At 46.8% G+C, this 45,180-nt stretch carries 38 protein-coding genes and 6 tRNA genes; 20 read left to right on the top strand and 24 right to left on the bottom strand.

Annotated elements, in window-relative coordinates; translation table 11 throughout:
- The 5 genes from AZH43_RS12740 to AZH43_RS12720 form a co-directional block, all read right to left on the bottom strand.
- Positions 1-1,209 (bottom strand): AMIN domain-containing protein (locus AZH43_RS12740; RefSeq protein WP_227509817.1); only part of this gene is annotated, 1,209 nt, incomplete at its 3' end.
- A gap of 61 nt (positions 1,210-1,270) precedes the next feature.
- Complete coding sequence (locus AZH43_RS12735) at positions 1,271-1,798, bottom strand: pilus assembly protein PilP (protein WP_067670253.1); 528 nt, start codon at positions 1,796-1,798, stop codon at positions 1,271-1,273.
- Positions 1,795-2,553 (bottom strand): type IV pilus inner membrane component PilO, encoded by a 759-nt coding sequence (locus tag AZH43_RS12730; protein ID WP_067670251.1) that lies wholly within the window; start codon positions 2,551-2,553, stop codon positions 1,795-1,797. Before AZH43_RS12730 ends, AZH43_RS12735 begins: the two co-directional genes overlap by 4 nt.
- The gene (locus tag AZH43_RS12725) at positions 2,550-3,209 is read right to left on the bottom strand and encodes a PilN domain-containing protein (RefSeq protein ID WP_067670249.1); all 660 of its coding nucleotides are present in this window, start codon (positions 3,207-3,209) and stop codon (positions 2,550-2,552) included. Before AZH43_RS12725 ends, AZH43_RS12730 begins: the two co-directional genes overlap by 4 nt.
- Entirely contained in the window at positions 3,209-4,267 is a 1,059-nt protein-coding gene (locus AZH43_RS12720; protein ID WP_067670247.1) for a pilus assembly protein PilM, read from the bottom strand. Before AZH43_RS12720 ends, AZH43_RS12725 begins: the two co-directional genes overlap by 1 nt.
- Positions 4,268-4,431: 164 nt before the next feature.
- Here AZH43_RS12720 and ponA point away from each other — a divergent pair, with 164 nt between their 5' ends.
- Positions 4,432-6,966 carry a penicillin-binding protein PBP1a gene (gene ponA / locus AZH43_RS12715; protein WP_067670245.1) on the top strand — a complete coding sequence of 845 codons (2,535 nt, stop codon included), beginning with the start codon at positions 4,432-4,434 and terminating at the stop codon, positions 6,964-6,966.
- Positions 6,967-7,028: 62 nt separating this feature from the next.
- Here the strand turns inward: ponA and AZH43_RS12710 are convergent, their stop codons facing one another.
- The 7 genes from AZH43_RS12710 to rsmH form a co-directional block, all read right to left on the bottom strand.
- Positions 7,029-7,832 (bottom strand): putative RNA methyltransferase, encoded by an 804-nt coding sequence (locus AZH43_RS12710; RefSeq protein WP_067670243.1) that lies wholly within the window; start codon positions 7,830-7,832, stop codon positions 7,029-7,031.
- 67 nt (positions 7,833-7,899) lie between these two features.
- Complete coding sequence (gene mraY, locus AZH43_RS12705) at positions 7,900-9,018, bottom strand: phospho-N-acetylmuramoyl-pentapeptide-transferase (protein ID WP_067670241.1); 1,119 nt, start codon at positions 9,016-9,018, stop codon at positions 7,900-7,902.
- Entirely contained in the window at positions 9,019-10,428 is a 1,410-nt protein-coding gene (locus tag AZH43_RS12700) for a UDP-N-acetylmuramoyl-tripeptide--D-alanyl-D-alanine ligase (RefSeq protein ID WP_067670239.1), read from the bottom strand.
- A gap of 8 nt (positions 10,429-10,436) precedes the next feature.
- Positions 10,437-11,933: a UDP-N-acetylmuramoyl-L-alanyl-D-glutamate--2,6-diaminopimelate ligase gene (locus tag AZH43_RS12695; RefSeq protein ID WP_067670237.1), complete on the bottom strand. Its 1,497-nt coding sequence runs from the start codon at positions 11,931-11,933 to the stop codon at positions 10,437-10,439.
- Positions 11,934-11,940: 7 nt separating this feature from the next.
- Complete coding sequence (ftsI, locus tag AZH43_RS12690) at positions 11,941-13,770, bottom strand: penicillin-binding protein PBP3 (protein ID WP_067670235.1); 1,830 nt, start codon at positions 13,768-13,770, stop codon at positions 11,941-11,943.
- A gap of 13 nt (positions 13,771-13,783) precedes the next feature.
- Complete coding sequence (gene ftsL / locus AZH43_RS12685; protein WP_067670233.1) at positions 13,784-14,116, bottom strand: cell division protein FtsL; 333 nt, start codon at positions 14,114-14,116, stop codon at positions 13,784-13,786.
- A gap of 10 nt (positions 14,117-14,126) precedes the next feature.
- The gene (gene rsmH / locus AZH43_RS12680) at positions 14,127-15,038 is read right to left on the bottom strand and encodes a 16S rRNA (cytosine(1402)-N(4))-methyltransferase RsmH (protein WP_067670231.1); all 912 of its coding nucleotides are present in this window, start codon (positions 15,036-15,038) and stop codon (positions 14,127-14,129) included.
- A gap of 376 nt (positions 15,039-15,414) precedes the next feature.
- Between rsmH and AZH43_RS12675 the strand changes: the two genes are divergently transcribed.
- Together AZH43_RS12675 and AZH43_RS12670 are read left to right on the top strand one after the other, a co-directional pair.
- Positions 15,415-15,789: a VOC family protein gene (locus AZH43_RS12675; RefSeq protein WP_067670229.1), complete on the top strand. Its 375-nt coding sequence runs from the start codon at positions 15,415-15,417 to the stop codon at positions 15,787-15,789.
- A 127-nt stretch (positions 15,790-15,916) separates the two neighbouring features.
- Complete coding sequence (locus AZH43_RS12670) at positions 15,917-16,255, top strand: hypothetical protein (protein ID WP_067670228.1); 339 nt, start codon at positions 15,917-15,919, stop codon at positions 16,253-16,255.
- Between the two features lie 103 nt (positions 16,256-16,358).
- Here the strand turns inward: AZH43_RS12670 and AZH43_RS12665 are convergent, their stop codons facing one another.
- Both AZH43_RS12665 and AZH43_RS12660 read right to left on the bottom strand, forming a co-directional pair.
- Positions 16,359-17,378 (bottom strand): sulfate ABC transporter substrate-binding protein, encoded by a 1,020-nt coding sequence (locus AZH43_RS12665; protein WP_067670226.1) that lies wholly within the window; start codon positions 17,376-17,378, stop codon positions 16,359-16,361.
- Positions 17,379-17,619: 241 nt separating this feature from the next.
- Complete coding sequence (locus AZH43_RS12660) at positions 17,620-18,621, bottom strand: sulfate ABC transporter substrate-binding protein (RefSeq protein ID WP_067670224.1); 1,002 nt, start codon at positions 18,619-18,621, stop codon at positions 17,620-17,622.
- A gap of 382 nt (positions 18,622-19,003) precedes the next feature.
- Between AZH43_RS12660 and AZH43_RS12655 the strand changes: the two genes are divergently transcribed.
- From AZH43_RS12655 to AZH43_RS12635, 5 genes are all read left to right on the top strand, one after another.
- Positions 19,004-19,303 carry a hypothetical protein gene (locus AZH43_RS12655; protein WP_067670222.1) on the top strand — a complete coding sequence of 100 codons (300 nt, stop codon included), beginning with the start codon at positions 19,004-19,006 and terminating at the stop codon, positions 19,301-19,303.
- Positions 19,304-19,461: 158 nt separating this feature from the next.
- Positions 19,462-20,970, top strand: coding sequence for a glutamate--tRNA ligase (gene gltX / locus AZH43_RS12650; RefSeq protein ID WP_067670220.1), 1,509 nt, complete (start codon positions 19,462-19,464; stop codon positions 20,968-20,970).
- A 57-nt stretch (positions 20,971-21,027) separates the two neighbouring features.
- Positions 21,028-21,103: transfer RNA gene (locus tag AZH43_RS12645), tRNA-Ala, on the top strand.
- Between the two features lie 27 nt (positions 21,104-21,130).
- Positions 21,131-21,206: transfer RNA gene (locus AZH43_RS12640), tRNA-Glu, on the top strand.
- 176 nt (positions 21,207-21,382) lie between these two features.
- Positions 21,383-21,724: a zinc-ribbon domain-containing protein gene (locus AZH43_RS12635; RefSeq protein WP_067670218.1), complete on the top strand. Its 342-nt coding sequence runs from the start codon at positions 21,383-21,385 to the stop codon at positions 21,722-21,724.
- A 44-nt stretch (positions 21,725-21,768) separates the two neighbouring features.
- Here the strand turns inward: AZH43_RS12635 and AZH43_RS12630 are convergent, their stop codons facing one another.
- Positions 21,769-22,722 (bottom strand): cation diffusion facilitator family transporter, encoded by a 954-nt coding sequence (locus tag AZH43_RS12630; RefSeq protein ID WP_067670216.1) that lies wholly within the window; start codon positions 22,720-22,722, stop codon positions 21,769-21,771.
- 158 nt (positions 22,723-22,880) lie between these two features.
- On the opposite strand from AZH43_RS12630, the gene AZH43_RS12625 reads away from it, so the two are divergent.
- Positions 22,881-23,696 (top strand): DUF4198 domain-containing protein, encoded by an 816-nt coding sequence (locus AZH43_RS12625; protein WP_067670214.1) that lies wholly within the window; start codon positions 22,881-22,883, stop codon positions 23,694-23,696.
- A 56-nt stretch (positions 23,697-23,752) separates the two neighbouring features.
- On the opposite strand, the gene ettA is transcribed toward AZH43_RS12625, so the two are convergent.
- Positions 23,753-25,414 carry an energy-dependent translational throttle protein EttA gene (gene ettA / locus AZH43_RS12620; RefSeq protein WP_067670212.1) on the bottom strand — a complete coding sequence of 554 codons (1,662 nt, stop codon included), beginning with the start codon at positions 25,412-25,414 and terminating at the stop codon, positions 23,753-23,755.
- A 331-nt stretch (positions 25,415-25,745) separates the two neighbouring features.
- Here ettA and AZH43_RS12615 point away from each other — a divergent pair, with 331 nt between their 5' ends.
- The 11 genes from AZH43_RS12615 to AZH43_RS12560 all read left to right on the top strand — a co-directional run bounded on the left by AZH43_RS12615 (position 25,746) and on the right by AZH43_RS12560 (position 38,802).
- Entirely contained in the window at positions 25,746-27,044 is a 1,299-nt protein-coding gene (locus tag AZH43_RS12615) for an O-acetylhomoserine aminocarboxypropyltransferase/cysteine synthase family protein (RefSeq protein WP_067670210.1), read from the top strand.
- A gap of 314 nt (positions 27,045-27,358) precedes the next feature.
- Entirely contained in the window at positions 27,359-28,246 is an 888-nt protein-coding gene (locus AZH43_RS12610) for an SDR family NAD(P)-dependent oxidoreductase (RefSeq protein ID WP_067670208.1), read from the top strand.
- A gap of 211 nt (positions 28,247-28,457) precedes the next feature.
- Complete coding sequence (gene hisIE / locus AZH43_RS12605; RefSeq protein WP_067670207.1) at positions 28,458-29,240, top strand: bifunctional phosphoribosyl-AMP cyclohydrolase/phosphoribosyl-ATP diphosphatase HisIE; 783 nt, start codon at positions 28,458-28,460, stop codon at positions 29,238-29,240.
- A gap of 14 nt (positions 29,241-29,254) precedes the next feature.
- Positions 29,255-30,757 carry a UvrD-helicase domain-containing protein gene (locus AZH43_RS12600; RefSeq protein ID WP_067670206.1) on the top strand — a complete coding sequence of 501 codons (1,503 nt, stop codon included), beginning with the start codon at positions 29,255-29,257 and terminating at the stop codon, positions 30,755-30,757.
- A 32-nt stretch (positions 30,758-30,789) separates the two neighbouring features.
- On the top strand, positions 30,790-32,229 hold the full coding sequence (locus AZH43_RS12595) for an ATP-binding protein (RefSeq protein WP_067670203.1): 1,440 nt from the start codon (positions 30,790-30,792) through the stop codon (positions 32,227-32,229).
- 353 nt (positions 32,230-32,582) lie between these two features.
- Entirely contained in the window at positions 32,583-35,420 is a 2,838-nt protein-coding gene (locus tag AZH43_RS12585; protein ID WP_067670199.1) for a monovalent cation/H+ antiporter subunit A, read from the top strand.
- Between the two features lie 4 nt (positions 35,421-35,424).
- Entirely contained in the window at positions 35,425-35,790 is a 366-nt protein-coding gene (locus AZH43_RS12580) for a Na+/H+ antiporter subunit C (protein ID WP_005013260.1), read from the top strand.
- Positions 35,790-37,598, top strand: coding sequence for a monovalent cation/H+ antiporter subunit D (locus tag AZH43_RS12575; RefSeq protein WP_067670197.1), 1,809 nt, complete (start codon positions 35,790-35,792; stop codon positions 37,596-37,598). Before AZH43_RS12580 ends, AZH43_RS12575 begins: the two co-directional genes overlap by 1 nt.
- Positions 37,599-38,120: a Na+/H+ antiporter subunit E gene (locus AZH43_RS12570; protein ID WP_067670195.1), complete on the top strand. Its 522-nt coding sequence runs from the start codon at positions 37,599-37,601 to the stop codon at positions 38,118-38,120. It begins immediately after the preceding gene.
- Positions 38,117-38,392, top strand: a complete 276-nt coding sequence (locus AZH43_RS12565) for a monovalent cation/H+ antiporter subunit F (RefSeq protein ID WP_067670193.1) — start codon at positions 38,117-38,119, stop codon at positions 38,390-38,392. The genes AZH43_RS12570 and AZH43_RS12565 overlap by 4 nt, the downstream gene beginning before the upstream one ends.
- A gap of 11 nt (positions 38,393-38,403) precedes the next feature.
- Complete coding sequence (locus AZH43_RS12560; protein ID WP_067670191.1) at positions 38,404-38,802, top strand: Na+/H+ antiporter subunit G; 399 nt, start codon at positions 38,404-38,406, stop codon at positions 38,800-38,802.
- Positions 38,803-39,150: 348 nt separating this feature from the next.
- On the opposite strand, the gene AZH43_RS12550 is transcribed toward AZH43_RS12560, so the two are convergent.
- The 8 genes from AZH43_RS12550 to AZH43_RS12515 all read right to left on the bottom strand — a co-directional run bounded on the left by AZH43_RS12550 (position 39,151) and on the right by AZH43_RS12515 (position 45,055).
- Positions 39,151-39,555, bottom strand: a complete 405-nt coding sequence (locus AZH43_RS12550) for a ribosome-binding factor A (protein ID WP_067670187.1) — start codon at positions 39,553-39,555, stop codon at positions 39,151-39,153.
- Positions 39,555-42,254 carry a translation initiation factor IF-2 gene (gene infB, locus AZH43_RS12545; protein WP_067670185.1) on the bottom strand — a complete coding sequence of 900 codons (2,700 nt, stop codon included), beginning with the start codon at positions 42,252-42,254 and terminating at the stop codon, positions 39,555-39,557. The genes AZH43_RS12550 and infB overlap by 1 nt, the downstream gene beginning before the upstream one ends.
- A 10-nt stretch (positions 42,255-42,264) precedes the next feature.
- The gene (nusA, locus tag AZH43_RS12540; RefSeq protein ID WP_067670183.1) at positions 42,265-43,749 is read right to left on the bottom strand and encodes a transcription termination factor NusA; all 1,485 of its coding nucleotides are present in this window, start codon (positions 43,747-43,749) and stop codon (positions 42,265-42,267) included.
- A 35-nt stretch (positions 43,750-43,784) separates the two neighbouring features.
- Entirely contained in the window at positions 43,785-44,309 is a 525-nt protein-coding gene (rimP, locus tag AZH43_RS12535; RefSeq protein WP_067670181.1) for a ribosome maturation factor RimP, read from the bottom strand.
- Positions 44,310-44,524: 215 nt separating this feature from the next.
- A tRNA-Met gene (locus AZH43_RS12530) sits at positions 44,525-44,601 on the bottom strand.
- An 89-nt stretch (positions 44,602-44,690) separates the two neighbouring features.
- A tRNA-Met gene (locus AZH43_RS12525) sits at positions 44,691-44,767 on the bottom strand.
- A 65-nt stretch (positions 44,768-44,832) separates the two neighbouring features.
- Positions 44,833-44,909: transfer RNA gene (locus AZH43_RS12520), tRNA-Met, on the bottom strand.
- Between the two features lie 69 nt (positions 44,910-44,978).
- Positions 44,979-45,055: transfer RNA gene (locus tag AZH43_RS12515), tRNA-Met, on the bottom strand.
- Positions 45,056-45,180 lie beyond the last annotated feature (125 nt).

Below are 45,180 nucleotides of genomic sequence, written 5' to 3'. Positions count from 1 at the left end.
CGACATAATTGAGGCATAATCTTGCGCGGCGGATTTCACCAAAACCTCATTGATGCTATGCACAGTTATCGGCGACTGAGAGATAAAGGTCAGATCGATGGCCGCTACATTAATGGTCGGAACACGGATTGAAAACCCWTSCAACGGCGCCATTTTAACACTTTGAGCGATCGCTTTAGCTTCTTCTTCTTCTGCCTTAATCAGCTCAGAAACTGGCGCAATCCAAATCACGTTGCCATTACGCCGTTTATCAAGATTCTTCGTTTTTAAGACGATATCCAGCGCTTGATCCCAAGGTACATCTTTTAAACGCAGTGTAATATTTCCCTGTACAGAATCCGCAGCCACCATATTAATGTCTGTAAAATCTGCTAGCAACTGAAGTACGCGGCGCACTTCAATATCTTGAAAATCAAGAGATATCTTTTTACCTGTATAAGCATTTGCTGCTTTTGGACGCAATGGGTTTTTATCTTCTGGGCGCTTCAAGCTTACTGTCAATTTATTATCAGTCTGATACGCCATATATTCAAAATTGCCTGCAGATTGAATCGTAATCACACCATTACCGCCGTCATTACGCGCATCCACAGTTGAAACAGGTGTCGCAAAATCATTCACATTCAATCGGCGCGCCAAATGCGCAGGCACTTTATTGCCTAGAGTCCGAATCACAATTTTACTGCCTTGCTGCTGCACATCAACTGGCGTATTCCCTCCCAGCAAATCTACGACAACTTGACCTTCACCATTGGATCCCCGATTGAAGCCAATATTGGAAATCCCTTGTGCCTGGCTTTTCACTGCGGATTGTAACGGAGCATCTGATGCTGAATTAATTTTCAGAATGAAGGTATTGCCCTCAACACGGGTTGTAAATGCACCCGCATCAGCCAAATTCACGGTTAAACGTGAGCGCTGCGCATCTGAAGTAATGTCAACAGAAGTAGCTTCTGCTGTCGCAACTGGAATTGAGCTTTGTTTCAGCTTTTGATCTGCTTTATCAAAATCTAAAATCAGACGTGAAGGCTGATCTAGCTGATAAGCCTGTGGCTGTGGAGGCAAGCCATTAAACATCACGCGAATTTCAGTGCCCTGACCTGGAAGCTGCATGGGCACGATATTCGTCATACTGACTTGAGCACTCGCCGCCTGCATGACAGCCATCGCAACCGCACTCATTGAAAACTGACGAAACACTTGATTCATTGTATTGCCATCCCCAAAAATAAAATCTTTAACACTATTTTTCATTTTTATTCCTTTAAACTTAAGGTGTCGGTCCAATTAAAATAAGACTTCTAGGACGTTCAACATAACCTTCTCGCCCATCTGGAACAATCTCCATAACATCAATCTGAGTCGGTGTAATTTTAACAATCCGCCCATGATTAACACCCATATAATTCCCCACCTGAACACGTTCAACTTGGCCATCAGGCGTTTGAATTAGCGCCATAATTCTACCGGCCTGATTCAACAAACTGCCCTTCATATTTAAGTTTTCAATTGGAAAGCTTTCGAGAGGCTGAAGCTGACGGTTAAGATTTGGATATACACGTTTTCCAGCCATGGTTCGAAGTTCTGCAGCCAATGAACCAGGCATGAATGGACTTCTTAATTGCTGTGCGGCGTAGTTAAATGTTTCAACTGGGATAAAATCCGGCGCCGGCTCAATCGCAACGGGCGGCTGATTCCGAATATTGGCCATTTCTTGATTGACAATATCAATTCGAGACTCACAGCCAGCCAAAACTATACCCAACACGACAAACATCGAAATTTTTTGAATTCTCATTTGCTTGCCCCCGCAGCTTTTACTTCAGGCTTCGCTGATTTATCTTGACTTTTTTGCTGTGCAGCCGTTTCAGGCTCTGCATTGTCACTATTCCCAATATAACGGTAGGTCTTGGCTTTTAAGCTGTAATCAACTTTTGGAATATCACTTCTTTTTTCTTTATTTTCAGATGCGATAATCTCAAAATCATGCAAAGTTACAATACGGGATAAACCGGAAATCCCGCTGACAAATGCGCCAAATGAGTGATAATCGCCTGTTGCATCGATCGCAATCGGCTGCTCAATAAAGAACTCTTGTTTTACTTCAGGCTCAAGGCGGATATTTTTAAATTTCAGCCCTGAATTGACCCCTGTCAAGTTGATATCTTCCACCAAGCCAGGGATCTCTGTTTCTTTTGGCAATTGTTCCAATTGCTGATTAAAACGCGCTTCCATTTCTTGCAGCTGCATTTGATACTGCTGCAAATTACGGAGCTTCGAATCCTTTTCTCTAAACTCATTCAGCAAATTCTGCTCTTGCGCATTCGCATTGGAAATATCATCCATTTTGCCTTTAATTGCTAAAAAATAGCCAAGAGCAAGCACCAGCAGAATAATAAAAATCCAGCAGGTGATTTTTACCGATAACGGCCAGCTGCCGTAATTATTGGTGTCCAGTGTATTGAATTGCTGTAAAAACTTATCCAAAGTCATTTTTTTCTTCGGCGCAGCAATCGTATCTTGAGTTAACTCTTCAAATTCTTCACGGCTCATTTGGCAGCCTCCGTCGTAGAAGTTGCAGCAGCACCTTGATTTTCAGCAGTATCAGCAGCTCCTGACAACTCAGGCTGTGCAATTGCATCTAAATCAGCAGTAACCGTAAAAGTTCCGTAACTGTCTTCAACCCGCGGAACAATGGAGCTTGGCGCTTGAGCTTTTTTCTCTTCTGTCGCCAAGAATGAACTCATAAATGCATTGCGGTACCAAGGAGATGATTCCAGATTACGGAGCAATTCTGCAACAGTGTTTGGACTCTCGGCCTTTCCTTCCAAGGTGAATTTGTCACCTGCGCGGGTAAATTTAGTAATATACATATTGCTTGGTAGAACACGAACCAGCTCATCAACCAGATGAACCGCAATTGGCCGCTGGCCTTGCAAGCCTTGAATCAGCTTCATCCGCTCAACAATTGCGTTGCGCTGTTCCTGCAAGCCTTCCAGCGATTTCAACTGAATATCCAGATTCTGATTTGTACTGACGACCAATTGATTCGCCTGTTCCTGATCCTGCAATCGATTATCGAAATACAGCCAAGTTAAGCCAACCCCTAGAACCCCAACCAAAAATGCCCCGATGCAAACCGCAATAAATTCTTTTTTTCGTTTCTCCCTTAGCTCATCGCGCCAAGGGAGTAAGTTAATCTTTGCCATTAATCAAAACTCCTCAATGCCAAACCGCATGCCACCAAGAGCGATGAAGCGTCATTTTCAATTTTTTTAATATCTATTTGAGGTGAAAAACCCATTTGCAAAAATGGATTGGCAATCGTGACCCGATAACCGAGCTTTTGCTGAAGCAATTTTGCCAAACCCGGAATATTGGCATTCCCGCCAGCCAGCAAAATATGATCGATTTCATTAAACTGAGATGATGAGAAGAAAAACTGCAATGAACGCGCAGCCTGCTGCACAACAGCCTCTAAAAATGGCTCCAGCACTTCAATGTCGTAATCATCTGGCAAAGCGCGGGTTTTCTTGGCGCGTCCAGCTTCTTCATAAGACAAGCCGTAACGGTTCTGAATTTCCTGCGTCAGCTGCTTACCGCCAAAAACCTGTTCACGGGTATAAATGACTTTATTATTCTGCATGACCGACAAAGTGGTCATACTGTGGCCAATATCCAAAATACCGACCGTCTTTACCCCCATCGGCAAAGTATCCGAAAATACTTTAAATGCATTTTCCAAGGCAAAGCTGTCAACATCAGCAATTTTAGGTGTTAAGCCTGCCAGTTCAAGCACTTCTGAACGCGCCTCAACATTTTCAATTCGTGTAGCGACAAGCAAAACATTAACGCGGTTAGGATTAGACAAACGGTCTGGGAGAACCTCAAAATCAAGGCTCGCTTCATCTAAAGGGAAAGGAATATATTGCTCCGCATCCATACGAATCTGAACTTCTCGCTCATCACTCGTCATATCAGCATCCATTTCAATGATTTTGCTAATCACCATTGAAGTTGGGATGGCCAAGGCTGCATTCACGGTTTGAGTGTTGGCTAAATTAATTGCACGCTCTAATGAATCGCCCACAGCTTCAGGATTTAATATGTTTTTTTCAACAACGCTTCCTTCCGGCAAAGGCACCAAAGCATAGCTTTCAACCCAATACCGTCCACTCTTTACAGAAAGTTCCAAAACCTTAACAGAAGTCGAACTAATATCTACTCCCATTAACCCCTTATTTGGCTTACGATATAACCTGAGCACAATATAATTCCTATTATTTTTTTATCCCCAAAAAAGTAACTCACTAATTAGATTTCGTCTATAATTTTATACAGATACAATATCTCATATAACAATCTGCACGTCTTAAGGATATACTGACTGCCAATTAGTTTGCCATTAGCTCTTATTAAAACTTACTTGTTATGAAAAAGCTATCTTGTTCAGGCCTTGTCCATCCATTTTTTTTGATCCTAATTATTGTATTGGTCTCAATTCCGATGGGTTTCTATGGCATGTATCTCTATATTGCCCCATCTTTGCCTGAAATGTCCACCTTAAAAAAGGCGCCGCTGTTAAAGCCTTTACAGGTCTACAGTGCAGATAATGAACTGATTGCCGAGTATGGGGGCAAGCTGTCAGTACCTGTGGAATACAGTCAAATTCCGCAAACCTTTATTCATGGCTTTTTAGCCGCGGAAGATTCGTCATTTTTTGAACACAGCGGCATCAGCTTTAAAGGAATCGGCCGTGCAGTCAGCGAGACTGTCACTGGCTCAGATGTGCAAACCGGCGGCTCGACCATCACGATGCAGGTCGCTAAAAACTATTATTTGAGCCCTGAACGAACCCTGAAGCGCAAACTGACAGAAATTTTTCTGGCGCGGAAAATTGAAGAAAATCTCAGCAAAGAAGAAATTTTAACGCTGTATGTGAATAAAATCTTTTTAGGGAAAAACGCCTACGGAATTGCCGCAGCTGCCAAAATCTATTACAACAAAAACTTAGATGAGCTGACAACAGCACAGATGGCCATGATTTCAGGCCTGCCGAAAGCACCGTCCAAATACAATCCTGTGGCGAATCCTAAACGGGCGCTGGAACGCCGCAATTGGATTTTAGGACGCATGCTGCAATTGGGCTATATCAATCAAGCCGAATATCAAAAAGCCATTGCTGAACCGATTAATCTGGATATGCCTGAACGCGGGATCAACAACCGCTTTCCTTACGTCGGTGAAATGGTCCGTTCAGAACTGGTACAGACACTGGGTGAACAGGCCATCGACTCCGGCTATAAGGTTTACACAACAATTGACAGCAAACGCCAAGCCTATGCCGAAGAAGCGGTGCAAAGCGGTTTAGAAGATTATGACCGGCGCCACGGCTGGCGTGGTGCAGAAGCGCATGATAAGCCTTTATCTGAGTTCATGGCCTACGCCAATACCTTTCCGGCTCAAGTCACTAAAGTCGGTTCTTCAACATTTGAAGCTTTAATGCAGGATGGCTCCACGGTGACCGTGCCTTGGTCCGGCATGTCATGGGCACGCCCCTACCGCAACGCGAATAGTGTAGGCAATGCGCCCAGCAATGCTTCGCAAATTGTAAAAGTCAAAGATATTATCCGCCTGCGCCCAAATGAAGGCAAAACCTCTTGGTCTTTGGTGCAAATTCCAAAAGCGCAAGGTCAGCTGATTGCGTTAAACCCCAATAATGGCGCGATTGAAGCGATTGCCGGCGGCTACAACTTTTACCAATCGAAATTCAACCGCGCATTGCAGGGCTGGCGCCAGCCAGGGTCTACGATTAAACCGTTCGTTTATGCTTTAGCGCTGGAACGCGGCATGACACCTTTCAGCATGGTGAATGACAGTCCGATCACCATTGGCAAATGGACACCCAAAAACTCGGATGGCCGCTATTTGGGCATGATTCCATTGCGGCGCGCGCTGTATTTGTCTCGAAATACGGTATCTGTACGCTTATTGCAAATGGTCGGTATTGAACGCACCCGCCAGCTGTTTATGGATTTCGGCCTGCAGGAAAATCAAATTCCGCGCAACTATACCATTGCCCTTGGCACACCGCAGGTGCTGCCTGTACAAATGGCGACGGGCTATGCCACTTTTGCCAATGGCGGCTACCGCATTCAGCCTCATTTCATTGACCGCATAGAAGATGCCTACGGCAAAGTGATTTATCAATCCAACCCTGAATATGCCTGCATTACATGCATTAATGAAAAAGAGCAGCCTTCTGATTCTGCCGGACCGGCAACACCGGATGATGAGGCATTCCAAGTCACTGCCACTGCAAGCAATCAGCCTGAAGAAAAAATTGATACGGCTGATTACCGTCAGGCAACCCGGATTTTAAAATCCAGCTCAGCCTTTGATATGGCGAATATCCTGCGTGATGTTATTCAGCACGGTACTGGACGTGCAGCCTTAAAAATTGGCCGCAATGATATTGGCGGTAAAACCGGAACCACCAATGACGCCAAAGATGCATGGTTTGCTGGCTTTAACGGCAAACTGGTCGCGATTGCATGGGTCGGCTTTGATCAGCCGTCCACGCTAGGCCGCCGTGAATATGGCGGTGTCGCCGCCCTGCCCGTGTGGACTAACTTTATGGCCAACGCCTTAAAAGGAACACCGGAGTCTTGGGTCCGCTTAGATAAAAATGCCAAAGCACCAATCAACCGAAATCAAGCAGCCAGCAGTGCGCCAGATGACAATCCAGCGCATGACCGCACTTCACCGCCATTGGCACAGCCGATTTACCGCCCTGCGCCAGCTCCTGTACGACGTCCAGTACAAAATGACTTTGAAGATTTGCCCGGTGAAGAAACGCTCGTACCCAACAGCAGCATACCGCCTGCAATGCAAGAGCGTACTGCGCCCGTAGCGCCTAAAGCGCATGCGGATGCTTTAAGTGATCTGATTAAGCAAGTCGAGTAAATATCAGCAAAACCTTAATAAATAAAAAGCCCTCTTTAGAGGGCTTTTATTTATTAAGGCAGTTATTTTTTCTGAAAGATAAAGATTTGAAATTGAGCCGCCAGCGCCAACTGCTCCGCGCTTTCCAAAGTAGTTCTGCGTTTTGGTTTGGCCTTATAGGCATATGGTGTCATTGCAATCAAATTTTTTAAATCCTGCTGCTGCAGCGTCATCGGCGCATCAATCAGCGATTCATCAATCAGCTCAAAAGCATCCCCAAGCTGATCTGCAAATTTATGCGGTTCATGCGCCTGCACTTCCTCAAACAGCGCCTCACGCATGGCGTATAAATGCTGCGGACCGGGTGTCACCACCATTAAATAAGCATGCGGCTTCAGCACCCGCAGAATTTCTGCTTTCGGAATCGGGCTGAATAAGCTGGTGCACATATCTATTGAGCTATCCAGTACAGGCAGCGTCGCTCCTGTTCCAACCACCCAAGTTACAGCTTTATTCACTTTAGCCGCGATTTGCACCGCATTTTTAGCAATATCCACACCTACACACTGCATAACTTCGCCTTGCATTGCATTCGTGTAATAGCCTTCGCCGCAGCCAATATCCAATAAGTTTTCAATGCGCAATGTTTTGATTTTTTCTACGGCAGCCCGCTGCAGAGGCCCATAATGCCCAGCACTTAAAAAGGCGCGGCGCGCCTGCACAGATTCAGGCGTATCTCCGGGGTTTTTACTGTGCTTATGCTGCACCACATGCAAATTGACGTAACCCTGCTTCGCTACATCATAACTATGATTATTTTCACAGCGCCACGTTTTGTCCGCAAGCTTTAATTGCTCATGGCAAACTGGACAAATCAGCAGATTCATCATTTTCTCCAAAGCCCTTCAGGCATAAAAAAAGCCGGCAAATGACCGGCTTTAATTTCAATTTTGCTTAACGCAATTTTAAGGTCATTAAGCCCAAAACTACCAGCATAATTGTAATAATCCAGAAACGGATCACGACTTGGGTTTCACGCCAGCCTTTTTTCTCATAATGGTGGTGCAGCGGCGCCATCAAGAACACCCGCTTGTTGCGCATGCGCAAGGAACCTATTTGCAGAAATACGGATATCGCTTCAACAACAAAGACACCGCCCATAATGGCAAAAACGATTTCCTGACGCACCATAACCGCAATCGTGCCCAGCATGGCGCCAAGAGACAGCGCGCCGACATCGCCCATAAAGACTTGTGCAGGATGCGCGTTATACCATAGGAAGGCTAAGCCCGCGCCAATCATGGCGGCACAGATCACCACCAGCTCAGATGCATATTTCACATACGGAATATGCAGATAATCAGCGAAACGCACATCGCCCGCCAAGTAAGCGAATACGCCTAAACCTGCGGCCACCAGCACAATCGGCATGATCGCCAAGCCGTCCAAGCCATCCGTTAAATTGACGGCATTTGAGGCGCCGTTAATCACGAGATAGGTGAAGATAATAAAGCCGATACCCAATGGCACCGCCGACAGCGGAATACTGATGTCTTTAAAGAAAGGGATCAGCACATCCAGCATGTCCGCAGTATGCACAGGATTTCCTTGCTGGGTTGCAATCACATACAGCGCAATGCCTGCGCCTAAAGAGCCGACCGAAGTCCAGAAGAATTTCTTCTTTGCCGGCAAGCCTGCATTGTCTTTGTAGCGGACTTTAATCCAGTCGTCTGCCCAGCCGACCGCCCCGAAAATCACCATAACCGCGAGTACAATCCATACATAAGGATTGGATAAATCGGCCCACAGCAAAGTGGAGATGGCGATCGACAGCAGCACAAGAATGCCGCCCATCGTCGGTGTACCCATTTTTTTGGCATGGTTTTCAGGCGCAAATGAACTGACCGCCTGGCCGTATTTTAAAGCCTGCAGCTTGCGGATCATGACGGGCCCCAAGACCAGACCGATGGTCAGCGCCGTCAATACGCTCAGCAGGGAACGCAATGTTAAATAACGAACCACCTGAAACGAACTGTGATAGCCCGCCAGCTGTTCAAATAACCATAACAACATTTAGAGTTTCTCCATCAAGTCAGCCATCAATGTTTCCATGTGGGTATATCGAGAACCTTTAAACAGGAAACTCATGGACTGAGGCTGATGTGTTTCAACAAGGCTTAATAAAAGAGGCAACGCCTGTTCTTGCGTTAAAAACGCCTGCAATTTCTTGCCGTATTGCGTGCTGCGGGCGCCTTCCTGAACGGCGGGTGAAAACTCCCCGACAGAAACGACAAAATTTATACCTTTCACGGAAACAAGATCCCGCCCCAGCAAGTAATGCTGCTGCGCGGCGCTTGCGCCCAGTTCACCAATATCACCGATCACCAGGACCTTAATGCCTTCCTGCTGCGCTAAAACTTCTGCAGCGGCGCGCATTGAGGTTGGGTTGGCATTATAGGTATCATCAATAAATAAATGGTTTTTATGCTGAATAAAATTCAAACGGCCTTTTGCGCCTTTGGCATGTTCCAGACCAATCACAATATCATCTATAGCAATACCAATCGATAAAGCAAAAGCCGCAGCCGCAGCCGCATTCTGCACATTATGCTCGCCAGCAAAAGGTAAATTCACTGGACGCGCGCCTTCTGGGGTATTCAAGGTAAAGACGGAAGACTGAGGATGCAGTTCAATCTCTGAAGCGTACACATCTCCGCCCTGACCAAAACTCAAGACTTTTTCGGTCTGCACAGCGCTTCGGATGTCTTCAATGAAATCATCCGCCGCCGGCACAATCGATGTCCCTGTTTGAGCAATATGGCTGTAAATTTCAGACTTGGCCCGGCAAATGCCGTCACGCCCGCCAAACTCCCCCATGTGCGCAGTCCCGATATTGATAATCCCTGCAGCCTGAGGCTGAACCAGATTAGAGGTATAATCAATTTCACCTTTATGGCTTGCACCCAGTTCCATCACGGCATATTGATGCTCTGTGAGAAGTTCCAGCAGCATCATCGGCACGCCTAAATCATTGTTCAGGTTGCCGCGGGTAATCAGCGTCGGCGCTAAACGCGACAAAATACTGCCCAGCATTTCTTTGGTCGTGGTCTTGCCGCTGCTGCCAGTCAGCGCAATCACTTTCAATTGCGGATTAGCTGCACGGCGGTAAGCGCCCAAGTGGCCTAAAGCCAAACGGGTATCCGCAACCACCAGCTGGCAAATATCCGAATCTACCGGATGGCTGACAATGGCGATTTCACAGCCGTTCTCCGCCACTTGCGCAATAAAGTCATGCGCATCAAAACGCTCGCCTTTCAGCGCCAAAAACGCATCGCCCTGTTCTGCGTGGCGGGAATCGCTTAAAATGCGCTTAATTCCGCCTTGCGGCGCTTTATCTTTATGCCAATGACCCTGAGTCGCCTGAGCCAGCTGTTCTGCGGTCCAAGGCTCTAAAGGCACCGTACTGGTCGTTGAGGTATGCATATTATTTCCTATTGAGCTGGATATGCTGAATCTGTCGTGTGATGCTGTGAATCAATCGCGGACTGCACTTCTACAGCATCATCAAACCAATGGCGCACGCCATCAATTTCCTGATAGTTTTCATGCCCTTTGCCGGCAATCACTACAATATCGCCATTTTGGGCATGCGCTGCCGCAAATTTGATGGCTTCTCGGCGGTCGTGAATTTCATGCACCTGATGCGGGCCAAAATCAAGACCGGCCTTCATATCGGCAAAAATCTGTTCTGGATTTTCTGTACGCGGATTGTCTGAGGTAATCAGCGCAATATCCGCATAATCCAGTGCCGCCTGTGTCATCAATGGACGCTTGCCGCGGTCACGGTCGCCGCCGCAGCCAAAGACGGCCCACAAATCATTTGAAACATGGCGCTTTAAGGTTTGCAGCACTTGAATCAGGGCATCAGGCGTATGCGCATAGTCCACAATAAATAAGCGTTCTGCATCCCGCATTACCTGCATGCGTCCTGGCGCGCCTTTGAGCTGAGGCGCAGCCTGAATTAAATCCTGCAGCGCAAAACCGGCCTGCTCTGCTGCGGCCAAACTCGCCACAATATTTTCCACATTAAAATGCCCCAGCAGCGGGCTATGAACATCAAATGCGCCAGCTGCCGTCAGCAATTTAAAATGCACGCCATTTAAGCTGTACTGAATGTCTTTAACTTGATAGTCCGCGGACTGCGTGGTGGAATATGTAAAGATTTTCGGCTGCGCGGGGTTATTTTTTGCCGCCTGCAGCATCACGCCGGCATGGGCATCATCAATATTGATAATGGCGGCTTTCAGCGATTCAAATTGGAATAACTGCGATTTCGCTTCCGCGTATGCTTCCAGCGTCTTATGATAGTCCAAATGGTCACGGCTGAGATTGCTGTATACTGCAATTTCAATATCACAGCCATTGAGCCGGCCTTGCTCTAAACCATGCGAACTGGCTTCAATCGAAGCAAATTCAGCGCCTTGCAGCGCATAGCTATGCAAAGCGTTCTGCATCTGCAGCGCGTCCAGCGTAGTATGCGAGGACGCTTCCAAATTAGGCAGTATGCCATTTCCGGTCGTTCCCATCACTGCGCACTTTTTCCCTTGCAGCATCAGCAGTTCTGCAATCAAACGGGAAATCGTGGTTTTGCCGTTGGTGCCTGTTACCGCAATAATTTTGGCGGACGGTATAGGCTGCACGGCTTGTAAATACTGTTTTTGCCACTGCCCCATCACATGGCGGACATTGGCAATCGCATAGCTTTTTTCCAAACCTAAATCACTTTCTGAAATCACGCCCAGCGCGCCTTGGTCTAAAGCGGCCTGTGCAAACTGCGCTGTTTTTTCAGGCTGGGAAAATGAAGTCAGGGCAATAAAAATTTGCCCTGCCGCCACTTTCCGGCTATCCAGATTGAAACTGCTGAAGGGCTGCAACATCCATCCAGCTGGCTGTTCAACGGTGTAGAGATCTTGAAATGTAATGGACATTCATCACCTATTTACTGGATTGGGGAGTATCTAACGGTTTATCTAAAGGCACATTCATCAGACGCAGGGATTCCTGCATCACCCGTGCAAATACAGGCGCGGAAACTGTACCGCCAAAGTAGCTACCTTTCGGATTTTCAACCACAACCACCATGGCAATGCGCGGATCACTGACAGGCGCAACACCTGCGAACAGCGCACGGTATTCAGTTGTAGAATAGCCTTTACGGTCAGCACGCAGTTTATGCGCAGTCCCTGTTTTACCCGCAACACGGTAACCGGAAACATTGGCGCGGGTTGCCGTGCCGCCCGGCATCGTTGCAGACTCCATCATCAGCAGCACTTGATCTGCGATTTTTGGATCAATCATCTGTTCGCCCTTCGGCTGATCTTCCAGCTTATACAGGCTGAGCGGCATTTTCATGCCCTTATTGGCAATCATGGCATAGGCATCCGATATCTGCAGCACCGTCGCATTCAAGCCATAACCATAGGCCATTGTGGCCACTTCTGAGACATTCCACTTGCTTTTCGGCAGAATTAAGCCCGCGCTTTCACCCGGAAACTTCACCGCAGAGCGCTGGCCAAAACCTAAACGCTGATAGAAGGTCGGCAAAGTTGAATACGGCAGTGACAGCGCAATTTTCGCGACACCGACGTTGGATGATTTTTGAATGATGCCGCCAAGGGTCAAGGCGCCATAATTGTGCGTATCACGGATGGTATGGTTGCCCACACGCATAGAGCCAGGAGAGGTATTCACCACTGTATTCGGCATATATTTGCCGCTTTCCAGCGCCATAGAGATAGTCAGCGGCTTCATGGTCGAACCCGGCTCAAATGAATCTACTGCGCCGCGGTTACGCATGGCGTCTTTATTGCCCAAGCTGTTTTTATCGTTCGGGTTATATGACGGCCAACTGGTCATGGCCAGAATTTCACCGGTTTTGACATCTACGGCAATAGCGGTTGCAGAACGGGCATTATTGGCAACACCGGCTGCAGTTAATTCACGGTACATAATGTACTGCAAGCGCGAATCGATGCTGAGGGTGATATTTTCACCCGGTTCAACGCCTTTCACCACTTCCGGGTCTTTAACGCGGTTGCCTTTTTTGTCCCGGACAATCTGCTGCTCGCCATCAACACCGGCTAAACGCTCATTCAGCTGCATTTCCAACCCTTCAATGCCCATCCCTTCACTATTGGTCAAACCAATAATTTGTGAATTCGGCTGCGGCTGCGGGTAATAGCGCTTATAGTTTTTCTCCATATAAACGCCTTGAAAATCCCGTTTCACAATCAGTTCGGCCTGCTGCGGCGGAATTTCTTTTTGCAGCACCAGATAGCGCGAGCGCGGACGATCATTCAATTTTTTACGCAGATCTTTGCGGTCAATGCCCACAGCATCCGCCAGCTCATCTAAATTCAGGTTTTTATCCGGCAATTGACGCTTCAGCTTACGGTTATTCGGCTCTTTTTCCAGCTGCGCCATGGTTTCTTCATACAGTTTTTTATTGTCAAAATAATCACGCGGATCCATGACCACTTTCATCACTGGCGTACTGATCGCTAGAGGCACGCCATGGCGGTCATAAATGACCCCGCGCATCGCTTTGACTTTTTCTGTTCTTAAAATATTGGCGTTGGCTTTATTTTGCAAAAAATCTTTATTAATGACCTGCACATAAAAAGCGCGCCCCACTAAGGCAATAAAGCACAGCAGCACGACACCCCACATGAGGTAAAACCGCCACATTTCAACACTGATGACATTTCGACCTGTCACTGACTGCTGTTTTTTCCGCACTGCTTGCTTAATTTTCTTATCAACCATGGTACAGCTAGCCTTATTTTTTCTCTTCTGAAGTCTGCGGTAAAGATATAACAACGGTTTGCGCCACTGGCGGAGAATACATCCGCAGCTGCGTTACCGCCCGAGTGCCGATTTGCGCCGTCGCGCCAAAAGTCTGCTGCTCAATCAGCAAACGGCCCCATTCCGCATTCAGGTCATCCCGTTCACGCATATAGGTGCTGAGCTTGCGGTAATCCTGACGGTATTCAAAAACTTGAAACACCACAAATACCGCGCTTAAAAAAACCAAAGCCAGCAAAATCAGATAGGCCGCCGCTTTTTTGAGTTTTAAGTTATCCGCTATTTTTTCTATTGCTTCAGTTTTCATTATTTGCCTTTTAAGCTAAACGTTCTGCCACACGAAGCCAAGCACTGCGTGAACGCGGATTCGCTTTAACCTCTTCTTCACTGGCGCGGATACGGGCGATTTTTTTCAACCGGCGGGTATCTTCCCGCTCTTGCGGCATGCCCCAGCCAGTATCTTCAGCCAAGGTAGATTCTTTTTGAATAAATTGTTTAATCAGCCGATCCTCCAACGAATGGAAACTTATGACCGCCAGAGTCGCTTCTGGTTTTAATACATTCACCGCCTGAGGCAGGAAAGCTTCAATATCATCTAATTCTTTATTAATGGCAATACGGATGGCCTGAAATGTACGGGTTGCCGCATGTTTATTTTTTTCCCACTTCGGATGCGCGACTTTCACAATTTCCGCCAGCTGCCCTGTGGTTTCGATATAGCCTGCGCTTTTAATGGCTTTGGCAATCCGGCGGCTGTAACGCTCTTCACCGTATTTAAAGATGATATTCGCCAGATCTTCTTCAGCTATATCGACCAGCCACTGCGCAGCGGTTGAACCTTGCGAATTGTCCATCCGCATATCCAAAGGGCCGTCTTTCATAAAACTGAACCCGCGCTCTGCCTGATCCAGCTGTGGTGAAGACACCCCTAAATCGGCCATAACGCCATCTACAGTTTCAATACCGCGCGCCGCCAATTCCTGCTGCAGATCTGCAAAACTGGCATGAATGATGGTAAAGCGGGAATCTTCAGCGGATAAAACCGCGGCTGTTTCGAGGGCCTGCGGGTCTTTATCAAAAGCATAGACATGCGCATTTTCATCTAATTTAGACAGCAGCAAGCGCGTATGGCCGCCTCGCCCGAATGTGCCGTCTATATAAATTCCTGTATTTCGCCCAGCAAGCAAAGCATCAACGGTTTCGTGAAGTAATACAGAAATGTGCGACATATAAGGGGTATCAGTACGTAAAAAAGTAACTGCACATTATTACCTTGTTTTATTAAAGCTCCAAACGACTTTTTGTAGGAAAATATTACTTTTCATGGGGAAAACCGTTTTTGGCTTTATATCACGGCGAATAAATGCGCCATTCCTTCATCCTAGGCAACACACCAGCCCCCAAATAACTGAAATAAAAGAATTTAAATCATCATCACCTCTTCTTCAGCGCCTTGTGTTTATTTTAAAATGTCTGATTTATTTTTTAAGCGGTTCATGCAAATTTTGCCTGACTTGGCTGTTTCAAAAGATTTCTTTCCGCCAAGTTAGGCAGCGCTGTGATTTCCGTTCTAATTTTTAAACAGTCAAACGAGGAAAAAACAACATGCAGGCACATGCAAGCGCTTTAAACCCAAGCCCTCAAAATAAAATCAACTATATTGAATTTAATGTGGCGGATATTCCAGCCAGCAAAAAATTTTATGCGCAGCTGGGCTGGGCCTTCACTGATTTCGGCAGCCAATATTGCGAATTTGACTCTGGACAGCTCAAAGGCGGGTTCAGCCAATCTGAAGATGTTCAGCCGCATGGCGGCGCTTTGGTTATTCTTTACAGCGAAAATCTTCAGGAAAGCCTTCAAGCCGTTCAGGCAGCAGGCGGGAAAATTATACAGGACATCTTCAGTTTTCCCGGCGGATACCGCTTTCATTTTAAAGACTTGGACGGCTATGAATTGGCGATTTGGTCAGAACATTCATAATACAGTCTGTATGTATTGAAACATTGGAGCGGATCAATGCTTCTGTCCAATAAAATTTAGGTCTAAACTGGCGTTTCCGGCAAGCAGCAAAACAGTCATCTGCAGCATCAGGCTGAACTGAACTTTTATGAAAAAAACTTTTATCTTGATTTTATGTGCATTGGCCTTGGCGGCATGGCTGCTGTATATCTGGCTCAATACGCCAAACTCAGCGCAAAAAGCCACCCATATCGCCACAGTCTGCAATGTGATTAAGCAAAACCATGATTTCAGCAATGAAACTGAACTGTTAAAACAAGTCCAATTCACTTTTGGCAACAGCACGCCAAGCTATGCGCTGCACCCGCAAAAATTTTATTCTGCTTATGCAGGCAAAATTGCCGGACAATATTTCAAACTCAGCGCGGCAGAAAAAACTCAGGCACAGCATAATTTTGAAAAATGCAAACGGCTTTTAAGCCAGTAAACTGCCATCATACAGGCACAAAAAAGCCAATCCATGGATTGGCTTTTTTGATGCTGAATCTTTAAATTCCAGGCATTAAAGCTCCTGAATTCAAGCTTTTAAATTAGCGTTTTGAATTATAAATTTGATCAAAAATCGCGCCATTTACAAAGTGCGTCTGCTGCGCCTTGGCCCATCCGCCAAACACTTCATCAATAGTGAATGTTTTCAAAGGCGGGAATTGCGATTTATATTTCGCTAAAACCTCAGCATTGCGCGGACGGTAAAAATGTTTTGCCGCCATTTCTTGACCTAAAGGCGAATATAAATAATTGATATAGCCCTTCGCCAGCCATTTGTTGCCATTCTTCTCAACCGTTTTATCCACGATTGCGACAGAAGGCTCAGTCAAAATTGAAATAGACGGATAGACGATATCAAACTTGCCTTTGCCGAGAGTTTTTTGGGTCACTAAAGCTTCGTTTTCCCATGTCAGCAATACATCGCCAATACCGCGTTCAGCAAATGTGGTCATTGATGCGCGGGCTGCTGAATCCATGACTTTCACGTTGCGGTACATTTTGCCGACAAAATCCTGCGCTTTGGCCTCATTGCCGCCCGGTAGCTTCAAGGCATAACCCCAAGCAGACAAGTACACCCAGCGCGGCAAGCCGCCTGTTTTCGGATTTGGCGTAATAATCTGCACACCCGGCTTCGTCAAATCAGACCAGTCTTTGATGCGCTTCGGATTTCCCTTGCGCACCATAAACACAATGGTCGAGGTATACGGCGCCGAATTATTCGGGAATTCTTTCTGCCAGCCCGGCTGAATTTGGCCAGATTTAACAATTTCATCAATATCATTGGCCAATGCCAACGTCACAACATCGCCTTTCAAGCCATCAACCACTGAACGCGCCTGTTTGCCGGAACCGCCATGTGACTGTTTGAAGTTCACCGTTTTTCCAGTGCGCTCTTTCCAATATGCGCCAAAGGATTTATTGAATTCATCGTAAAATTCACGTGTTGCATCATAGGATACATTCAGGAATTCACGGTCAGCTGCCTGCGCTGAGCCCATGCTGAGCGCAAAACCGGCAGACAGCAAAGCTGCGCTGAATAAAGCTTTTAATTGAATTTTCATAGCCGTACAAAAAATTATCGTTAATAGTGCTAACTATATGAAATAAAATCATTAACTTCAATGCAGCCCAACTAAAGGCAAGCCAAACAAATGCTTCTCTTCTTGTTTAATTATTTGTTTTCGATGATAAAAAATCAAAACATATTACTTATTATGCATATATACCATTTTATTATTTAGATATAAAAAAAATGGATAAATAAAATTATCCATTTTTAATACTGCTTAAAGTATAACGGCCTTAATTTTTCTCACTATAAATTTGATCAAAAATCGCGCCATTCACAAAATGAGTTTTCTGCGCTTTGGCCCAGCCGCCAAAAACTTTATCAATGGTGAATGTATTCACTTTTGGAAACTGTGCAGCGTATTTTGCTGCTGCCTTGCTGTCTCGCGGACGGAAATAATATTTCGCCGCCAGCTCCTGACCTTTCGGAGAGTATAAATAGTTTAAATAGCCTTTGGCTAAATTGCGGTTGCCGTTCTTATCGACGGTTTTGTCGACAATGGCGACAGACGGTTCTGCCAAAATTGAAATAGATGGGTAAACCACATCAAATTTATCCTTACCCAAGCCTTGAGTCGCCAGCAGCGCTTCATTTTCCCAAGACAGCAGCACATCGCCAATGCCGCGTTCCGCAAAAGTTGTCAGTGAACCGCGCGCTCCCGAATCCAGCACTTTCACATTTTGGTACAGCTTCTTCACCAACTCTTTGGCTTTGGCATCATTGCCGCCCGGCTGCTTCAGCGCATACCCCCAAGCGGACAGGTAAATCCAGCGCGGCGCACCGCCGGTTTTCGGGTTTGGCGTGATAATTTCGATACCGGGCTTGGTCAAATCATTCCAGTCCTTAATATGCTTCGGGTTGCCTTTGCGCACCAAAAACACGATGGTCGAAGTATAAGGAGCAGAATTGTGCGGAAATTCCTTTTGCCAGTTTTTATCAATCTGGCCCGTATTCACAATTTCATCAATATCATTGGCCAGCGCCAAAGTCACCACATCAGCTTCCAGCCCTGTCGCCACAGCGCGCGCCTGCTTGCCGGAACCGCCATGCGATTGTTTATAATTCACCTCTTGCCCCGTGCGTTTTTTCCAGAATGCGCCAAATTCCTGATTATATTCTTGATAAAACTCGCGGGTTGGATCATACGACACATTCAAAAAGTCTTTGGCTGCATAAACTTGCGCTCCCGCGCCTGCAATAAATGCAAGAACCCCTGCTGCTATTGTTTTTTTCATGAGATTTACTCATTTGCTTGATTAACTGCACTATATAAATCAAAAATAATTTTAACAATCATATGGTTATATTTTTAAATCGTTTCTATTTCTGCTTTAAAGATATCTAAAAACCTGCTGATATGTGCAGATATTCTGCTAAATCAATAGCTATAAGGCTTTGTCTCCACGCTATCTCCACAGTTGTTTGTTACAAATGCTGTCAAGCAAGGAGAAACCTGATTGATTTGGTATATTATTACTTAGGTTTATTTATTTTTTTGTAAAAAATGTGACGCAGTTCAACTTTTTTATTGCAAGAGATGGTTAAATCGTAGTACTAATATTAAAAAATAACCAAATTAAACTGGTTTTAACACCAACTCATGGGGGAAGTTTGAAAATGAGATCACCTTTAGTTCATGCCTTATTTTTAAGTTTAGGCCTCACATTTGCCGCGCAAGCAGGACATGCAGCCGCGATCAGCAAAGCTGCAAACAGCAAGGTTTCAATGCCTGCTGAAAAAAAATCGCCTATTGAAAAAGCGCTGAATCAGCAGAAAACTGAAGGAAAATTGCCGTCAGACGATAATTTAAAAGTGCTGACCGCCATTAAAGCGCCGCCAACACAGACTTTCTTTGCATCACAAAACCAAAGCTTTACCCGCTTTGTGCAGTCTTTATTTCTGCAAAATAATTCCTAAGCGCACTGCTGCCACCAGCAGCGCTTGATAAATAAATGGCTTATCCCCCAATTTAAAGCCTGAATATCAGCTCAATCACAGAATGTTGAATTTAACATTAAGTGATTGGGCTTTTTCGTTATAATAGTTCCAATTTACATTCTGAATAATATCCAGTTATGACCGTACGTACCCGTATTGCTCCTTCTCCTACCGGCTTTCCTCATGTAGGTACAGCTTATATCGCCTTGTTTAACCTGTGTTTTGCAAAACAGCACGGCGGTGAATTCATTCTTCGCATTGAAGATACAGACCAGCTGCGCTCGACCCCAGAATCTGAAAAAATGATTCTGGATTCATTGCGCTGGTTAGGCTTAAACTGGTCAGAAGGTCCAGATGTCGGCGGCCCGCATGCGCCTTACCGCCAATCTGAACGCATGGGAATCTACAAGCAGTATGCGCTGGAACTGGTCGAAAAAGGCCATGCCTTCTACTGCTTTGCAACTGCAGAAGAATTAGACCAAATGCGCGCCGAACAGCAAGCGCGCGGTGAATCTCCGCGTTATGACGGCCGTGGCTTGCACTTGTCTGAAGAAGACGTGCAGCGCCGTTTAGCTGCCGGCGAAGCGCATGTGATCCGCATGAAAGTACCGGCCGAAGGCATTTGTAAATTTGAAGATCTGCTGCGCGGTGAAGTGGATATTCCTTGGGCGCAAGTGGATATGCAGATTCTGCTGAAAACAGATGGGCTGCCGACCTATCATTTAGCCAATGTGGTCGATGACCATTTGATGGAAATCACCCATGTGATCCGCGGTGAAGAATGGATTCCTTCTGCGCCGAAGCATCAATTGCTCTACAAATACTTTGGCTGGGATATGCCTGTACTGTGCCATATGCCATTACTGCGCAACCCGGATAAATCAAAACTGTCTAAACGTAAAAATCCGACTTCAATCAATTATTACAAAGATATTGGCGTACTGCCGGAAGCTTTGCTGAACTATTTAGGCCGCATGGGCTGGTCAATGCCGGATGAAAGTGAAAAATTCACTTTAGCTGAAATGGTCGAGCACTTTGACATCAAACGTGTATCGCTGGGCGGTCCAATCTTTGACGTTGAAAAATTGAATTGGCTGAATGGCCAGTGGATTAAAGGCCTAACTCCTGCCGAACTGCTGAATACGCTGCTGGCTTGGAAATCTGACCGCCAGACGCTGGAAGATATTGCCGCTGCGATTCAGCCGCGGATTAACCTGCTGTCGGAAGCGGTGAATTGGGCTGGTTTTTACTTCAACCAATTCCCAACATTGACCAAAGAGCAATTTGACAGCAAAAAACTGACTGAAGAACAGGTCCGTCAAAGCCTGCAGTTTGCCATTTGGCGCCTAGAAAGCCTATTCACCTGGAACAATGACACAGTCAGCCAAACACTGATGGATCTGGCCAGCCAGATGGAAATTAAATTGCGTGACTTCATGACGGCATTCTTTATTGCCATTGCAGGCTCAACATCGTCAACACCCGTCATGCAGTCCATGGTCACCATTGGCCCGGATTTAACCTTTGCCCGTTTGCGCCATGCGCTGGAGATTGTTGGCGGACCGAGCAAAAAAGAAGCAAAAGTCTGGGAAAAACTCAATGAAAGCTTAAAATTGCCGAAAAATGATGCAGTTGATGAAGCTTAATTAATTTTTTAGTTGACGTGTGAGTGTTATATCCATAATATAGCGCTCACACAGACTGGGGTCATAGCTCAGTTGGTAGAGCGCTACAATGGCATTGTAGAGGTCAGGAGTTCGATCCTCCTTGACTCCACCAAAAGTTTTACCTGTGTATGCCTCACTTGTCCCTATCGTCTAGAGGCCTAGGACATCGCCCTTTCACGGCGGTAACCGGGGTTCGAATCCCCGTAGGGACGCCATATTCAAGATGGCGACATCTTAGTAAAAAACCCAAGCATTATGACTTGGGTTTTTTATTGCCTGTGATTCAATATTGACCGCCAGTTCTCCGCCGCCAAGGCATTTTTATGACGCGTTTTTTGCATTCTGCATTATTCCGATTAAAATAGCCCATAGATTAAAATTAGGAGTTGCAATGCAATACCGCTGCCCAAAATGCCAAAGCCCTAAAATTATGCCTGTCGCCCAAGCAGGGGAACCTGCAGCGCGTCCAGTCGTGCCTAAAAGCTTAGTCTTTTTAATTCCTGCCATTTTTGTATTGCTGCTCTTGGTCATCATCAGCATTGCCATGTGGCTTTTTGGCGATGGCGCAGGAACCACTTTGCAAACTGCAACTGTCGCGGTATTCATTGTCTGCGCGATTGCAGGATTTTTGTTTTACCGCGACCTGCCGGATTTCAAAATTTCAATGCAGGCATTCATGCAGTCACAAAAAAAGTGGAAATGCCGCGAATGCGATCATGAATGGGAAAGCTGATTTAAGTTTTTTCACAGTTTAATTCAAAAGCGCCGCCTCAGCGCTTAATGCTTATGCGGCGCTACATCATGATGATGCTCCAGTTCATCATGAGCATCTTCAGCAGGCTGATACCCATGCGCAGCGCACAGATCATCCTCAATCTGCAGCGTCATTTCCGTAATGCCATGCTCATGGCTCAGCATCTCCAGCGCACTGCGATACAGTTCATTCTTGTCTGCGCAAGGCGCCAGCAAATGCACGGTTAAATGCACATTTTTTGAGGTGATTGCCCATACCTTGAGCTGGTGTATGCTCTCCACTCCTTTTAAGCCCAACAAATCATTGCGCAGTTTTTCAATATCAATTTCTTCAGGCACACCTTCCAGCAGGATATTGATGCTCTGCTTCAATAAAATCCACGTCCGAGGCAGCACCCAGAAACCGATCAGCACAGCAATGACGGTGTCCACCCACATCCAGCCTTTAAAATAAATCACCGCCGCACCAATAATCACTCCGAAAGAACCGAGTGCATCACTCAGCACTTCTAAATAGGCGCCTTTAACATTGAGGCTGTCCTTAGAACTGGAAAATAAAATCCGCATGGAAATTAAATTAATAATCAGCCCGATAACCGCAACTGCCATCATGCCCGTACTTTGGATTTCAGGCGGATGGCTAAAACGCTGATAGGCTTCAAATAAAATGTAAACGGCCACCATAAACAGCATTGATGCATTAAATAACGCAGCCAGTATTTCAAAGCGCTGATAGCCGAAGGTGCGTTTATCGTCTGCGGGCAGTTTTCCAATCTTTATCGCGGCCAGGGCAATTGCCAGCGCGGCGGCATCGGTAAACATATGAGCTGCGTCAGAAAGCAGCGCCAAGCTTTGTGTCATAAAGCCGGCAATGACTTCTATGACTAGAAATGTCACCGTCAGCATTAAAGCAAAAGTCAGTTTTTTTGCATTTCCTTCCGTCACCACAGCATGGCTGTGATCATGATGGCTACTCATTGCTCACCTCTTATTGTTTGATTAATTTTCTGAATCAAATCGTTTAATTTAAATTTAATTGATAATAATTATTGTTATCAATTAAATTTATTCCTCGATATACTAACCTGCATTGAATTTCCCATAAAACCACACAAAAATTATTCAGGAAGCTGATAATGAAAAAATATTTAGTTTTAGCCCTACTCACCTGCTCATACAGCCAAGCGCATGAACCATATATTGCACCGTTAAGCTTTAGCACTGCAAATACACAAATGACGATGTTGAGCGGCTATGCCGAAGAGGCTTTAAATACTGAATATGCATTGAAGGATATTCAATTTACTGTGATTCAACCTGACCAAAGCCAAATCAGCATTCAACCTCAAAGCTATTTGGAATCAGCAACATTATTTGACCTCAAATTGCCTGAACAAGGTACCTATACCGTCTATGGCAAAACATCCTACCCTATTCAATATGCACAATATGATAAACAGTGGAAAGTTTTTGTAGATGCTGCCGCTGACAAAGCTCCTGCGTTGAGCGAACGAGACTATGTCATTCCAAGCGATTTCAAAGGAAAAACACCTAAGAAAATCAACACTATTCGCGAATGGAACATTCAAACTTATATCAGCAAAGAAACTACTTCTGCAATTGCGGCAACTCCAGCGCCAATTCAGGTGGCATTTCAAACCCATCCCAACTCCATCGAGGCTGGAAAGCCTGTTCAGCTTCAACTGAACAAAGCAGGCAAGCCGTTCGCTCACGCAGAAGTACTGATTCGCGCTCAAGGCACAACCGATAAACAAGCTCAAACTATTGCTGTACAAGCAAATGGTTCAGTTACTGCAACCTTCCCTCACGCGGGGAATTATTTACTGGAAATCAGTGAAAAACCGGCAAGTAAAACCATTCCTAAAAATCAACATTACACGATTATCAGCTTAGGAGTGAAAACACCTGCGGCTGGGTATATAAAGCAATAGGCACACCCATAAAAAAACCAGCCCTTAGGCTGGTTTTTTTATATTTAGAATTGGGATTAACCGCCAATTTTTTTGTATTTAGAACGCTTTTGCACAGCAGCATCGCCTAACCGCGCTAGGCGGTAAGCTTCATATTCAGCATAGTTGCCCGCATAGAATTCAGGCTGTTCATTTTCGAAAGATAAAATGTGTGTTGCAATACGGTCTAAGAACCAGCGGTCATGCGACACCACCATTACCGTACCTGGGAATACAAGAATCGCATCCTCAAGCGCACGTAAAGTTTCGATATCCAAGTCGTTTGACGGTTCATCCAGCAAGATTACGTTTGCGCCCATTTGCAGGATTTTGGCAAGCTGTAAACGGTTACGTTCACCGCCAGACAATTCACCAACACGTTTTTGCTGATCTTGGCCTTTAAAGTTGAAACGGCCGATATAGGCACGGGAAGCAATTTCGTAATCCCCAATACGCAGAATATCCAAACCGCCGGAAACTTCTTCCCAAACCGTTTTATTGTTGTCTAAAGTGTCGCGGATCTGGCCTACATACGCCACTTTAACCGACTCACCCAGCGTTACAGTACCGGTATCCGGCTGCTGTTCGCCCGTCATCATGCGGAATAGCGTAGTTTTACCTGCACCGTTCGGACCGACAATACCCACAATCGCCGTAGGCGGTACAGAGAACGTCAGGTTTTCGTAAAGCAAACGGCCGTCAAATGACTTGCTGATGCCTTCAACATCAACCACCTTGTTACCCAAACGCGGGCCAGGCGGAATGTAGATTTCTGATGTTTCGTTACGCTGCTGGAATTCGCGTGAGTTAAGCTCTTCAAAACGCTCCATACGCGCTTTGTTTTTCTTTTGCTGGCCTTTGGCATTTGAACGAACCCATTCCAGTTCTTTTTTCAATGCTTTCGCAAAAGATTCTTCTTGCTTGTTCTCTTGCTCTAAACGGGCATTTTTCTGCTCAAGCCAAGAAGAGTAGTTGCCTTGGTAAGGAATGCCCATACCGCGGTCCAGCTCCAGAATCCACTCAGCAACGTTATCCAAGAAATAACGGTCATGCGTAATCGCAACGATGGTGCCGGCAAAATCTTTCAAGAAGCGTTCCAGCCAAGATACAGATTCTGCATCCAAATGGTTCGTCGGTTCATCAAGAAGCAACATGTCCGGTTTAGACAGCAGCAAACGGCACAGCGCGACACGGCGGCGTTCACCGCCTGAAAGCAAGCTGACATCCGCATCCCAAGCAGGAAGGTTCAGAGCTGCAGCAGCCTGATCCATTTGATTGCTCAAGTTGTGCGCATCCCACGAATGGATAATCGCTTCCAGTTTTTCCTGTTCTTTCGCAAGCGCATCAAAGTCAGCATCTTCAGCGGCATATTCTGCAAATACTTCGTCCAAGCGGGCTAAAGCGTCAAGCGGCTCACGCAAGCCGTCTTCAACGTTGCCTCGAACGTCTTTTGCCGGATCCAGCGGCGGCTCCTGCTCCAGATAACCGATTTTAATGCCCGGCTGTGCACGCGCTTCACCTGAGAAATCTTTATCTACGCCAGCCATAATACGAAGCAAGGTAGATTTACCTGCACCGTTTAAACCAAGCACACCAATTTTAGCGCCTGGGAAAAATGATAAAGAGATGTCTTTTAAGATTTCGCGCTTAGGCGGAACCATCTTAGACACTCGGTTCATCGTATAAATATATTGGGCCACGCAGGACTCCTCAATAGAAAAACCAGATTCGGGACAGCAAAAGCGCCCCAGCTCAAATGAGCGAAAAAATAATCGGAGCATTATACGATAAAAGCGCCGAAAACATAAGAAATGCCGCGCAACTTCCATAGTTTGTTACAACTAATGGCATGTTTATTTTTCAAACACCGCAGGCGGCACTTATATTCGCTCAGCTCCTGCTGAATAAATTTCTGCGTTATGCCTTAATTAGATTTTCTTTTCTATAAATATGCACTTTTATTCATATTCGCAGATGATAGACTGATTAAATAACCACCCTTAACAATTAACTCACTTAGATGATGTAATTATGACTTATAAAGATGAAACTTTAGCGATTCACGCGGGGTACAGCCCAGAAGCAACAACCAAGGCTGTCGCAGTTCCAATTTACCAAACCACTTCATATGCTTTTGATGATACGCAGCATGGCGCTGATTTATTTGATTTAAAAGTTCAAGGCAATATTTACACCCGAATCATGAACCCGACAACTGCTGTACTGGAGCAGCGCCTTGCCGCCCTTGAAGGCGGGATTGGCGCACTGGCGCTGGCTTCAGGTATGGCGGCCATCACCTACTCTATTCAGACGATTGCTGAAGCGGGTGACAATATTGCTTCTGTTTCTACACTGTATGGCGGAACGTACAACTTATTCGCGCATTCATTGCCAAAGCAAGGCATTGAAGTCCGCTTCTTTGACTATCAAAACCCAGAAGCATTACGCAGCCTGATTGACGAAAAAACCAAATTGGTATTTGTCGAATCAATCGGCAACCCGCTCGGCAACATCATAGACCTAGAAGCCATTGCCAAAATTGCGCATGAGTATGGCGTGCCTGTAATTGTAGACAATACGGTTGCCACTCCTGCGCTGCTGAAACCTTTTGAACATGGCGCAGACATTGTCGTGCATTCATTGACCAAATATATTGGCGGTCACGGCAATTCGATTGGCGGTCACGGCAATTCGATTGGCGGGGCCATTGTCGACAGCGGAAAATTCCCGTGGGGCAAATACCCAGAACGCTTCAAAGTATTAAACACCCCGGATCCAAGCTATCACGGCGTCAATTATGTTGAAGCCTTAGGCGAAGCCGCCTATATCGCCCGCGCCCGGGTCGTGCCATTACGCAACACTGGCGCTGCGATTAGTCCTTTAAGCGTGTTCTTGATCCTGCAAGGTTTAGAAACGCTGAATCTGCGCATGGAACGCCATACTGAAAATGCGCAAAAAGTTGCTGAATATCTAAAAACCCATCCTAAAGTAAAATGGGTGAACTATGCGGGCTTGAAGGATCATCCGCAGCATGCTTTGGCGCAAAAATATGTAAAAGGGAAACCGTCCGCAATTCTATCTTTTGGCGTGCAGGACGGCCTGCAAGGCGGCACGCGCTTCATTGATGCACTGCAGCTGTTTACCCGCTTGGTCAATATCGGTGATGCAAAAAGCCTCGCCTGCCATCCAGCAACCACCACGCACCGCCAGCTGAATGAACAAGAGCTGAAATCGGCTGGCGTGAGTATCGATATGGTGCGCCTATCTGTAGGAATTGAACATATTGATGACTTGATTGCGGATTTAGAACAAGCTTTAGCCGCAGTTTAAATCTTTTAAGAATTTTTACATTTAAAGCCTTTGGCCGATTATTCTGCTGAAGGCTTTTTTTATGCTTATTTTTTTCTTAAGCATTCTCTTGCTTTATTTTTTATTCGTGGTAAAAATTGAGTAAAGGATAAACCCGCTTTAGAGCTTTTACTCTAAATTTATTTTTAAATTCAATAAGTTAATTTATAGATTTTCAGATCAAATACGCTATCATAACCGCACGGATCACTGCTGCATTTCAAATGAACAGCAGCAGGGTTAAGCAATAAAAACAAATGCACTGAATCACCTTTATTCAGAACAGGGAACTAAACGTGAAACAAAGATTAGAAAAACTCTTTCAAGAAAAAGTTAATGGAAAAACCGTATTAATTACAGGTGCTTCCAGCGGTATTGGCTTAACTGCCGCCCACCGCTTAGCTGACGCCGGCGCGCATGTGCTGCTGGTAGCCCGCACCAAAGAAACACTCGACGAAGTTAAAGCTGAAATTGAAGCTAAAGGCGGCCAAGCCTCTGTATTCCCGTGTGATTTAAACGATATGGACTCTATTGATGAAGTGTCAAAACAGATTTTAGCGTCAGTCGACCATATTGACATTCTGATCAATAATGCAGGCCGCTCAATCCGCCGCGCCGTACACGAATCGACAGACCGCTTCCATGATTTTGAACGCACCATGCAGCTGAATTATTTTGGCGCAATCCGTTTAGTCATGAATATCCTGCCGCAAATGATGATCCGCCGCGACGGCCATATCATCAATATCAGCTCGATTGGCGTTTTAGCCAATGCAACCCGCTTCTCTGCGTATGTTGCATCTAAAGCCGCCCTAGATGCTTTCAGCCGATGCTTATCTGCCGAAGTGCATTCGCATAAGATTGCGATTACCTCTATTTATATGCCGCTGGTGCGCACGCCGATGATTGCACCAACCAAAATCTATAAATATGTGCCGACCCTTTCTCCAGAACAGGCCTCAGACTTAATTGCCTATGCTATTGTAAAACGCCCTAAAAAAGTAGCGACCAACTTAGGCCGCTTAGCCTCAATTACCTATTCTATTGCGCCGGACATCAACAATAAGCTCATGTCCATCGGCTACAATCTATTCCCAAGCTCGTCAGCGTCTGTCGGCAAGCAGGAAAAATTGAATTTTGTGCAAAAAGCATATGCGCGCTTATTCCCAGGTGAACACTGGTAATACTTTTTTAATTAGGTTTCTTTTCAATAAGCCCAATTCAGGGCTTATTTTTTATTTGGCCGCCGATAAAACAATGCAAACCGACGGGCAGCAGCGGCCTTTCAAAAATTGCTTAAGTTTTAGTTCCTCTATTCAGCTTTGATGCCGTACACTATGCCCTGCAGCTAGAACTGCAATTTATTTATTTGAACAGAATTTGGGTGAAATCCACATGAACAATCTGCAATGGCTCGATGAAGTAAAATTTAACGAACAAGGCTTAGCGCCTGCTATTGCACAGCATCATCAAACTGGCCGTATTTTGATGGTGGCGTGGATGAACCGTGAAGCGTTAGCGCTGACAGCAGAAAAAAATCAGGCCGTTTATTTTTCACGTTCGCGCCAAAAACTGTGGCACAAAGGCGAAGAATCCGGCCATTTCCAAACCGTGCATGAAATCCGTTTGGACTGCGATGCCGATGTCATTGTGCTGCAGATTGAACAGCATGGCGGCATTGCCTGCCATACCGGCCGCGAATCTTGCTTCTACCGCAAACTCACCGCAAACGGCTGGGAAATTGTCGATGCGCAGCTGAAAGACCCTAGCCAAATTTACGCTGAAAAATCTGAAAATCCGCACACCCTTGCCATGAATGCATCAAATGCGCAGTCGGAACAGGTCGAAGTTTTAGACTACCTCGGCCAGATGATGGCTGAGCGTAAAGCGGCTGATCCGGACTCGTCTTATGTGGCAAAGCTGTACAGCAAAGGCCTGAATAAAATTCTTGAAAAAATCGGCGAAGAAAGCGTTGAAACCATTATTGCCGCTAAAGACTTTAAAGCTGAAGCCAATGAAGACAATAAGAATGATTTAATTTATGAAGTCGCAGACCTTTGGTTCCATAACATTGTAATGCTGGGTTATTTTGACCTCGATCCGCAGCTGGTGCTGAATGAATTGGCGCGCCGCCAAGGATTGTCAGGTTTAGCTGAAAAAGCCAGCCGCGCTCACTGAATGGACATCCTGCTTTGACTGATCAAAAAAAACCCAGCGCCACCTATGAGCAGGCCACTGCCATAGACAACGCGCGTCTGGGAAAATCATTTAAAGTGATTGCCTATGCCGGCACAGGTAAAACCACCACGCTGCAAATGATCAGTGATGCCATGCCGCAGCGCCGCGGCATGTATCTGGCCTTCAACAAAGCCATTGCCACAGAAGCGCAGCAGAAATTCCACGGCAATGTCGACTGCCGCACTTTTCACTCTTTAGCTTTCCGAAGCGTTCCACGTGGAGTCACTGACAAGCTGCGGCTGCCGCGCTTAAGCCCCAGCTTCATGGCCAAAGAGTACCGTTTAACACCGATTACCCTGCGCCGCATGATGGGCGGGCGCTATGAGCAATATGTGCTGATGCCATCCCGCTTGGCCAGCTTAGTGGCCAATGCCGTCAGCTATTTCTGCTCCACCAATTCGCAATATCCTGCCCCGCGCCATTTGCAGGCGCCCAGCTGGCTGCATCCTGATGATATCGATGCCTTGCAAAAGCATCTTTATCCTGCAATAGAGCGGCGCTGGCTGGAATCAATCGACCCGCACCATCAGGCAGGCATCAGCCATGATATTTATCTGAAACTTTGGGCGCTGTCCGAACCGAATATTCCCGCTGATTATGTGCTGTTTGATGAAGCGCAGGATGCCGATCCGCTCATGCTCGGCATCTTGCTGAAGCAGCGCAGTACGCAAGTCATTTACGTCGGCGATGCGCATCAGCAGATTTATGCTTGGCGCGGCGCAGTCAATGCCATGCAGCAGCTGCCTTTGCCTGAGTCCCGCCTGACAACTTCATTCCGTTTTGGTGAAGAAATCGCCTTGAATGCCAATGCTATTTTGGGCGCCTTAAATGAGACGGTGCCGCTCTTAGGCAATTCACTGCTGAATTCGAAAGTGGTCAATAAACCGCACACCAAACAGCGTGATGCGATTTTATGCCGCACCAATGCCCGCGCGATGGAACTGCTTTTGGCCGGGTTGGTTCAGGGCGAAAAAGTCAGCCTGCAGGCCGATCATGCCAAACTTAACCGTTTTGTCGATGCCGCCTCTATGCTGAAACAAGGCAAGCGTGTGGTGGATGTCCCTGAATTAGCCTGGTTCAACTCATGGCATGATGTGCATGAATACTGCGAGACCAATGACGGCAGCGACATTAAGCCTTTGGTCAAACTGGTCGATGATCACGGAACAGACCCGCTCAAGCGCGCGCTGGCCAAAATCACCCCGATTGGACAAGCCGACTACATCATCTCTACTGCGCACAAAGCCAAAGGCTTGGAATGGAACCGCGTGCATATCGAAGATGATTACCAATTCAGGCTGAATGAGAAAGACTATAAAATTAGTGACGAAGAGTTACGGCTGCTTTACGTGGCCTGCACACGTGCTAAAGTAAGTTTAAACATTCACCATATTTATGATCTGATGCAGCGGCTCAAGCGGGAAATGCCGCAGTCTTTGCGTCGGGCAGTGAGCTAAATAAAAAATCTTTCCTCAGCTGAAGGTGTGTTATGAAAATTGAATCGATCCAGCTTAAGCATACCCTTCACTTTCATAATATTCATGCCGAGTTCAAGGGGCAGCAGCATCCCGTCACTTTAATTCTAGGCGACCAAAGCAGCGGAAAAACCACCATTTTACGCTTCACCTATCAGGCGCTGACTTGGTTTGCAGCCCGCTATAAAGACCTGCGCACTGCCGGTGTGGTGATGCTGGATCAGGATATTATGCTGAACCGCCTGCAATCTAAAATTGATGTGCAGATCAGCTATCCATCCGAATTCGGACAGCTGTCCAGCAGCAGCGCAGAACCCGAAGAGAGTCAAAGCCTCCCATCGAGCGAACAATCGCCTGATCCGCATTTTTACTGTGCTTGGCAGCTGTATAAAACCCTGAACAGCCAAGGCATCGGCATCAGCAAGGCGGAAACGCAGCAGCTGGAAGAATTGGCGGCCCGCTATCAGCGCACGCTCAAAGATGATCCGCTGCTGGGCCTGCCCTTGATTGCCTATTACCCAGCTGAACGTTTTGTCAATGAAGTCAATTTGCTGAATAAAAACAATCCTGCTATTTTTCAGCCTGCCTATGCCTATGAAATTTCGGCTATTCCATTTACCACCTTCAGCCGTTTTTTTGAATGGTTCCGGGAAATCTGCGATATCGAAAATGCGCAAAGCGCCCAGATGGTTCAAGATATCCTGAATAAAAATAACTCAAGCTTGGCCTCAGACAGCAAAACGAATGACTTTTTGGTCAGCCGGATTGCCCACGCCCATGCAGAAATTCACGCGCCCGCTTTAAAATCACTCAGACGCGCCTTAGCCGTCATTTTGCCTGAATTCAGCAATATCTATCTGCAATATCATCCTAAATTGCAGCTGATGGTGACTTATCAGGGCCAGACCATGCAGTTCCAGCAGCTGTCCAACAGCATCCGCAATTTAACAGCATTAATTGGCGACATTGTGCGCCGCCTGTGCCTGCTTAATCCAGCAAGCCTCTATCCTTGTGAGGAGGGCGACGGCATTCTGCTGATTGACGCTATCGATCATCAGCTGGATCAAAACATGACCCAAGTGATTTTGCCTCGGCTGCACCAAGCATTTCCGCGCCTGCAAATCATCGCCGCAGGCAACCGCCCAGAACTGCTGGAGCAAGCTTCGGACTTTCAGTGCCTGAAGCTTGAAAATAAGCAGCTGATGCCTATTCAGTCCAGTCTCATGCAGCAGCAGTTTGAAGAAATTTATGCGCAGCTGCACACAGATGGCGATCTGCCTTTAGCGGACAATGATTCTCCAGCAGCATCCTTGCAGGAACCGGCAGAGGATGCTGCGACCGCCGAAACCCTGCTGCTGCAAATTCAGGAACAGCTCAGTGCAGAACAGCAGCAAGAACTGATTCATTTGCTGCAGGGCAATGATCCGCGTTTAAGCCATAATCCGCTGCTTTAAATAGCCGTTTTGAGCATTAAAAGAAGTTCAATTCATCAGCATGGCATAAACGGACTAATGAATTGAAATTGACTGTTTAGCGCATAACCCCACCAATAAATTTGGTCGGCGTATAATGCCCAATAGATATGCAAAAAAGATTGATGTTGAGCCCAGCCTGTAATATGATCGGTTTTATTTGCGAATTTCATTATAAAATCGGAATTTGCAATCGCTTACAGGCTGCGCAATACAGCTGCTTTTTTATTTTGAACACATTGGCTTTCAAGATTGAACATTTTGGATGGCTCCTTGCGGTCCTGCAGTTCTTGAAAGATAAAGATTCACTCTAGGTGCGTAACCTAATCACGACAATGGATACGAGTGTGCTGCCGATTATTATATTGTTACCGCTAGTGCTGGGCACATTCCTGACTGCCTGGCTCAAGCAGTTCTCACGTGGAGCAACCGCCTTAGGGGCTATCGGAGTCAGCATCAGCAGCTTAGTCCTGCTCCTGACTCAAGCAAAAGAGGTCTTTAACGGCCAAGTGCTCATTCAAACCTGGCCATGGCTTCCCCAGCTGGGCCTGGATATCAGCTTCCGTTTAGATTCACTGGGCCTGCTGTTCTCCCTGCTGATCACCGGCATCGGCACACTTATTTATATCTACGCTTATTATTACCTCAGCCCTAAAAACTCCCTCAGCAAGCTGTATATGATGCTCATGCTATTCATGGCCGCCATGCTGGGCATTTCACTGTCCAATAACTTGATTTTACTGCTGGTGTTTTGGGAACTGACCAGTATCTCATCTTTCCTGCTGGTAGGTTACTGGAGCAATTACGAAGCCGCTCAGCGCGGTTCACGCATGGCACTCACCATTACCGGCATGGGCGGGCTGTGCATGCTGGGGGCCTTTATTTTACTGGGTCAGGTGACAGGCACTTATCAAATTGACCAGATTCTCGGTATGCGGGAACTCATTCAAAACCATGCTTTATTTGTGCCGATTCTGCTGCTGACCTTGCTGGGCGCATTTACCAAAAGCGCGCAGTTCCCGTTTCACTTCTGGCTGCCGAATGCCATGGCCGCACCCACACCGGTCTCTGCATATCTGCACTCTGCAACCATGGTCAAAGCCGGCATTTTCCTGCTGGCGCGCTTGCTGCCGATTTTTGCCGGCGCAGCGCTCTATCATAATATTGTGACTTTTGTCGGCCTGTTTACTTTATGCATGGCCGCATTCTTTGCTATTTTTAAAGAAGATTTAAAAGGCTTATTGGCCTACTCGACCATCAGCCATTTGGGCCTGATTGTCTGCCTGCTGGGTATTGGTTCACCGCTGGCCGTGGCAGCAGCCATTTTCCACATCATTAATCACGCGACATTCAAAGCGGCCCTGTTCATGATCGCCGGCATCATCGACCATGAATCCGGCACACGCGACCTGCGCAAGCTCAGCGGTTTATGGCAGCTGCTGCCCTTTACCGCAACTTTGACAATGATTACCGCAGCCTCAATGGCCGGCGTCCCGTTGACCAACGGTTTCCTTTCTAAAGAGATGTTCTTTACAGAGCTGCTACGCGAACTGTCCGGCCCGATTTTGATTGGCTCCGCAATTACTGCAACGCTGGCCGGGATCTTTGCCGTAGCCTACTCTATCCGGCTGGTGCATGGGGTCTTTTTTGACGGCCCGGTCGGCAAGGATGTCCCCAATAAAAATGCGCATGAACCGCCATTCGGCATGCGCGCGCCTGCAACGCTTTTAGCTGTTCTCTGTATTTTAGTCGGCCTGCTCCCTGCCCTTCTGATAGAGCAAATCGTGAATAGCACAGCACAGGCCAGCACCCAGAATTTTGCCTTTGAAGGCGCGCATATCACGCTCTGGCATGGCTTCAATGTTCCGCTAGCTATGAGCCTGATCGCGCTATTCGGCGGCGTCATTTTCTACTTCTTGCTGGCCAAAGGCGGACGCATCCGCTCAATTGACCTCGATCCAGCGCTGGGCAAGTTTCAGGGCAGAATTCTGTTTGACCTGTTTTTAAAGCATCTTTTGCTGAATTCACGCAAATTTAAGCGGGCAACAGAAAACGGATCACTGCAAAGCTACTTGATGTGGATTGTCCTGTTCAGCATTGCCGTTGTTGCCGTGCCGCTTACCTCACAAGGCATTAGCACAGGCACCCGTGAACTGACCCATGCGCCAGCCATCGCGATTGTTTTGTGGATGCTGCTGTTCTCTGCCTGCTGGATGATGCTGTGGTTCCATCATGAACGCATTAAAGCGGTTCTCATCAGCGGTGCTGTAGGCTTAGTGGTGACCATGGTGTTTATTTGCTTCTCTGCGCCAGACTTGGCCTTAACGCAAATTACGGTGGATGTCGTCACCACAGTGCTGCTGCTGATGAGCCTGTCTTTACTTCCTCAATTAACGCCTTATGAATCCAGTGTTTCCAGGCGCTGGCGCGATGCCCTTATCGCAATTGGCGGGGGTGCCGGCATTGCCTGGATTACCTGGCTGATCCTGACGCGCGACCATAATTCAATTTCATGGTTTTTCATGCAGCAGTCTATTCCGCTGGGCGGCGGCACCAATGTTGTGAATGTCATTTTGGTTGATTTCCGTGGATTCGATACCTTCGGTGAAATCACGGTCTTGGGGATCGCCGCGATTGGCGCCCTATGCCTGATGGATGGCATGCGGGCCCACGGCACCACAATTACTCAAGGGCTGACCTACCGTTTTAATCCTTCACCGCTGATGTTCCGCATCACGGCGTCATGGATACTGCCGCTGGCCTTGGTCGTCAGCCTGTATATTTTCCTGCGCGGGCACAATTTGCCCGGCGGCGGATTTATTGCAGGGCTGATCACCTCTTTGGCGCTGGTCATTCAATATATTGCCCTCGGTCAGGATCAGGCTGAACGCCTGCTCCATGCCAAATCCGGACGCCTGTATGAAATCTGGATCGGCATTGGCCTCGTGGTTGCCGGTTTCACTGGCCTTGGCGCGTGGCTCTGGGGACGTCCATTCCTCACCAGCGCGCACATTTATGTTCATCCGCCAATAATCGGCGAGATGCATTTAGCCAGCGCGGCCTTATTTGATGTCGGGGTATATGTCACTGTTGTCGGCGCAACCATGCTGATGATTTCCGTGCTGAGCGATTCCCGAAATTCCAGCATGTCTGGTCCAGTACCTAAAGGATAAGCACATGATCAGTTTAGAATTTTTATTGACTACTGCGATTGGCTTACTGACCGCGACAGGCATTTATTTAATCCTGCGGGCGCGTACTTTTCCGGTGGTGCTTGGCTTGGCCATGATCGGCTATGCCGTCAACCTATTTCTATTTGCCATGGGACGCATTCAAATCAATGCCCCTGCTGTATTGACTGAAACCGCCAAATCCACCGACCCATTGCCGCAGGCGCTGGTGCTGACCGCCATTGTCATTGGATTTGCCACAACAGCCTTCATTGTACAGCTGGCATTGCGCAGCCGTTTTGAATCAGGAACAGATCACGTCGATGCTAAAGAGGAAATACCGCAATTTGATCCGCGCGAGGATGAGCCATAATGAATGACTTCATCCAATTTTGGGCGCAGCATACCCCAATTTTCAGTATTTTAATTCCAGCGCTGACTGCATTTATTCTTGTTCTATTAGGCAATCCCGGTTCAGGCTCACTCGCCCATGACTGGCGTCAGCCTTGGCGGCGCGGCATCAGTTTTGTATCGTCAATTCTAGGGCTGCTGACTGCCATCAGCTATTTGATTTTTGCCAGCTCAGGGCAAATCAGTGTATATAATCTGGGCGAATGGGCTGCGCCGTTTGGCATTGTATTGGTGCTGGATCAGCTGTCGGCGTTCATGCTGGTGCTGACCTACGGTTTAGCCGTGCCCATCATGTGGTACGCCAGTAAAGAATGGGATGAACGCGGACGCTATTTCCACGCAATGTTCCACTTCCTGCTGATGGGGCTATGCGGCGCATTTCTAACTGGGGATTTATTTAACCTCTTCGTTTTCTTTGAAATCCTGCTGATGGCGTCTTATGTACTGTTGCTGCATGGCCAAGGCAAGGCGCGGTTTCAGCTTGGCGTGCACTATGTCACCATCAACCTGCTGGCTTCTGCGCTGTTCCTCATTGGCTTAGGGCTGATTTACGGCAGTGTCGGCAGCCTGAATATGGCGGATGCTGCTCGGTTAATCCCTTTGCTGGAACATGATCAGCACCGTCTGGCCGTGGCAGGCGGGCTCTTGCTTTTCGTTGTTTTCGGCATTAAAGCAGCCATGCTTCCTGTCGGTTTTTGGCTGCCCAAAACCTATGCCGTGGCAACAACGCCAGTAGCCGCAATATTTACCATTATGACCAAAGTCGGCATTTATGCCATTTTGCGGGTTAATGGTACCGTCTTTGATGATGATGTCAGCCGGCAAATTCTGCAAAACTGGCTGCTGCCGATTGGCTTAATCACTTCAGTTTACGGTGTGATTGGCGCAATTGGCGCAGAACGCCTGCGCCGCTTTGTGGGTTTTATGATTTTATCCTCAATCGGTACAATTCTGGTCGCCATTTCACTGTTCAGTACGCAGGCTTGGGCAGCTGGACTGTATTATTTGGTGCACAGCACTGTGGTTGGGGCCGCTTTTTATATCCTGTGCGGGTGGATTACTTCTCAGCGCGGAGAATTTAAAGATCATTTTAAAATTGCCCCGCAGATGAAACAGCACAAAACTGTGGCTCTCACTTACTTTATTATTGCCCTGATGATGGCTGGCCTGCCTCCATTCAGCGGCTTTCTCGGTAAAGTATTTATTTTGCAGGCAACTTCTTCGTCGCCGCATCAGCTGCTGATTATTTTGACCGTGCTGGCAGTCAGCCTGCTCAGCATCATTGCCATGACGCGTGTCGGTTTCATTCTGTTCTGGCGCGCCAGCAAGCCTGAAGACAACCCTGAAACAATCGAATACAAAGCTTATCAGGCTTTGCCCGCAGAAGCGCCTAAACGCAATGACACCGCAATCTATATCCTGCTGGCAGGATTGCTTGCCTATATGGCATGCGCCGCGCCGATTTATCAATATGTGCTGAATACTGCGCAGCAAATCCAAAATAATGTAATGTATGAAAATGTCCTGCTGAAAAAAGATGAGCATGGCGAGATGATCAGTGTCCAGCCATTTGATCCTGAAAACCTGCCAGAAACCAAATACGGCGGTGAAACAGCAGATCCGAATGCTCACCTGATACCGCAATTGATTGCGCCTGAAACTCTGGATGGAGAACATATTTCAGAATATAAAAAGCGTCAGATGCTGCAGCAAGCTCTTCAAGAAAAATCCGCTGCAGATTCTCAGCTTAAGCCAATGGAGGAGCAATAGATGAAAATCACTGCAGTTTTCGAACGCTGGTTCCCTCATCCACTGGTGTCTGTCATTGTCGGACTCAGCTGGCTGATGCTGAACCACAGCCTAGATGCCGGTTCTATTTTAATGGCGCTGATTTTGGCGGTCGGCATTCCGCGCTTGGTTCGTCCATTCATTGCGCATACACCGAATATTGATTGGCTTCCTGCCCTTCAATTATTTTTTGTGGTGCTGTGGGACATTATTGTCTGCAACATTCAAGTTGCGAAATTGGTCTTGGGCCCGATGCATAAAATGCACCCCAAATGGTTTCGGGTTCCCTTGGAAACACAGCACGAAGAAGTGAATACTCTATTGGCAATGATCATCACTACAACGCCCGGCACAGTGTCTGCAGGCATTGATCAGGACCGCGGCGATATCTTAGTGCATGCCTTAAGCGCTGATGATGCGGAAGCTGAAATTCAAAATATCAAAGACCGCTATGAAAAACCGCTGATGCAGATTTTTGGTGTTCAGCCAGGAGAGTCATCATGACCATTTTGCCTTACGCGCTGGCCCTCTGCTTAGGCGCTGTGACAATTTCAATGCTTTTATGCCTAATTCGGCTGATTATCGGGCCTTCTATTGTTGACCGTTTGCTGGCATTAGATACCCTATTTTTAAATGCAACATGCCTGATCGTAATTTTGGGCATTTACTGGGCCAGCAATGCCATGTTTGAAGGCGCGCTGCTGGTTGCCATGCTGGGCTTCGTCTCTACCGCAGCATTGGCCCGCTATTTTACCACCGGCCATGTGATTGATTAGGAGAATACTCAATGCAGCTTGCAATGGAAATTACCGTTTCTATTTTTCTAATTATTGGCTCTTTTTTTATGCTGGTTGGCGGTATCGGCATGGTGCGGCTGCCTGACTTGTTCATGCGCCTGCATGCTCCGACCAAGTCCAGCACATTAGGCCTAGGCAGTTTTCTAATTGCGGCCATTATTTATGCAGCCTTTCACGGGCGCCTTGGCTTTGCAGAATTGCTGCTGACTCTGCTGGCCTTTATTACCGCGCCAGTATCCGCCAATTTAATTGCGCAGGCGGCATTGCATTTACGTCTGCGCTCTATGAGCGGGGATGTGCCGGAAACTTTAAACCGCCCATTGCCTTGGCAGCGTACCCGGCGCCGCGCATTTCACAATAAGCGTGAAGATACCGAAAATCAGCTTTAATCAGTTCAAGATGAAAGGACTCAGTTGAAATTTCAGCAAACTGAGTTCTCATTGAAGTTGACCTTAAACCGTCATCAAAATAATTATAATAACAGTCCAATCAGGCTGCTCGCTTGCATGAGCACTGTTTTCATTAGCCCTAAAAAGCAATCCTGCGCCACCCCTAAATATATAAAACCGCATCAGCAAAACTTCAAAAAAAGCACGCAATTGATCACTTACAGTATTCAAGTAAAATGTGCACATGCTTTCCCACCGCAAATAGCATCTTTTAAAGCCTGCGGTTTTGCTGATTATTGAAAATAAAAAAGCCGCCCTAAGGCGGCTTTTTTATTGTCTAATCAAGACTCATTCTTCATCTTTTTTTGCATCTTCAGGAGGCAAGTCCTTCACTGCTTCTGCAATCAGGCCAAACATATAGTTGCCATATGCATTGGTTTTGTCGTAGTGGAAACGCAGACGCGGCGTTATACGTGTCTTAATGCTGCGGCCAAGCTCATGGCGCAAGAAACCGGATGCCTTATTCAAGACCTCTAAAGTTTCTTTATTCGCCGCTTCGCTTTGCTCATCACCTAATTCACGTCCCATTACAGTGACATAAACTTCAGCATAACCCAAGTCTGGACTGACTTTCACCGCAGAGATGGTCACTAGGCCACCTAAACGCGGATCTTTGAGTTCCTGGCGGATCAGTTCAGACAACTCGCGCTGAACTGTATCTGCCATACGCTTAAGACGCTGACTACCCGCCATTAAAGACTCCGTTTAATCAATTGAACATCATAAACTTCGATTTTATCTTTCGCTTTGATGTCTTTATAGCCTTTTACTGCAAGACCGCATTCCATGCCGGCACGAACTTCTTCAACCACTTCTTTATAGCGGCGAAGTGATTCAAGCTCACCTTGGAATACAACAACATCATCACGCAATACACGGATTGGTTTGTTGCGGTGCAATACACCTTCCAGAACCATACAGCCGGCCGCAGCGCCAAATTTGCTTGAGTGGAATACTTCACGCACTTCAGCAACACCCAGAATTGTTTCACGGTGTTCAGGCGCAAGTTTACCGCTCATGGCTGCTTTCACGTCATCAATCAGCTCATAGATGATTGAGTAATAACGGATGTCAATGCCGTCAGCATCAGCTTTTTGACGCGCAGTCGTATCTGCACGGACGTTAAAGCCCAACAATACCGCTTCTGAAGATTCAGCCAATGTCACGTCAGACTCAGTGATTGCACCAACGCCTGAACCAATGACACGCACTTTCACTTCATCAGTCGCAAGATCTGCAAGCGCAACATGCAAGGCTTCCAATGTACCGCGTACATCAGTTTTCAATACCACATTGACGATTGGCACATCTTTTTTGCCCATAGAGGCCATGATGTTTTCAAGACGCATTGCGCTTTGACGCTCAAGACGTTTTTGACGTTCACGGTCCATACGCGCATCAGCAACTTCACGGGCTTTTTTCTCGTCAGTTACAACAAGAACTTCGTCACCTGCCATTGGCGCTTCAGGAAGGCCTAAAATTTCAACTGGAATTGAAGGGCCTGCTGATTGAATACGCTGACCGTTCTCATCGGTCATCGCACGGACACGGCCATAAGATGCGCCTGCAAGAACCAAATCACCGACTTTCAATGTACCGTTTTGAACAAGGATAGACGTTACCGCACCGCGGCTGTTGTCTACACGCGCTTCAATAACCACACCTTGCGCTGCACCTTCTTCAGACGCTTTCAGCTCCAGCATTTCTGCCTGAATTGAAATAAGGTCCAGAAGCTCATCAATACCTTGACCTGAATGCGCTGAAACCATTGCCACAGGAACATCACCGCCCCATTGTTCAGGCACGATCTGCTTCGCAGTCAATTCGTTCAATACACGGTCTGGATCAGCGGATTCTTTATCCATTTTGTTGATAGCAACAATGATTGGCGTGCCGGCAGCGCGCGCATGGTCAATTGCTTCCGCAGTTTGCGGCATAACACCGTCATCTGCCGCCACAACCAGAACCACGATATCAGTCGCTTTTGCACCGCGTGAACGCATTGCAGTAAACGCTGCGTGTCCCGGGGTATCCAAGAAAGTGATAATGCCTTTCTCAGTTTTAACGTGATAAGCGCCAATATGCTGAGTAATGCCGCCCGCTTCACCTTGCGCCACTTTCGCACGGCGGATACGGTCAAGAAGCGATGTTTTACCATGGTCAACGTGACCCATGATGGTTACAACAGGTGCACGTGTTGACTGTACACCGCGCGCTTCTTCAGCAGCTTCCAGCAAGTTGTCTTCTGCTTGAGTATCAGAAACACGCACTGGATTATGGCCCATTTCTTCAACAACAAGCGCAGCGACGTCTTGCTCAATAGCTTGGTTTTGAGTAACCAATTCGCCCATTTTCATGAGTGATTTAATAACTTCACGAACCTTAACAGCCATTTTTTGCGCAAGATCGGCAACCACGATGGTTTCGCCAATTTCAACATCATAAACTTGTTTTTTAACAGGTTTTTCAAAGCCGTGCTTGTTGCCTTGGCTTGTTTTCAAACCGCGTTTATGCTGGTTATGGCTGAAAGACTGCTCTTCTTGACCGCGGCGGCCGCCTTTTTTCGGCGCACGGGCGCTGGTGGTGTTGCCGCCACGCTTGATTTCACGGTCTTCTTTTGCAAATGAATCTTCATAAGCCTGACCGACAAGGCCAGCCGCCAATGGAGAATCATCTACTACACGAATTGTTGCAGTCGTGTCATCAGCAGTATATTTCGACGCCATTTGACGCATTTGCTCAAGCGTACGCTGCTGCGCTTCTTCAGCCGCCTTGCGGCGAACGACTTCTTCCGTCGCTTTCAGCTGAGCTGTTTGCGCTTCACGCGCTTTCTTTTGCTCGGCAGTTTCAGTCACTTTCACCGTTTGTTTCACAATCGGCTTATTGTTTGACTTGCGCTTAACAACAACAGCTGCTTTTGGCACTTCTTGCTTCGCAGTTTCCTGCTTCGCCGCCGCACGCATTGCGTTGAGATTGGCTGCCGCTTTATTCACAACGGGCTGAGGCTTCTGCTCAACTGCATCTGCCTTTTGTTCAACTTGAACTTTAGACTCTGCCGCTTTCGCAAGCGCTTCAGCTTTAATCTGTTCTGGATCAGGCTTAGTAAACGTATGCTTCTTGCGAACTTCTACGTTAATTGTCTTTGCCTTACCTGATGTACTTGCTACTTTAGCTGTACTGGTGGTTTTACGTTTCAACGTGATTTTTCCTGCATGTCCATCGTCTTGGCCATGAACTTTCTTCAAATGGCTGACGAGTACATTTTGTTGTTCGGCGGTAATAATGTCATCAGCTTTACCTTGCGGCAAACCTGCATCACGAACCTGTTCCAGGAGCTTCTCAACTGGAGTACCCACGCTGAGCGCCAACTCTTTAATCGACTTGTCCGTCATATATTACCTCCTAGTTAAACCATGATTCGCGCGCTTTCATAATCAGCTGACCTGCTTTTTCTGCGCCTAAGCCTTCGATATCTTCGATATCATCAGTTGCCTGGTCAGCCAGATCATCTACTGTAATCACACCGCGGGCAGCGAGTGCATACGCGATTTCTTGAGTCATGCCTTCCATTGCAGCAAGTTCAGGACTCGGCTCTTGAATGTTTTCCTGCTGTTTCAATGCATCAGCCAATGCGACTTCTTTCGCGCGGCCTTGCAGCAATTCAACAGTTTCTGCATCCAGTTCAATTTCATCGAATGTTTCAGCAGGAACATACGCAATTTCTTCTAATGAAGTGAAGCCCATTTCAACCAGCGCCATAGCGAGGTCTTCTTCAATATCCAAACGTGAAACAAACATGTCCAAATATTGCTGCGCTTCATTTTGCTGACGTGCGTGATACTCTTCTTCCAGCATCATATTCAGCTTATAGCCGGTCAATTCTGATGCTAAACGCACATTTTGGCCCTGAGAACCAATTGCGCGCGCCAGCTGATCGCTTGCCGCGAAGATAATGTCAGCAGTACGCTCTTCTTCATCAATCACAATACCGGATACATCAGCAGGCTCTAAAGCGCTGGCAATGTATTGCGCCGCATCATCAGACCACACCACAACATCAATACGCTCGCCATTCAATTCCTGCTGAACTGCTTGGATACGCGTACCGCGCATACCGATACATGCGCCGACTGGGTCGATGCGGTGATCGTTGGTTTTCACTGCGATTTTAGCACGAACACCCGGCTGGCGCGCCGCAGCTTTAATCTCGATGATTTCTTCAGAAATTTCAGGAATTTCTTTTTTCATCAAAGCAATCAGCATTTCAGGCTTAGAACGCGACAATAATAATTGAGCGCCGCGGCCTTCACGGTTCACACTGTACAGAATCGCATTCATACGCTGCTTAGGACGCAAAATTTCTTTTGCAATCATTTCTTCACGTGCAAGATACGCTTCCGCATTGTCACCTAAATCAATGATAAATCCGTCTTTAGTCTGCTTTTTCACTTCGCCGTAAATCAGCTCGCCGACTTTAGATTCGTAAGCATCAGCAATCAAAGCGCGTTCCGCTTCACGAATCTTCTGCACGATCACTTGCTTGGCAATTTGCGCAGCAATACGGCCAAAATCAATGGATTCCACTTCAAGTTCACGGATATCGCCAATTGACCATTGTTCAGGATCAACATCAGAAATCGCATCCTGGCAAGCAGGCATTTCATGATCTTCATCAGCAACCACTTCCCATTGACGGAAAGTACGGTAGTCACCTGTTTTACGGTCAATTTCTACGCGAAGCTGAGCTTCTTCAGAGCGGGTGCCTTCGTAGAATTTCTTTTTAGTCGCTGCAACAAGAGCCTGTTCAAGCGCCTCAAAAATTGCATCACGACTTACACCCTTTTCGTTACTAACCGTCTCTACTACGGTAAGGATTTCACGCGCCATAAGTCACCTATTCGTTCAGATTCTTATTTATTGAATTAATCTTGGTAGATTAAGTTTGCTTTATCAATATTGTGACTGTCGATTTCCAGCACCAGCTGATTTTCAACTTCAACCTGAATCATTTCATTTTCAAGGTCTAATGCAATCAGTTTTGCTTGGAATTTACGGCGGTTTTCTACAGCACTGATAAGGCGTAATGCAATTTGCTGCCCGATAAAATTGGACATTTGTTCCAGCTGGAAGAATGGACGGTCCCAGCCTGGAGATGAAACTTCTAAGGCATATTCACCAGAAATCGGATCATGCACATCCAGCATTGCGCCGACTTGCTGCGTTACACGCACGCAGTCCTGCACGCCAATACCGCGGCCCTGCTCTTCTTCACCGTCTTCATTCAAAACTGGCGCAGCATTTTCATCAACAGCTTTGTCAATATAAATGCGCAGCATTGAGCGCTTCCCCTGCGGGACAAATTCAATCCCCCAAAGATCGACACCGCATGCTTCCACAGCAGGTGCAATTAAGTCTTGGAGTGCTTGGGTTTTATTTGATAGCTTCATTTACTCTCGTCAAAATTGTGCGATTTGATGGCCGAAATGACCACTACAGATCAATGTGAACTATTGTAGTAGTGAAACATGACGATTAGACCAAAATACTGCCGACACTACACGATAGCCAATAAAAAAGGGCGTAAATCGCCCCAATTATGCACAGAAAACCATAGTCCACTGTGCAAAAAGGCCCACCTAGTTGTGAGCCTCTTTTAGAAACTTGGTAGCGGGAGCTGGATTTGAACCAACGACCTTCGGGTTATGAGCCCGACGAGCTACCAGACTGCTCCATCCCGCATCAACGTGCAAAAATTATATACAAAAACTGAAGGCTTTTCAATCAAACTCTTCAAGGTTTGCCTGACTAAGTTGCACCTTAATCAGAATTGGTAGCGGGAGCTGGATTTGAACCAACGACCTTCGGGTTATGAGCCCGACGAGCTACCAGACTGCTCCATCCCGCAACAACATGCAAAAATATTCACCTTAAAATCAAGGCGCTTATTTCAGTTTGCGTCTAAAATAAGATTGGTAGCGGGAGCTGGATTTGAACCAACGACCTTCGGGTTATGAGCCCGACGAGCTACCAGACTGCTCCATCCCGCAACAATATGCAAATAATTAATCTCGCCTTTAAATTAAAGCGCCTATTTCAGTTTGCGTCTAAAATAAGATTGGTAGCGGGAGCTGGATTTGAACCAACGACCTTCGGGTTATGAGCCCGACGAGCTACCAGACTGCTCCATCCCGCATCAACAGATTTGCTGCACACACCAACTTATGTTCTGGATTACAAGTTGGTGCGGAAGGGGGGACTTGMACCCCCACGMCCGAAAGCACTACCACCTCAAGGTAGCGTGTCTACCAATTCCCCCAC

The sequence above is a fragment of the Acinetobacter pragensis genome (assembly GCF_001605895.1).
Lineage (GTDB): Bacteria > Pseudomonadota > Gammaproteobacteria > Pseudomonadales > Moraxellaceae > Acinetobacter > Acinetobacter pragensis.
Note: the sequence above shows the minus strand (reverse complement) of the source record. Positions and strands in the feature narration are given on the sequence as shown.

Coding starts and splice junctions, on each gene's coding strand:
- AZH43_RS12735 (WP_067670253.1), bottom strand. CDS start 1,798: ATGAGAATTCAAAAAATTTCGATGTTTGTCGTGTTGGGTATAGTTTTG.
- AZH43_RS12730 (WP_067670251.1), bottom strand. CDS start 2,553: ATGAGCCGTGAAGAATTTGAAGAGTTAACTCAAGATACGATTGCTGCG.
- AZH43_RS12725 (WP_067670249.1), bottom strand. CDS start 3,209: ATGGCAAAGATTAACTTACTCCCTTGGCGCGATGAGCTAAGGGAGAAA.
- ponA (WP_067670245.1), top strand. CDS start 4,432: ATGAAAAAGCTATCTTGTTCAGGCCTTGTCCATCCATTTTTTTTGATC.
- AZH43_RS12710 (WP_067670243.1), bottom strand. CDS start 7,832: ATGAATCTGCTGATTTGTCCAGTTTGCCATGAGCAATTAAAGCTTGCG.
- mraY (WP_067670241.1), bottom strand. CDS start 9,018: ATGTTGTTATGGTTATTTGAACAGCTGGCGGGCTATCACAGTTCGTTT.
- AZH43_RS12700 (WP_067670239.1), bottom strand. CDS start 10,428: ATGCATACCTCAACGACCAGTACGGTGCCTTTAGAGCCTTGGACCGCA.
- AZH43_RS12695 (WP_067670237.1), bottom strand. CDS start 11,933: ATGTCCATTACATTTCAAGATCTCTACACCGTTGAACAGCCAGCTGGA.
- ftsI (WP_067670235.1), bottom strand. CDS start 13,770: ATGGTTGATAAGAAAATTAAGCAAGCAGTGCGGAAAAAACAGCAGTCA.
- ftsL (WP_067670233.1), bottom strand. CDS start 14,116: ATGAAAACTGAAGCAATAGAAAAAATAGCGGATAACTTAAAACTCAAA.
- rsmH (WP_067670231.1), bottom strand. CDS start 15,038: ATGTCGCACATTTCTGTATTACTTCACGAAACCGTTGATGCTTTGCTT.
- AZH43_RS12675 (WP_067670229.1), top strand. CDS start 15,415: ATGCAGGCACATGCAAGCGCTTTAAACCCAAGCCCTCAAAATAAAATC.
- AZH43_RS12670 (WP_067670228.1), top strand. CDS start 15,917: ATGAAAAAAACTTTTATCTTGATTTTATGTGCATTGGCCTTGGCGGCA.
- AZH43_RS12665 (WP_067670226.1), bottom strand. CDS start 17,378: ATGAAAATTCAATTAAAAGCTTTATTCAGCGCAGCTTTGCTGTCTGCC.
- AZH43_RS12660 (WP_067670224.1), bottom strand. CDS start 18,621: ATGAAAAAAACAATAGCAGCAGGGGTTCTTGCATTTATTGCAGGCGCG.
- AZH43_RS12655 (WP_067670222.1), top strand. CDS start 19,004: ATGAGATCACCTTTAGTTCATGCCTTATTTTTAAGTTTAGGCCTCACA.
- gltX (WP_067670220.1), top strand. CDS start 19,462: ATGACCGTACGTACCCGTATTGCTCCTTCTCCTACCGGCTTTCCTCAT.
- AZH43_RS12635 (WP_067670218.1), top strand. CDS start 21,383: ATGCAATACCGCTGCCCAAAATGCCAAAGCCCTAAAATTATGCCTGTC.
- AZH43_RS12630 (WP_067670216.1), bottom strand. CDS start 22,722: ATGAGTAGCCATCATGATCACAGCCATGCTGTGGTGACGGAAGGAAAT.
- AZH43_RS12625 (WP_067670214.1), top strand. CDS start 22,881: ATGAAAAAATATTTAGTTTTAGCCCTACTCACCTGCTCATACAGCCAA.
- AZH43_RS12615 (WP_067670210.1), top strand. CDS start 25,746: ATGACTTATAAAGATGAAACTTTAGCGATTCACGCGGGGTACAGCCCA.
- hisIE (WP_067670207.1), top strand. CDS start 28,458: ATGAACAATCTGCAATGGCTCGATGAAGTAAAATTTAACGAACAAGGC.
- AZH43_RS12595 (WP_067670203.1), top strand. CDS start 30,790: ATGAAAATTGAATCGATCCAGCTTAAGCATACCCTTCACTTTCATAAT.
- AZH43_RS12585 (WP_067670199.1), top strand. CDS start 32,583: ATGGATACGAGTGTGCTGCCGATTATTATATTGTTACCGCTAGTGCTG.
- AZH43_RS12580 (WP_005013260.1), top strand. CDS start 35,425: ATGATCAGTTTAGAATTTTTATTGACTACTGCGATTGGCTTACTGACC.
- AZH43_RS12575 (WP_067670197.1), top strand. CDS start 35,790: ATGAATGACTTCATCCAATTTTGGGCGCAGCATACCCCAATTTTCAGT.
- AZH43_RS12570 (WP_067670195.1), top strand. CDS start 37,599: ATGAAAATCACTGCAGTTTTCGAACGCTGGTTCCCTCATCCACTGGTG.
- AZH43_RS12565 (WP_067670193.1), top strand. CDS start 38,117: ATGACCATTTTGCCTTACGCGCTGGCCCTCTGCTTAGGCGCTGTGACA.
- AZH43_RS12560 (WP_067670191.1), top strand. CDS start 38,404: ATGCAGCTTGCAATGGAAATTACCGTTTCTATTTTTCTAATTATTGGC.
- AZH43_RS12550 (WP_067670187.1), bottom strand. CDS start 39,555: ATGGCGGGTAGTCAGCGTCTTAAGCGTATGGCAGATACAGTTCAGCGC.
- infB (WP_067670185.1), bottom strand. CDS start 42,254: ATGACGGACAAGTCGATTAAAGAGTTGGCGCTCAGCGTGGGTACTCCA.
- nusA (WP_067670183.1), bottom strand. CDS start 43,749: ATGGCGCGTGAAATCCTTACCGTAGTAGAGACGGTTAGTAACGAAAAG.
- rimP (WP_067670181.1), bottom strand. CDS start 44,309: ATGAAGCTATCAAATAAAACCCAAGCACTCCAAGACTTAATTGCACCT.